Annotated in this window: 47 protein-coding genes; 22 read left to right on the top strand and 25 right to left on the bottom strand. The window is 71.7% G+C overall.

The features are described from left to right. Nucleotides 1-3 precede the first annotated feature (3 nt). From ADL15_RS37500 to ADL15_RS37485, 4 genes are all read right to left on the bottom strand, one after another. The gene (locus ADL15_RS37500; protein WP_157441841.1) at nt 4-240 is read right to left on the bottom strand and encodes a hypothetical protein; all 237 of its coding nucleotides are present in this window, start codon (nt 238-240) and stop codon (nt 4-6) included. A gap of 193 nt (nt 241-433) precedes the next feature. Beyond that, entirely contained in the window at nt 434-1,222 is a 789-nt protein-coding gene (locus ADL15_RS37495) for an SGNH/GDSL hydrolase family protein (protein ID WP_232344785.1), read from the bottom strand. Between the two features lie 16 nt (nt 1,223-1,238). Next, a complete protein-coding gene (locus ADL15_RS37490) occupies nt 1,239-2,210 on the bottom strand; it encodes an MFS transporter (RefSeq protein ID WP_067701679.1) in 972 nt (323 codons plus the stop codon). A gap of 372 nt (nt 2,211-2,582) precedes the next feature. Continuing rightward, nucleotides 2,583-3,686, bottom strand: a complete 1,104-nt coding sequence (locus ADL15_RS37485; RefSeq protein ID WP_232344784.1) for a hypothetical protein — start codon at nt 3,684-3,686, stop codon at nt 2,583-2,585. A gap of 4 nt (nt 3,687-3,690) precedes the next feature. Between ADL15_RS37485 and ADL15_RS55960 the strand changes: the two genes are divergently transcribed. Then, complete coding sequence (locus tag ADL15_RS55960) at nt 3,691-4,035, top strand: hypothetical protein (protein ID WP_232344783.1); 345 nt, start codon at nt 3,691-3,693, stop codon at nt 4,033-4,035. 146 nt (nt 4,036-4,181) lie between these two features. On the opposite strand, the gene ADL15_RS37480 is transcribed toward ADL15_RS55960, so the two are convergent. Both ADL15_RS37480 and ADL15_RS37475 read right to left on the bottom strand, forming a co-directional pair. Further along, nucleotides 4,182-5,138 carry an intradiol ring-cleavage dioxygenase gene (locus ADL15_RS37480; RefSeq protein WP_067701674.1) on the bottom strand — a complete coding sequence of 319 codons (957 nt, stop codon included), beginning with the start codon at nt 5,136-5,138 and terminating at the stop codon, nt 4,182-4,184. Between the two features lie 177 nt (nt 5,139-5,315). Continuing rightward, nucleotides 5,316-6,458, bottom strand: coding sequence for a serine hydrolase domain-containing protein (locus tag ADL15_RS37475; protein WP_067701671.1), 1,143 nt, complete (start codon nt 6,456-6,458; stop codon nt 5,316-5,318). A gap of 295 nt (nt 6,459-6,753) precedes the next feature. Here ADL15_RS37475 and ADL15_RS37470 point away from each other — a divergent pair, with 295 nt between their 5' ends. Together ADL15_RS37470 and ADL15_RS37465 are read left to right on the top strand one after the other, a co-directional pair. After that, entirely contained in the window at nt 6,754-7,620 is an 867-nt protein-coding gene (locus ADL15_RS37470) for a Midasin (protein WP_067701667.1), read from the top strand. Nucleotides 7,621-7,640: 20 nt separating this feature from the next. After that, complete coding sequence (locus tag ADL15_RS37465) at nt 7,641-8,399, top strand: alpha/beta fold hydrolase (RefSeq protein WP_067701665.1); 759 nt, start codon at nt 7,641-7,643, stop codon at nt 8,397-8,399. Nucleotides 8,400-8,412: 13 nt separating this feature from the next. On the opposite strand, the gene ADL15_RS37460 is transcribed toward ADL15_RS37465, so the two are convergent. Then, nucleotides 8,413-9,210 (bottom strand): polysaccharide deacetylase family protein, encoded by a 798-nt coding sequence (locus ADL15_RS37460; RefSeq protein ID WP_067701658.1) that lies wholly within the window; start codon nt 9,208-9,210, stop codon nt 8,413-8,415. A gap of 241 nt (nt 9,211-9,451) precedes the next feature. Here ADL15_RS37460 and ADL15_RS37455 point away from each other — a divergent pair, with 241 nt between their 5' ends. After that, nucleotides 9,452-9,919, top strand: coding sequence for a DUF1707 and DUF4190 domain-containing protein (locus ADL15_RS37455; protein ID WP_198171183.1), 468 nt, complete (start codon nt 9,452-9,454; stop codon nt 9,917-9,919). A gap of 285 nt (nt 9,920-10,204) precedes the next feature. Here ADL15_RS37455 and ADL15_RS37450 read toward each other — a convergent pair whose 3' ends face one another. Continuing rightward, a complete protein-coding gene (locus ADL15_RS37450; RefSeq protein ID WP_067701653.1) occupies nt 10,205-10,867 on the bottom strand; it encodes an SDR family NAD(P)-dependent oxidoreductase in 663 nt (220 codons plus the stop codon). 297 nt (nt 10,868-11,164) lie between these two features. Here ADL15_RS37450 and ADL15_RS56655 point away from each other — a divergent pair, with 297 nt between their 5' ends. Continuing rightward, on the top strand, nt 11,165-13,048 hold the full coding sequence (locus ADL15_RS56655) for a methyl-accepting chemotaxis protein (protein WP_067701650.1): 1,884 nt from the start codon (nt 11,165-11,167) through the stop codon (nt 13,046-13,048). Here the strand turns inward: ADL15_RS56655 and ADL15_RS37440 are convergent, their stop codons facing one another. Next, nucleotides 13,049-14,590 carry a M1 family metallopeptidase gene (locus ADL15_RS37440; RefSeq protein WP_067701647.1) on the bottom strand — a complete coding sequence of 514 codons (1,542 nt, stop codon included), beginning with the start codon at nt 14,588-14,590 and terminating at the stop codon, nt 13,049-13,051. Nucleotides 14,591-14,703: 113 nt separating this feature from the next. Here ADL15_RS37440 and pflB point away from each other — a divergent pair, with 113 nt between their 5' ends. Both pflB and pflA read left to right on the top strand, forming a co-directional pair. Continuing rightward, the gene (gene pflB, locus ADL15_RS37435; RefSeq protein WP_067701645.1) at nt 14,704-16,935 is read left to right on the top strand and encodes a formate C-acetyltransferase; all 2,232 of its coding nucleotides are present in this window, start codon (nt 14,704-14,706) and stop codon (nt 16,933-16,935) included. Continuing rightward, nucleotides 16,932-17,663, top strand: a complete 732-nt coding sequence (pflA, locus tag ADL15_RS37430; protein WP_067701643.1) for a pyruvate formate-lyase-activating protein — start codon at nt 16,932-16,934, stop codon at nt 17,661-17,663. Before pflB ends, pflA begins: the two co-directional genes overlap by 4 nt. On the opposite strand, the gene ADL15_RS37425 is transcribed toward pflA, so the two are convergent. Further along, nucleotides 17,660-18,835, bottom strand: a complete 1,176-nt coding sequence (locus ADL15_RS37425) for a GAF domain-containing sensor histidine kinase (RefSeq protein WP_067701641.1) — start codon at nt 18,833-18,835, stop codon at nt 17,660-17,662. The two genes, pflA and ADL15_RS37425, sit on opposite strands and share 4 nt — an antisense overlap. Before the next feature lie 216 nt (nt 18,836-19,051). Between ADL15_RS37425 and ADL15_RS37420 the strand changes: the two genes are divergently transcribed. Together ADL15_RS37420 and ADL15_RS37415 are read left to right on the top strand one after the other, a co-directional pair. Continuing rightward, on the top strand, nt 19,052-21,424 hold the full coding sequence (locus tag ADL15_RS37420; protein WP_198171182.1) for an alpha-amylase family glycosyl hydrolase: 2,373 nt from the start codon (nt 19,052-19,054) through the stop codon (nt 21,422-21,424). A gap of 124 nt (nt 21,425-21,548) precedes the next feature. Continuing rightward, nucleotides 21,549-22,454 carry a helix-turn-helix domain-containing protein gene (locus ADL15_RS37415; protein ID WP_067701630.1) on the top strand — a complete coding sequence of 302 codons (906 nt, stop codon included), beginning with the start codon at nt 21,549-21,551 and terminating at the stop codon, nt 22,452-22,454. Between the two features lie 4 nt (nt 22,455-22,458). On the opposite strand, the gene ADL15_RS37410 is transcribed toward ADL15_RS37415, so the two are convergent. The 4 genes from ADL15_RS37410 to ADL15_RS37395 form a co-directional block, all read right to left on the bottom strand. Further along, the gene (locus tag ADL15_RS37410; RefSeq protein WP_067701627.1) at nt 22,459-23,466 is read right to left on the bottom strand and encodes a LacI family DNA-binding transcriptional regulator; all 1,008 of its coding nucleotides are present in this window, start codon (nt 23,464-23,466) and stop codon (nt 22,459-22,461) included. Between the two features lie 29 nt (nt 23,467-23,495). Then, entirely contained in the window at nt 23,496-24,626 is a 1,131-nt protein-coding gene (locus ADL15_RS37405) for an AI-2E family transporter (protein ID WP_067701623.1), read from the bottom strand. A gap of 25 nt (nt 24,627-24,651) precedes the next feature. Continuing rightward, nucleotides 24,652-27,066: a DUF3616 domain-containing protein gene (locus ADL15_RS54670; protein WP_198171181.1), complete on the bottom strand. Its 2,415-nt coding sequence runs from the start codon at nt 27,064-27,066 to the stop codon at nt 24,652-24,654. Between the two features lie 164 nt (nt 27,067-27,230). Next, complete coding sequence (locus tag ADL15_RS37395) at nt 27,231-27,713, bottom strand: ArsR/SmtB family transcription factor (RefSeq protein WP_067701621.1); 483 nt, start codon at nt 27,711-27,713, stop codon at nt 27,231-27,233. 83 nt (nt 27,714-27,796) lie between these two features. Between ADL15_RS37395 and ADL15_RS37390 the strand changes: the two genes are divergently transcribed. Next, nucleotides 27,797-28,684, top strand: a complete 888-nt coding sequence (locus tag ADL15_RS37390; protein WP_067701614.1) for a S41 family peptidase — start codon at nt 27,797-27,799, stop codon at nt 28,682-28,684. A gap of 418 nt (nt 28,685-29,102) precedes the next feature. Here the strand turns inward: ADL15_RS37390 and ADL15_RS37385 are convergent, their stop codons facing one another. After that, a complete protein-coding gene (locus tag ADL15_RS37385) occupies nt 29,103-29,696 on the bottom strand; it encodes a TetR/AcrR family transcriptional regulator (protein ID WP_067701613.1) in 594 nt (197 codons plus the stop codon). Nucleotides 29,697-29,900: 204 nt separating this feature from the next. Here ADL15_RS37385 and ADL15_RS37380 point away from each other — a divergent pair, with 204 nt between their 5' ends. Genes ADL15_RS37380 through fahA form a run of 3 tightly spaced genes read left to right on the top strand, consistent with a single transcriptional unit; the run spans nt 29,901 to nt 33,069 of the window. Then, a complete protein-coding gene (locus tag ADL15_RS37380; RefSeq protein ID WP_067701612.1) occupies nt 29,901-31,076 on the top strand; it encodes a homogentisate 1,2-dioxygenase in 1,176 nt (391 codons plus the stop codon). After that, the gene (locus ADL15_RS37375) at nt 31,073-31,882 is read left to right on the top strand and encodes a hypothetical protein (RefSeq protein ID WP_067701610.1); all 810 of its coding nucleotides are present in this window, start codon (nt 31,073-31,075) and stop codon (nt 31,880-31,882) included. The genes ADL15_RS37380 and ADL15_RS37375 overlap by 4 nt, the downstream gene beginning before the upstream one ends. Beyond that, nucleotides 31,879-33,069: a fumarylacetoacetase gene (fahA, locus tag ADL15_RS37370; RefSeq protein WP_067701607.1), complete on the top strand. Its 1,191-nt coding sequence runs from the start codon at nt 31,879-31,881 to the stop codon at nt 33,067-33,069. Before ADL15_RS37375 ends, fahA begins: the two co-directional genes overlap by 4 nt. Before the next feature lie 78 nt (nt 33,070-33,147). Here the strand turns inward: fahA and ADL15_RS53495 are convergent, their stop codons facing one another. The 5 genes from ADL15_RS53495 to ADL15_RS37350 all read right to left on the bottom strand — a co-directional run bounded on the left by ADL15_RS53495 (nt 33,148) and on the right by ADL15_RS37350 (nt 41,258). After that, nucleotides 33,148-33,318 carry a hypothetical protein gene (locus tag ADL15_RS53495; protein WP_157441838.1) on the bottom strand — a complete coding sequence of 57 codons (171 nt, stop codon included), beginning with the start codon at nt 33,316-33,318 and terminating at the stop codon, nt 33,148-33,150. Continuing rightward, the gene (locus ADL15_RS37365) at nt 33,315-33,701 is read right to left on the bottom strand and encodes a hypothetical protein (RefSeq protein ID WP_083972258.1); all 387 of its coding nucleotides are present in this window, start codon (nt 33,699-33,701) and stop codon (nt 33,315-33,317) included. Before ADL15_RS37365 ends, ADL15_RS53495 begins: the two co-directional genes overlap by 4 nt. A 192-nt stretch (nt 33,702-33,893) precedes the next feature. Continuing rightward, on the bottom strand, nt 33,894-34,880 hold the full coding sequence (locus ADL15_RS37360) for a nitronate monooxygenase (protein WP_083972257.1): 987 nt from the start codon (nt 34,878-34,880) through the stop codon (nt 33,894-33,896). Between the two features lie 9 nt (nt 34,881-34,889). After that, entirely contained in the window at nt 34,890-40,100 is a 5,211-nt protein-coding gene (locus ADL15_RS37355) for a diguanylate cyclase (RefSeq protein ID WP_067701602.1), read from the bottom strand. Between the two features lie 9 nt (nt 40,101-40,109). Continuing rightward, the gene (locus tag ADL15_RS37350; protein ID WP_157441837.1) at nt 40,110-41,258 is read right to left on the bottom strand and encodes a dienelactone hydrolase family protein; all 1,149 of its coding nucleotides are present in this window, start codon (nt 41,256-41,258) and stop codon (nt 40,110-40,112) included. Nucleotides 41,259-41,390: 132 nt separating this feature from the next. Here ADL15_RS37350 and ADL15_RS53490 point away from each other — a divergent pair, with 132 nt between their 5' ends. Next, complete coding sequence (locus ADL15_RS53490; RefSeq protein WP_157441836.1) at nt 41,391-41,561, top strand: hypothetical protein; 171 nt, start codon at nt 41,391-41,393, stop codon at nt 41,559-41,561. Between the two features lie 127 nt (nt 41,562-41,688). Further along, nucleotides 41,689-42,015 carry a putative quinol monooxygenase gene (locus ADL15_RS37345; RefSeq protein ID WP_067701599.1) on the top strand — a complete coding sequence of 109 codons (327 nt, stop codon included), beginning with the start codon at nt 41,689-41,691 and terminating at the stop codon, nt 42,013-42,015. Between the two features lie 1,056 nt (nt 42,016-43,071). Here the strand turns inward: ADL15_RS37345 and ADL15_RS37340 are convergent. Further along, nucleotides 43,072-43,683, bottom strand: a complete 612-nt coding sequence (locus ADL15_RS37340; protein WP_067701597.1) for a DUF998 domain-containing protein — start codon at nt 43,681-43,683, stop codon at nt 43,072-43,074. 44 nt (nt 43,684-43,727) lie between these two features. Next, on the bottom strand, nt 43,728-44,039 hold the full coding sequence (locus tag ADL15_RS37335; protein ID WP_067701594.1) for a TrmB family transcriptional regulator: 312 nt from the start codon (nt 44,037-44,039) through the stop codon (nt 43,728-43,730). A 73-nt stretch (nt 44,040-44,112) separates the two neighbouring features. Here ADL15_RS37335 and ADL15_RS37330 point away from each other — a divergent pair, with 73 nt between their 5' ends. Beyond that, complete coding sequence (locus ADL15_RS37330) at nt 44,113-44,847, top strand: MBL fold metallo-hydrolase (protein ID WP_067701591.1); 735 nt, start codon at nt 44,113-44,115, stop codon at nt 44,845-44,847. A 73-nt stretch (nt 44,848-44,920) separates the two neighbouring features. Here the strand turns inward: ADL15_RS37330 and ADL15_RS37325 are convergent, their stop codons facing one another. After that, a complete protein-coding gene (locus ADL15_RS37325) occupies nt 44,921-46,051 on the bottom strand; it encodes a hypothetical protein (protein ID WP_067701589.1) in 1,131 nt (376 codons plus the stop codon). 356 nt (nt 46,052-46,407) lie between these two features. On the opposite strand from ADL15_RS37325, the gene ADL15_RS37320 reads away from it, so the two are divergent. From ADL15_RS37320 to ADL15_RS37310, 3 genes are all read left to right on the top strand, one after another. Beyond that, entirely contained in the window at nt 46,408-48,918 is a 2,511-nt protein-coding gene (locus tag ADL15_RS37320) for an HAD-IC family P-type ATPase (RefSeq protein ID WP_067701586.1), read from the top strand. Between the two features lie 13 nt (nt 48,919-48,931). Continuing rightward, the gene (locus ADL15_RS37315) at nt 48,932-49,354 is read left to right on the top strand and encodes a PPOX class F420-dependent oxidoreductase (RefSeq protein WP_067701583.1); all 423 of its coding nucleotides are present in this window, start codon (nt 48,932-48,934) and stop codon (nt 49,352-49,354) included. Between the two features lie 78 nt (nt 49,355-49,432). Further along, nucleotides 49,433-49,975 carry a hypothetical protein gene (locus tag ADL15_RS37310; RefSeq protein WP_067701580.1) on the top strand — a complete coding sequence of 181 codons (543 nt, stop codon included), beginning with the start codon at nt 49,433-49,435 and terminating at the stop codon, nt 49,973-49,975. Nucleotides 49,976-50,211: 236 nt separating this feature from the next. Here the strand turns inward: ADL15_RS37310 and ADL15_RS37305 are convergent, their stop codons facing one another. After that, complete coding sequence (locus ADL15_RS37305) at nt 50,212-51,315, bottom strand: lysylphosphatidylglycerol synthase transmembrane domain-containing protein (protein ID WP_198171180.1); 1,104 nt, start codon at nt 51,313-51,315, stop codon at nt 50,212-50,214. A gap of 123 nt (nt 51,316-51,438) precedes the next feature. After that, nucleotides 51,439-52,818: a dihydrolipoyl dehydrogenase gene (lpdA, locus tag ADL15_RS37300; RefSeq protein ID WP_067701577.1), complete on the bottom strand. Its 1,380-nt coding sequence runs from the start codon at nt 52,816-52,818 to the stop codon at nt 51,439-51,441. A 183-nt stretch (nt 52,819-53,001) separates the two neighbouring features. Between lpdA and ADL15_RS37295 the strand changes: the two genes are divergently transcribed. From ADL15_RS37295 to ADL15_RS37285, 3 genes are read left to right on the top strand one after another with little or no spacing between them, the layout of a single operon-like run. Continuing rightward, nucleotides 53,002-54,018 carry a TerC/Alx family metal homeostasis membrane protein gene (locus ADL15_RS37295; RefSeq protein WP_232344782.1) on the top strand — a complete coding sequence of 339 codons (1,017 nt, stop codon included), beginning with the start codon at nt 53,002-53,004 and terminating at the stop codon, nt 54,016-54,018. A 50-nt stretch (nt 54,019-54,068) separates the two neighbouring features. Continuing rightward, the gene (locus tag ADL15_RS37290; protein ID WP_067701570.1) at nt 54,069-54,911 is read left to right on the top strand and encodes a hypothetical protein; all 843 of its coding nucleotides are present in this window, start codon (nt 54,069-54,071) and stop codon (nt 54,909-54,911) included. Continuing rightward, nucleotides 54,908-56,812 carry a hypothetical protein gene (locus ADL15_RS37285; RefSeq protein ID WP_157441835.1) on the top strand — a complete coding sequence of 635 codons (1,905 nt, stop codon included), beginning with the start codon at nt 54,908-54,910 and terminating at the stop codon, nt 56,810-56,812. The genes ADL15_RS37290 and ADL15_RS37285 overlap by 4 nt, the downstream gene beginning before the upstream one ends. Nucleotides 56,813-57,671: the final 859 nt, after the last annotated feature.

Genomic DNA, 57,671 nt, shown 5'->3' with positions numbered 1-57,671 from the left:
GAGTCAGGTCATCAGGGCGACCACCGGGATGATGGTGACGCCGGAGCGGAGCATGGCCGGCCAGTCGCCGACCAGGGGGCGCAGGGCGGTGGAGACCGCGGTCTGCAGGCACCAGATGACCAGCGCGGTCATCAGGAACTGCTTCCAGCGGACCGGGCCGGCCGGTTTCGCGGTGGCCGGGGCGATGATCGGGCAGGCCACCGACATCAGGGTCGCGCGGACGTTGCGGCGTACGGTCACCGCCAGCTCCCGGCGCGGCCGCGAGCGTACGACGTGATTCTTCGGCGTCAACCGTGACCTGCTCAGGCTCCCGGACCACCGGACGGCCCAGGTACGCGGCCGGGAAGGCCGGGTCGGCGAAGGCGAGCAGGACCAGCCCCACCCCGGTCGACCACCGGCTCACCCGCGGCGGGCCGACGCCCCCTGCCCGGCATCAGGCAGGCTGGGTCGCCGGAACCGAGATCCAGTCGGTGTACTTGCCGCTGCGGTGATCGCCGGACGACTGGCCACGCAGCCGCCGCTGCACCCACGGCAGCACGTGCTCGCGGTAGTACCGGGCCTCGGCCAGCAGGCCGTTGCGCGCGCCCGGACCGGGATCGATCACGTGCGCCGGCGTCTCGTGCCCGAGCGCGCTGAGCACCAGGCTGGCCACCCGCCGGTGCCCGGCCGCGTTCAGGTGCAGCCGGTCGCCCGACCAGTACCCGGCCCGCTGGATCTCGGTGTCGTGGAAGACGTCGACGAAGGTCAGGTCGTAGCTCTGCGCGATCGGCGCGACCGCGTTTGTCAGCGCGTCGCCCTTGCGCCGGAACTTGCTGCCGAACGGCAGGTGTGAGGACGGGTCGGCGCCGGAGAGCAGCAGCACCTGCACACCCTCGTCCAGGCACCGGCGGATCGCCTTCACGGTCATCTCGACCAGGGTGTTCAGGTCCCCGCCGGGGCGCAGCATGTCGTTGCCACCGCCGTTGAGCGACAGCAGCGTGGGCTTGGGGTCGAGCGCGAGCGCCGCCTCCAGCTGATCGTCGACGATCGGGCGCAGCAGCCGGCCGCGGATCGCCAGGTTCGCGTACTGGATGGGTTCGCCCAGCCCGGCCGCCAACCCGGCGGCGACCAGATCGGCCCAGCCCCGCTCGCTCCCGTCGGGCTGGGTGTCGCCCATGCCCTCGGTGAAGCTGTCCCCGATCGCGACGTACCGCATACCGCTCTCCCACCGGTCGTTCGTCATCCCGGCCACAGACTAGTCAGCGTTCGCGGTGACCCGGTGGCCCTCCGGCGACCCCGTGATCAACGACTCGCCGGCCAGCACCGCCAGCGCGGCCACCACCAGCACACCACCGGCCAGCGGGGTGGCCCGCGCGCCGTAGGTCTCGAGCACCCCGGCGCCGAGCAGCGAACCGCTCGCGATGCCGACGTTGAACGCGACCGAGTTGCCGGCCGACGCCATGTCGGTGCTGCCCGGCGCCGGCGAAATCGGCCACCCCGCGCGCCAGCAGCAGCGGCCCGAGCGCACCCGCCGCGAACCCGGTCACCGTGGTCAGGAACAGTTCGGTGTACGTGAACGCGGTGTACAGCCCGGCCACCGACAGCGTCGTCACGACGACCACCACGGCGTAGCGCCGGGCGTCCGGGGTGGTGCCGGTGGCCGCGTGCGTGTTCGCCACCTCGATCCGCGGCATCAGGAAGACCACCATCGCGTACGCGAGCAGCGCCAGCACGGCGAGCGCCCCGAACGCGGCCCGCCAGCCGTACTGCTGCCCGATCCACGTGCCGGCCGGCACCCCGAGCATCGGCCCCAGCGACGCGCCGGCGAAGACCACCGCGTTGACCCGCCCGCGCACCCGCACCTCGAACATCGCCGACACGATCGGCCCGACCACCGCCCAGAACAGCGCCTGGGTCAGCGCGACCACGACCCGCACCCCGAGCAGCACGCCATAGCTGGGAGCGAGCGCGGACGCGACCGTCGCGACCACCAGCAGGGCGAGCAGGGTGCTGACCAGTCGCCGCCGCGGCATCCGCCGGGTCACCCAGGTCAGCGGGAACGTGACGAGGCTGACGGTGACGGCGTACCCGGTGACGAGCAGCCCGACCGACGCCGCCGGCACGCCCAGATCCGCGGAGATCAGCGAGAGCAGCCCGATCGGCAGCGTCTCGGTGGCGACGTAGCAGAACGCGGACACCGCCAGCGCCACCAGCGCCCCGACCGCCGACATCACACCTCCCCGCAACCACCCCACCCTAACGACCGTCGATACCTCCCCGGCTGCGCAGCACGCGTCACGGCCCAGCGGCCCTCAGCACCGCGGCTGGCCGTGGCGGCCGTTATACGCACTCCACAAGGGCCCCCAGAACCAGCCAGGCAACCCCGGCTGGCCGTGGCGGCCGTTATGAGCACTCCACAAGGGCGGCCACGACCAGCCCGCGAGTCGTGACGTTTGCGGGGACCTTGCGCCGCCCGCACCTCTGGCAAACCGGCCCGGACCGGCCACGAACCGCGACCGGGAAGCGAACCCGGTGCAGGCCGGGGTCCGGGAACGGGACGGCCCGCCGGAGAGGAAACCGGCGGGCCGTGAGGCGGGAGGGGGTCAGCTCATCGGCAGGACGCGGGCGATCGTGATGGCTGAGGTGCTGCTGCCGGCCGCGGGATAGGCGATGCTGCCGTCCGCGTACGACTTCAGCGCCGTGTAGTCGTGGTCCTTGGCGGCGATGGTGAACTTGGCGCCGGTCGCCTTCCCGGTGCCGGAGTCGTACACCTGCGCCGCGATCGACGAACCCGACTGCCAGGTCAGCAGCATCCGCCCGGTGCCGTAGGCCGCCAGGTGCGGGTGGCCGGTGCTCGCCGACGTGGTGATGCTGGTGTCCGCCTTGCCGGTGGTGAAGTGCGCCAGCCGGGCCTTGCCGCCCTGGCTCCACGCCGTCCAGTAGCCCTTGGACTTCGCCAGCACCAGGTCCCCACCGAACAGCGTGCCGTCGCAGGTCCCCGCCGCGACCGTCCGGTACGGGTTGGGCCGCGCGATCCGGCAGTCGTTGTCGGTCGCGCAGACCGTCACGTAGTGGCTGGTGCGCGGATCCCAGACCACCCGCGACGTCCAGGCGTGGCTGCACCCCACCTCGAACGCGTCCCGATGCCCGCTGACCAGCGCACCGCTCGCGCTGACCACCTGCATCCGGTCGCCCTCGTGGATGTCGACGCAGCTGCCGTTCTTGACCGTGATCGCGACGCCGAAGTAGGCGGCGAAGGTCTTGCCGTCCGACGCCAACCGGCCGTGGTGCTGGTACCACCAGATGAAGCGGGCGCCGTCGTCGTACCCGGTGCGGCTGCTGCTCAGGTTGGTGACCTGGCGCTGCCAGACCAGCTTGCCGGAGGTGTCGAAGCGGATCATGTGCATGGTGTTGCAGGGGCTGGACTCGCCGCCGCAGAGCGGGGTGTCGCCGCAACTCCCCTTGCGGGTCAGCAGCAGCACGCCGCCGGTCTTGTCGGCCTGCACGTCCTGCAGGTCGATGCCCTCGAAGCTGGTGGGCGTGCCGACCAGCTTGTCGTCGCAGCCCAGTTTGCCGAGGTAGACCTTGCCGCCGGTGCCGAGCCAGGCGAGCCAGGAGCCGCCGTCCGGGCGGGCCGCGATGGCCATCGGCAGCTTCTCGGTGTCGCCCTCGCCGCCGTACCCGACGACCTTGGCGGACAGCTTCACCTGGGTGACCTTCGTGACCGGCTTGGCCGACTTGGTCCGGCCGCAGGCGCCGGTGGCGGCCGGCGCGGCAGCGGCAGAAGCGGCGCTCGCCGCCGGCGACACGGAGCCGCTGGGCGCGACCGACACGCTGGGGGCGGCCGGGGTGACAGCGTCGGAAGGGCCGGCCGAGGCGGCGGACGTGGACAACGAAGAAGAGGAAGCGGAGGAGGACGAGGTGGGGGACTTGGAGCACGCGCCCGCCGCGACGACGAGGGCCACGGCGACCGCCGCCATGATCCACCGCTGGCCGGCGCGGTGTTCTTCCGCTGCACGCATGTCGAGTTTCCTCATTGTTTTAAGCTTTTCTTAAGGGGGGATTAAATGGCACTGAACCGCAATCGGGGACGATGGCGACGGCCGACTTTACCGGTTAACCCGCCAATTATGTGAACCGGTATCGAGAAAGTGGCCGCCGGGAAACAACCCCGACGGCCACCATGGTCGAAATACCATTTTTCAGCTCGGCGGTGCCCCACTGGGCCGGGGTCCGCTCGGCGGCGCGCCACCGGGCCCGCCGGAGCTGGGCGCACCGTCGCTGCCGGCCGGGGCGTTCCCGCCGGTGGGCGTCGTCGTGGTGTCCACGCCCGCGGTCAGCGAGACGGTGTACCCGGCGGTGACGTCCCCGCTCACGGTGGGCAGCTGGAGCGCGCCCGCGTCGTCGCCGAACACGTTGTCGTCGTCCAGCGAGACCTGCGCGAGGTTGGCGATCGAGGCCTCGTACCCGGCGGTGGCGAACACCGTGTCGCAGGCCGCCTTCGGCATGGCGACCTGCGAGGTGGCGATGGCGTTCGACGCGCTGCTGATGCTCGCCTGATCCGGGTAGACCTCGAAATGGATGTGCGGCCAGCGACCGGAGTAACACGCCGGGAAGATACTGGTGAATGTCACCTGGCCGGCGGCGTCGGCGATCTGCACGCCGCGCAGATAGTTCTCCTTCGCGATGCTGGTGGAGTACATCGAGTACTCCCCGGAGCGGGTGCAGTGCCAGACGTAGACCGCGACCCCGGCGAAGGGCGCGCCGCTCTTGGCCAGATCGGTGATCGTCAGGGTGAGCGTCATCGGCACACCCTCGGCCTTGCCGCTCGCGTCGCCGAAGCTGGACGTGATGTCGCTGCGGACGATGCCGCTCTCGGTGAGCACGTTCGGCCCGTTCGACCCGTCACCCGGGTACGGCCCGGCGGTCTCGTCCGGGATCTCGCCCGAGGCGGCCGACGAGGCGGAGGTGGACGCCGGGGCCGACGCGGTCTCCTCGGCGGACTTCTTGCCGCAGGCGGCAAGCCCGAGAGTGACCGCACCGGCGCCGAACGCCCGGAACAGTCCGCGGCGGCTCAGGGTGCCCAGGTCGAAGTCCAGCCCCTGATCGAACACCTCGTCATCGGGGCGAGGCAGATCGCGACCTTCGTAGCGCGGCATATGTTTCCTCCGATTCTGGACAAACTACGCCCAGTATCGGATTCGGGAGAGATTCATGCCGACATTTCCGTTTTGATAAGGCCGACGGGTGGCGTCCTCCCCGGCCGGTGCGCATCTTCCGGTGTGCGTGCGGTTTTCCGGCCCGACGATCAACCCCTTTTCTGGTACGCGATGAGGTCAGGTCAGGGCGGCCAGGATCAGGCGCTGGGCGGTGACCGGCTGATTGCCGCCCATGGTCAGCGTGTTGAGCGAGAAGGTCACCCGGCGCCGCAGGTCGAGCGTCGCGCCCATCCCGTTGTTGTAGCCCGGCCGGTCACCGGACTTGCCCCAGACCTCCACGCCGCCGAGCCGGATCCGGGACAGCCCGGCGCTGTACGTCGCCGGACTGCCGTCCTCGTCCTCCCCGGGCGCCCAGATCGGGGCGTCCGACGGGACGGTCAGCATCGCGGCCAGCTGGCGGCGCGGCAGCAGGTGGCCGCCGAGCAGGCCGACCAGGAAGTCGTCCAGGTCGGCGGTGGTCGAGATGATCTCGGCGGCGGCCCACTGCAGGGTCGGGTTGGCGCGGGTCACGTCCACGTACCGGACCGTGTCGCCCTCGACGATCCGCTCGTAGCCGTGCGCGTGCGGGCCGGGGACGCCGAGCCGGGTGCCGGGCAGCGAGGTGGCGCGCAGCCGGAGCGGGCGCAGCACCCCGCGCCGGACGGCGTCCGCGTACGGCCGGCCGGTGACCCGCTCGATCACCAGCCCGGCCACGATGTACCCGAGGTTGCTGTAGTCCTGCCGGGTGCCCGGCTCGAACAGCGGCTCCTCGGTCCATTGCACCTGCGAGCCCGGTTCGAACGTGTCGTACCGGTGGGCCAGGAACCACGCGCGGTCCTTGTTCGGGATCGGCGTGCCGCGCAGCCCGTGCGTGTGGTCCAGCGCCATCCGGACCGTGCCCGGGTAGCCCTCGGGCAGCAGATCCGGCAGGTAGCGGCGCAACGGCGCGTCCAGCTCGACCAGCCCGGCCGCGACCAGCTGCAGGATCGCCGCGGCGGTGAACGCCTTGGTCATGCTGCCGATCCGGAACCGGCCGTCCCACGGCACCGGCCGTCCGGTGCCGATCTCGGCCTCGCCGGCCCGCCCGTGCCACCGCCCGGCCGCGCCCTCGATCCGGACCAGCGCGCCGCTGATCTCCGCCGGGAGCGGATCGATGGCGGCCGCCAGCCCGGCGGTGTTCAGCGGCGGGAGGGCAGACTCTTTCGCGGACGCGGGTCTGACCCCGGTGACCGCGAGCAGTCCTCCGGCGAGTGCCCCACCGAGCAGCGAACGACGATTCATCGGAACCTCCACTATGGCCGGTTGATCGATGACCACCCTTCCGCCTGCGCGACCCGCGGCCATCCGGGTCGGCCCCGGAGGCTCCCCCGATCCCGCACCCGTAAGGCCCGTCGGACTTGGTAGCGGAACGGGAGCGCCTCCGGGGCAGGTCAGGTCTCAAACCGCCACGGGGTCACGCTGAGCCCTACGGTGGTGACTCCCCGTACTGGTACGTCGAGAGGCCCCCACCGTGAAGCACCGCCGTTCCGTTGCCGTCGCCGTTGCCGCCGCTGCTGCCACCGCCACCGTGTTGTCGATGTCGAGCGCCGCCCTGGCCGCCGGGAAACCGAGCGCGCAGAAGACCGCGGCGACCAAGGACACCGACCGCGACGGCATGCCGGACAAGTGGGAGACCGCGAACGGCCTGAACCCGAAGAAGAACGACGCCCGCGCGGACAAGGACCGGGACGGCCTGACCAACAAGGCCGAGTACAAGGCCGGCACCAACGCCCGCAACGCGGACACCGACCGGGACGGGATGACCGACGGCTGGGAGGTCAGCTTCCGCCTCAACCCGCGGAAGAACGACGCGGCCGCCGACCCGGACGAGGACGGGCTGAGCAACGTCGAGGAGTTCGCGCTCGGCTACGAGCCCCGCAACGACGACTCCGACGACAACGGCGTGGTCGACGGTGACGAGGACGCCGACGAGGACGGGCTCACCAACCTGGAGGACCTCCAGCTCGGGTACGACCCGGAGGAGGCCGACAGCGACGACAACGGTGTCTCCGACGCGGATGAGGACGCCGACGACGACGGCCTGACCAACGCCCAGGAGTTCCTGCTCGGCGACGACCCGGAAGCGGCCGACAGCGACGACGACGGGGTGGCCGACGCGGACGAGGACCACGACGGCGACGGGGTCAGCGACCTCGACGAGTTCGCCGACGGCACCGACCCGCTGGACGGCGACGACTCCAGCGCGGGCGACGGCGGCTCCGACGACGACGGCACGGACGACTCGGGTGACGACAACGGCACCGGTGACGACGACGGCAGCAACGACGACAGCAACGACAGCAACGACGGCAGCGGCAGCAACGACAGCACCAGCGGCATGGCCGTGTCGGTCCGGGTCAGCGCGGCCGGTTCCGGGCCACTGCAGGTCACCGACTGGCGCTGAGCCCCGGCTACCCTCGCGCCGTGACAGATCTGCACGTCGAGGAGTTCGGCGCCGGCCCGCTGCTGGGGTATTCGCACGGCGTCTGGTTCAGCAACCGGGTCGAGGACCGGCTCGGCCTGCTCGACTGGTCCCGGCTGTCCGGCTCGCGGCGGATCGTGCGGTACCACCAGCGCGGGCACGGCCTGTCCCCGGGCGAGCCGGACCCGGAGCTCTACACCTGGCCGAGCCTGGCCCGCGACCTGCTCGCCGTCGCCGACCGGGTCGCCGGGGACCGGCCGGTGGACTGGGCCGGCTCGTCGCTCGGCACCGGCGCGCTGCTCTGGGCGGCGGCCCGGCGGCCGGAACGGTTCGGCCGGCTGGTGCTGATGAGCCCGCCGACCGTCCGGGACACCCGGGTCGCGGCGCGGCGGGCCTACCGCTCCGGCGCGAACGGGGTGGCGGCCCGGGGCAAGGCGAGCTGGCTGCGGATCGCCCGGGACTTCCCGAAACCGGCGATCTTCGACGACGTGCCGGGCTGGGAGTTCGACGCGGACGTGCCGGAGGCGCTGATCCCGGCCGTGATGCGCGGGGCGGCGGCCACCGACCTGCCCGGCGACGAGGTGCTGCGCACGATCACCCAGCGCACGCTGATCCTGGCCTGGGAGACCGATCCGGTGCACCCGGTGAGCAGCGCGGAACTGCTGGCCGGGGTGTTGCCGGACGCGCGGTTGCACGTGTCGCGGAGCTCTGCCGACGTACAGAATTGGCCTGAGCGGATCGGTGAGTTCCTGGCGGCCTGAACCCGGAGCGGTCTCAGGTGGTGGAGTGCTTCTTGCCGGTGGCGATCATGTCGGAGACCGTGACCATCCGGAATCCCCGGTCGCGCAGACCGGCGAACATCGTGGCCAGCCCCTTGATCGTGACCAGCCGGCGGTCGTCGCCCTCGTCGTGGGCCAGCAGGATCGAACCGGGCCGGACCGCGTCGACGATGTCCTTGGCCTGGCCCTCCGGGTTGCCCGCGAACATCTTCTCGCGCATCGCCTTGGACCAGAGCACCACGTCGTAGCCCAGCGAGTCGGCGGCCAGCATGGTGGACCCGCCGATGTGCCCGAACGGCGGCCGCAGCAGGGTGACCGGCCGGCCGAACTGCTGATGGATCTCGTCCTCGGTGCGCTTCAGCGTCTTGGTGACGCCGTTCAGGTCGAGAGTGGCCAGGTCGTCGTGCGCCCAGGTGTGGTTGCCGATCTCGTGCCGGTCCATCCGGCCGCGCACCAGGTCGGCGTTCTTCGCCAGGTTCTGGCCGACCATGAAGAAGGTGGCCGGCACGTTCGCGGCGTCCAGCGCGTCGAGGACCATCGGCGTCCAGCGCGGCGCCGGCCCGTCGTCGAAGGTGAACGCGACCACCGGCTCGGTGGTCTCCACGTAGTAGCGGACCGCTACTCCCGGGTGACGCACCGCGTCGAGCACGTCCGCTCCGGCGGCGTATCCCCCGGCCACCGGCGGCCGGTCCAGGCCGAGCCAGTGCGGGATCTCTTTCATACCGGCGGCTCCGACGGCCACACCGGCGGTGCCGGCCAGTGCGGTACGCAGGAACGCTCGCCGGTTCAGCATGCCGCGAAAACCCGCGAACGAACACGCTCCGTCACTGGCGCCATGGTCAAACCCCCGTATGCCCGGCATTGCTGCCATCGGAGTGTCGCCGATGCTGTCAAGTCTGCGGGCCCGACACCTCGCACCATAAGTCCCCGAGCCGGTAGGAACCGGACCCTTCCGAGTTAGCAAGATCACGTAGGGCTACACCATGGACTGCCGGTGGAGGCGCCGCTCGACGGCCGCCGGTAGCCTTCTGGACATGTACCGCTCGCCACACGTCAGGGTGTCGGACGCCGACCGCGAGGTGATCGTCGCTCAGCTCAGCGCGGCGACCGCCGAGGGCCGCCTGACCATCGCGGAGTTCAGCGAGCGATCCCAGCAGGCCTACGCGTCACGCACCTGGGGCGAGCTGTCCACGGTGGTCTACGACCTGCCCCTCCCGGTCCAGGCACCCCCGCCGCAGGCCTATTACCCGCCACCCGCCGCCAGCCGGCTCCCCCTGCTGGCGATGATCTTCGGCATCGTGTCGCTGATCCCGTGCGGCGTCGGCTTCGGCCTCAGCGGGCTCACCGGCATCGCCGCGATCGTCCTCGGCGCCCGCTCGCTGCGCGGCCCGGCCCACGAGGTCCCCAACGGCCGCGGCATGGCCCTAACCGGCATCCTCTGCGGCACCCTCGGCATCATCGGCCAGGTCGTCGTCTTCGGCGTGATCTTCAGCTGGTCCTGACCGCCATTTTTCGGTACGACTACGGAGCGCTCGTCCGCAGGCTACGAGCCGAGTCCCGCCCGTGAGGCCGTCGCAAGACCGTGGCAACTCCGGACCGCGGCGCGCCGCCAGGCCCTTGGCTGGTTCTCAGGGGTGCCTCGCACTCTTTGAGACACCCCTGAGAGCCAGCCGGGGTCGTGGGACGCGCTTCGGTCCGGAGTGGCCACGGTCTCGCGGTGGCCTCACGGGCGGGACGTGGCTCGTAGCCTGCGGACGGCCGCTCCGTAGGCGTACCAGATGGGGGTCTTAGCTTGGAGCGGTCTGGCCGGTGAGCTCGCGGAGTTTGGCGGCGATCCGGCGGGGGTGCAGCGGGTTCATCAGGCGCACGCTGGAGCCGATCAGGACGCGGGCGGCGTTGCGTTCCATGCCGTCGAGGATGTCCTGGGCGGCGCGGTATGCCTGCTCGGCCGGGTCGGCGGACGAGCCGGTCAGGTCGCCGGCGAAGACCACGGTGACCCGGATGCTCGTGCCGGCGAACTCGGTGCGCAGGCTCTCGGTGAGCTGCTTGGCGTCGGCCTTCGCAGCCCCGGGAGCGGCGGAACCGGTCCGGGAGATCTCGACCAGGTGCGCCTCGGAGCGGTGGCGCAGCATCGGGTGGAACGTCGTGGCCAGCTGCAGCGCCGCCTCGTGGCCGAACGTCCCGGCGCAGTGGATCACGCCGTCCACCGCGGCCCAGCGCTCGACGACCGCGCCCGGCAGCGCCTCGACCGCGGCCCGGTCGGTCAGGTCCAGCGCGTGGGCGGAGAGCATCTGCGGGGCCACCACCTGATGGGCGGTTTCGGCCAGCGTGGCCGGGTTCAGGTCGACGGCGGCCACCCGGGCGCCGCGCCGGACCGCCTCGAGGGTGACCGCACGGCCGATCCCGCTGCCGGCGCCGGTTACCACAAGTGTCTTGCCCGCGACCTTCATTACACCGCTCCCGCCGATGGAGGCGTCCGCGGCGGGGGGACCCGGCCGGACGCACTGCCCGTCTCGATCACACTGTCGCCCGGGGAGGGCGTCCGGGAGGGGCTCTCGGCCCGGAATTCCCCCTAAAGCGCCCCGGGACGCCCGGGATCGGCTCAACCCATCAGGCATCCACGATGGTGACGGGGATCACGCTATCTCGCGGTGATCGGGAATGGCAACGCCGAGATGCCAGACCGGCTTTTTCCGCTTTCTCCCGTAGCGGCTGCCGGAGGCGGGAAAGATACCGGCAGGTGCTGTGTGCGACGAGGGAGGCCGATTCTGACCCCGAACCCGGCGACCGGCACGCCGCCCGCCCTGCTGCGCCCGGTTCTGGCGGTCACCGACCGGCTGCGCACCGGCATGCGGCTCGGCATGGTGGTGCTCGTCCTGCTCGTGCCGGGCGCCCTGGCCACCGGCATGTACGCCACCGAGAAGGCGAGTGACCTGGCCTTCACCGGCCGGGAACGCCAGGGTGTGGTGGTGCTCGGCCCGATGCTGACCGCGCTCGCCGACATCACCGCCGGGCGGGACCCGGACCTCGCCGCGATCCGTGCCGTGGTCGCCGGGCACCCGGACCTCGACATCGGCGACGAGCTGGCCGCGGTGCCGGAGATCGGCAGCGGCGGGGCCGCCGCGCGGATCGCCACCGCCACCGCGCTGGTCACCCTGATCTCCGCGGTCGGCGACGACTCGAACCTGATCCTCGACCCCGACCTGGACTCGTTCTACGTGATGGACGCGCAGATCGTGCAGGTGCCGCAGGCGCTGCTGGCGGCGCTGACCGCGGCCCACCCGGACACCACGCTGACCACCCGCAAGGCGGTCGCCGCCAAGGCGGTGCTGGCCGGCCGGCTCGAGGGTGTCGCGGACGCGCTGCGCCGGGACGTGGTCACCGCCACGAAGCACACCGACAGCGCCGGGCTGGCCGACCGGCTCGCCACCGTGCAGGCGCTGGCCGACGCGATCATCACGCTGGACCAGGCGATCACCGAGACGCTCAGCTCGCCCCTGGCCGGCGATCCGGTCGCGGTCGCGACGGCGGCGACCGCGACCGTGGCCCCGTTGACCGGCGTCCTCACCGAGCTGCTCACCGGCCGGACGGACGAGGACTCCCGGGAGCGTGGCCTGGTCGTCGGCATCTCGCTGGGCGGGTTCCTGCTGGCGCTGTGGTGCGCGGCCGGGGTGCTCTGGCGGACCAGCCACGACGTGCTGCAGATGGTGGACGCGGTGACCGCGATCGCCGGCTCCGACCTGGCGCCCCGCCCGCTGCCCGAGGGCCGCGACGAGATGGGTGACATCGGCCGGGCCCTGGTGGTGGCCCGGGCCCGGCTGCAGGAGCAGGACGACGCCCTGGTGCAGGCCGAGGTGGCCCGGGAGCAGCAGCTGCGGGCCGGTTTCCTGCACCAGCGGCAGGCCGAGACCCAGTTCCGCCGGCGCACCCAGGAGATCATCGACGAGTCGACCACGGTGATCGCCGAGGAGCTGCGGCAGGTGACCGACAAGGTCAGCGAGGTGCGTACCGCGGCCGAGGTGATCGACGACCGGATCAGCGTGACGGACGCCGCGACCAGCACGATCGTCGGCCAGGCGCACGACGCCGAGCGGGTCATCGCGTCACTGGAGGCGAGCCTGCGCCGGGACACCACCGCGATGTCCGAGACGATCAGCACGATGATCGAGGGCATCGGCGGGGTCGGCCACGCGGCCACCTCGCTGCGCACGGTCGCCGCCGATCAGGGCGAGCTGGTCGAGCGGCTCTCCGTGCAGATGACCGACACGCTGGGCCGGGTCGACGAGATGACCGACCTGGCCAGCCGCCTCGAGCGGCGCGAGCACGACCGGATCGCGGCGGCCGGCAAGGTCGCGCTGCGCCGGGCCGGTGGTACGTCGACGCCGGCCATCCTGATCAACTTCAGTGCGGGCGGCCTGCGCTGCATCGTGACCGGCGACGCCCCGTACACCGAGGGCGCCACCGCGGACGCCGAGCTGACCGGCAAGACCGGCAGCACGCTCACCGTGCATGCCCGGGTGGTCAACGTGGTCGACTCACCCGGGCAGCAGGAGATCGGCTTGCAGTTCCTGGTCACCGACGACGCGATGGGCCAGCAACTGGTGTCGTTCGCCGAACAGATGGTGGGTTGATCAGCGGCGGATGAAGGCGCTTTGCGGGGCGCTCTTCGCCAGCGCCGGAGCCGGGGCCGTCGTCGTCCAGTCCGGGTGGCCGGGCATCGGCGGGGTCTTGGTGCCGAAGAGCCAGTCGTTCAGGAAGCCCCGCAGGTCCTGGTGCGAGACCTTGGAGGCGAGCGCGATGAAGTCCCGCGCGCCGACCGACTTGCCGCGGTTCGTGGCGACCCAGGCCCGCTCGAGCGCCTCGAACTTCTTCACGCCGATCTTCTGCTGCAGCGCGTACAGGACGAGCGCGCCACCGTCGTACACATTGGGGTTGAAGACGTCCCAGATCGAGTCGGCCTTCAGCGGGTGGGCGACCGGGCCGTACTTGGTCCGGTACTGGTCACCGCGGGTGTAGACATCCTTGAAGTACGCCTCCCGGCTGGTGTAGCCGGTGTAGTCCTCGAGCTGACCGGTCTCGTCGGCGTAGAGCAGCTCGTACCAGGTGGCGTGTCCCTCGCTCTGCCAGACGTCGCTCCAGGTCACCGGCGCCACGCTGTCGCCGAACCACATGTGCGCCAGTTCGTGCGTCATGATCGGGTCGAGGATGTACGACGGCAGCCCGAACAGCCCGGTGTCGTAGAGCGAGAGCGTCTGCGTCTCCAGGGCGAAGCCCAGATCCGCGTCGATGATCAGGGAGCCGTACTCCTCGAACGGGTACCTGCCCACCTTGCCGGTCATCCAGGACAGCTGCGAACGCTCCACCTCGATCTTGGGGAGCAGCTCGGCGGCGAGCCGGGTCGGCACCACGTCGCGGATCGGCACGCCGCCGACCGCCGGGCGCGTCTGCACGGTGAACGCGCCGACGGCGAGCTGGATCAGCTCGCTGGCCATCGGCTTCGCCTCGCGGTACGTCGAGGTCACGGTCGCGCCGCGGGTCTTGTCCCGGACGTGCCGGCCGTTGGCGACCGCGGTCCAGCCGGCCGGGCGGGTCATCGAGATGGTGTACGACGCCATGTCGCTCGGGTGGTCGTTGCTCGGGAACAGCTGGTGCGACTGGTCCGGCTGACCGGCCATGATGGTGCCGTCCGGGGTGGTGACGAACCCGGCCGGCGAGTCGGCGTTGGCCGGGATCGGGGTGGCGGTGAAGCCGCTGACCGTCACCCAGAACCGCTTGCCCTTGTGCAGGTCGCGGGCCGGGGTGACGACGAGCTCGTCGCCGGACCGGCTGAACGTGGCGGGACGGCCGTTGACCGCGACCGTGCCGACCGCGTCACCGCCGAAGTCGAGGTCGAAACGGGACAGGTTCTGGGTGGCCACCGCGGTGATGGTGACGTCACCGGTGACGGTCTGCTTGGGGTCCTTCTCCGGGTACCGGATCCGGAGGTCGTAGTCCTGCACGTCGTACCCGCCGTTGCCGAGCAGCGGGTAGAGCCGGTCGCCGAGGCCGGCCGAGCCGGGTGTGGCTGGGCCACCTCCCGCATACGCCGGGACGGCCGTACCGGCCACCGCGAGCAGCGCGGTGACGCCGGCCGCGAGCAGCGTCGAGAGACGCTTTTCGATTAGGTCACTCATGGCCGCCGACGCTACGCCGACACCTGTCGATGTGCAGCCCCGTCCGGGTCCTTCGGCCCTGCCACCGGGGACCGCCCGCGCGCCAGGCTGGTGACGGACACGAGGAGGGCATCATGACCAGCACGGCCTGGCGGGGTTTCCACGGCACGACGTGGCGCGAGACTGTCGACGTCAGCGCGTTCATCCGCGACAACGTGGAGCCGTACACCGGAGACGCGGAGTTCCTGACCGGCGCCACCGAGCGCACCACGCGGATCTGGGACCAGCTGAGCCGGATGTTCCCGGAGGAGCGCACCCGGGGCATCCACGACGTGGACGTGCACACCCCGTCCACGATCACCTCGCACGCGCCCGGCTACATCGACCAGGACGCCGAGCTGATCGTCGGCTTGCAGACCACCGCACCGCTGCGTCGCGCGATCATGCCGGCCGGTGGCCTGCGGATGGTGGAGAACGGCCTGGCCGCGTACGGCTACACGCTGGACCCCACGGTCCGGACGATCTTCAGCCAGTACCGCAAGACGCACAACGCCGGGGTGTTCGACGCCTACCCGGCGGACGTGCTCGCGGCGCGGCGCTCGCACATCATCACCGGCCTGCCGGACGCGTACGGCCGGGGCCGGATCATCGGCGACTACCGCCGGGTCGCCCTCTACGGCGTGGACCGGTTGATCGCGGACCGCAAGGCGCTCAAGGCCGCGCTCGACGACCGGACCAGCAGCGAGGACGTCATCCGCGACCGCGAGGAACTCGCCGAGCAGATCCGCGCCCTCGAGGACCTCCGCTTCATGGCCGGCCGGTACGGATACGACATCGCCGGCCCGGCCACCACCGGCCGCGAGGCGATCCAGTGGCTCTACTTCGCCTACCTGGCCGCGATCAAGGAGCAGAACGGCGCGGCCATGTCGCTCGGCCGCACCTCCAGCTTCGTCGACGTCTACCTGCAGCGAGACCTGGCCGAGGGCACCATCACCGAGGAGTCCGCCCAGGAGCTGATCGACGACTTCGTGATCAAGCTGCGGATCGTCAGGTTCCTGCGCACCCCGGAGTACGACCAGCTGTTCTCCGGCGACCCGACCTGGGTCACCGAGTCGCTGGGCGGGATGGACCGGGACGACCGCCCGCTGGTCACCCGGTCGAGCTTCCGGTACCTGCAGACGCTCTACAACCTGGGCCCCGCGCCGGAACCGAACCTGACGGTGCTCTGGTCGCCGCGGCTGCCGGACGGCTTCAAGCGGTTCTGCGCACAGGTCTCGATGGACACCAGCGCGATCCAGTACGAGAACGACGACCTGATCCGCCCGGCGTACAGCGACGACACCGCGATCGCGTGCTGCGTCTCGGCCATGCGGGTCGGCAAGGACATGCAGTTCTTCGGTGCCCGGGCCAACGTGGCCAAGGCGCTGCTCTACGCGATCAACGGCGGCCGCGACGAGCTGTCCGGGGAGCAGGTCGCCATCAAACAGCCGCCGGTGGAGAAAGACATCCTTGAATACCAGGATGTCATGGAAAAGTTTGACAAAATGCTCGACTGGCTGGCCGAAACCTACGTCGACGCGCTCAACGTCATCCACTACATGCACGACAAGTACGCCTACGAGCGGATCGAGATGGCGCTGCACGACTACCCGGTGCGCCGGATCCTGGCCACCGGGATGGCCGGCCTCTCGGTCGCCGCGGACAGCCTCTCCGCGATCAAGTACGCGCAGGTCAAGGCGCTGCGGGACGAGAACGGGCTGGTCGTCGACTACGCCGTCGACGGGGAGTTCCCGGCCTACGGCAACAACGACGACCGGGCCGACACGATCGCCGTCGACCTGGTCGAGCGGTTCATGGCGAAGATCCGCCGGCAGCCCACCTACCGCGGCGCCGAGCACAGCCTGTCGGTGCTCACCATCACCTCGAACGTGGTCTACGGCAAGCACACCGGCAACACCCCGGACGGCCGGCGGGCCGGCGAGCCGTTCGCGCCCGGCGCCAACCCGATGAACGGCCGGGACCGGCACGGGCTGGTCGCCGCGGCGCTGTCGGTGGCGAAACTGCCGTACCGCAGCGCCCGCGACGGCATCTCGCTGACCTCCACGGTCACCCCGAACGGCCTCGGGCACTCCCGGGACGAGCGGATCGGCAACCTGGTCGGCGTGCTCGACGGCTACACCGACGCGGGTGGCTTCCACCTCAACGTCAACGTGCTGGACCGGGCCACGCTCGAGGACGCGATGGTCCACCCGGAGAACTATCCGCAGCTCACCATCCGGGTCTCCGGCTACGCGGTGAACTTCGTCAAGCTCACCGCCGAGCAGCAGCGCGACGTCATCTCCCGCACGTTCCACGGGTCGCTGTGACCACCGGCAGCCTGCACTCGTTCGACGTCTCGACCGGCGTCGACGGGCCGGGGACGCGCTTCGTCGCGTTCCTGGCCGGCTGCCCGCTGCGCTGCCAGTACTGCCACAGCCCGGACACCTGGCACCGGCGCGCCGGGACGCCGACGACCGCCGACGAGCTGATGCGGGAGATCGCGCGATATGAGCGTTTCATCAAGGTGGCCGGCGGCGGCGTCACGGTGAGCGGCGGGGAGCCGCTGGAACAACCCGATTTTGTACGGGAGGTGCTGCGCCGCTGTCGCGAGAACGGGTTGCACACCGCGCTCGACACGAGTGGTTTCCTCGGGGACCGGGCCGACGACGAGCTGCTGTCGTACACCGATCTGGTGTTGCTCGACATCAAGTCGGGTGATCCCGCGACGTACCGGAAAGTGACCGGAACCGGTCGCCTGGAGCCCACCGTGCGGTTCGCCCACCGGCTCGCGGAGCGAGGCGTGCCGATCTGGGTGCGCTTCGTGCTGGTGCCCGGCCTGACCGACGCCGAGCCGAACGTGGCCGCGGTGGCCGAGCTGGCCGCCGCGGTGCCCACCGTCGAACGCGTCGAGGTGCTGCCGTTCCACCGCCTCGGCGCCGGCAAGTACCAGGCCCTCGGCCTGCCGTTCCCCCTCGCACAGACCGCGGCCCCGGATGCTGAGCTGCTAAAACGCGTGCAGGCTCAATTCCGGGACCGCGGCTTGGCAGTCTTTTAGAGCACGTGGGTCGCGGGGAGGACGATCCGGGCCGTCACGCCCGAGCCCGGCACGCTCTCCAGGCGCAGGCCGCCGCCCTGCGCCTGGGCGATCCGCCGGCTGATCGACAGGCCCAGCCCGAGCCCCGGCGCTTGGGCCAGCACGGCGTCGTCGCCGCGCAGGAACGGCGCGCCGAGCATCGCCAGCTCGCCCTCCGGGATCCCCTGACCGTGATCACGAACGGTCACGCTGGGCTGCGGGCAGGCCTCGACCACCACCTCGACCGGCTTGTCCTCGCCGAAGCAGAGCGCGTTGCTGATCAGGTGACCGACGGCCACCTCGAGCAGTCGCGGGTCCGCGGTGACCCAGACCTGGCCGGCCGGCAGGCTGGCGCGCACCCGCCCGGTCCGGTCGCCGATCCCGGCCAGCGCCGCCGTCACCACGGCGCCCAGGTCGACAAGCTGCCGCTCGCCGACCGGCTCGTGCATCTGCTGGTTGACCGCGCGCAGCAGGTTCTCCACCGTGCGGCAGAGCCGATCCGCGTTGCGGGTGATCGCGTCGACCCGGCGTTCGAACCCGGGTGAGATCGCCCCGGGCGTGTCGGTGAGCAGTTCCAGGTTGCCGCGGATCGACGCGAGCGGGGTACGGATCTCGTGCGAGATCGCCGAGACCACGTCATCCTGGTCGACCGCCATCGGGAACGCCCGGTTGGCCACCAGGTGCCGCAGCCCGGTCTCGGCGTCCACCCGGCGGGCGATCCGGGACAGCAGCCGGATGGTCGCGTCCATGTTGCGCCGCGGGGTGTCGTCGAAGACGCAGAGCGCGCCGACGATCTGCCCGTTGTGGTGCAGCGGGGCGGCGCCCAGGAACCGGACGTGCTCCGCGCCGCGGACCAGCGGGTGGGTGGAGAGCCGGGGGTCGGTGGTCGCGTCGCGGACCACCATGGTGTCGTTCGTCGCGGCCACCACGTCGCAGAGCGACATCGACTGCGGCACGTCCACCGCGGTCCGGATGCCCAGCGTCGCGGCGAAGTGCGCGGCGCCGCCACCGATCACCTTGAGCGCGGCCATCGGCACCTGGCAGGCCTCCGCGGCCAGTTCGAGAACCTCGGGAACCTCGGCCACCGCGGCCCGGTAGTGCTCGGCCTCGGAGAAGCGGCCCTCGGCCGGGCTGATCGTCGCCGGAACAGTCATCGTGTGCTCTCCCTCTGGTCCCTCCCCGTGTGGTGCAGTGGCGAAAATCGGCGGCCGGCCGGGCGCCCTTCGTGAACCCGGGGTTGCGATCGGGGAGCCGTCCTTTTCCGACATTGATAGGAACCTCTTTCACAGGCTGCAAGAACTTGCTACGGTCCGTTCACCCATGAACGCCGGATTTCCGGCTTGTGACGCCCCGTGGTCCTGGAGGCCCCCGTGTCCAGAATCTTCCGAAGAGTGCTCGCCGCGCTCTGCGCTCTTCCCCTGCTGGTGCTGGCCGCACCGGCGGCGCGCGCGGCGAACTCAGTGACCGTCTACTACCAGGCGCCCACCGCGTGGACGACCGTCAACATCCACTACGCGCCCACCGGCGGCGCCTGGACCACGGTCCCCGGCGTGGCCATGACCGCAAGTTCTTGCAGCGGCTGGCACCAGAAGGTGATCGACCTCGGCACCGCCGACGGCATGCAGGTCGTCTTCAACAACGGCTCCGGCACCTGGGACAACAACGGCGGCGCCAACTACCGCGTCGGCACCGGTGTGGTGACCGTTTCCGGCGGGGTGGTCGGCTCGACCACCCCGTGCTCTTCTTCGCCGACACCGACACCGACACCCACCCCCACGCCTACGGTGTCCGTTCCGCCGTCGACCAGTGGCGAGATGCTCGGCGGTGATCCGCGCAAGGACAGCATCTACTTCGTGATGACCGCGCGGTTCTACGACGGCGACACCACCAACGACCGGGGCGGCAGCCAGAACGTGACGTCCGGGAACGCGGCGAACCACGACCCGATGTTCCGCGGCGACTTCCAGGGGCTCGTCGACAAGCTCGACTACATCAAGGGGCTGGGCTTCTCGGCCATCTGGATCACCCCGGTGGTGCTGAACCGGTCCGATTACGACTACCACGGGTACCACGGCTGGGACTTCTACCGGGTCGACCCGCGGCTCGAGTCGACCGGGGCGTCCTACCAGCAGTTGATCGACTCGGCGCACGCCAAGGGCCTGAAGATCTACCAGGACGTGGTCTACAACCACAGCTCCCGGTGGGGCGCGAACGGCCTCTACACCCCGACCGTCTACGGCGTCCGGGACAGCCAGTGGAGCTGGTACTACAGCGAGAAGACGGCCGGCGCCCAGTACGACCCGATCGAGGAGGACAGCGCGGGCCGCACCTACAACGGCGACCTGTGGAGCACCACCGCGCCGGCCGGGAACACCTGCCCGAATTACGGCACGCCCACCGGCGGGAAGAGCAAAGAGGGCTACGCGCTCTACCACTGCCAATGGCCGTCGCCGACCGCCAAGATGTTCCCGGCCGACCTCTACCACCAGTGCTGGATCGGCAACTGGGAGGGCGAGGACTCCCGCTCCTGCTGGCTGCACGAGGACCTGGCCGATTTCAACACCGAGAACCCGGTCGTGCAGAAATACCTGATCGACGCGTACAACAGGTACATCGACATGGGCGTCGACGGATTCCGGATCGACACCGCCGTGCACATCCCGCGGGTCACCTGGAACCGCCGCTTCCTGCCCGCCCTGCACCAGCACCTGGTCGGCAAGTACGGCGCGGCCAAGGCCAACGACTTCTACGTCTTCGGCGAGGTCGGCGCGTTCGTCAACGACAAGTGGAACCGCGGCTCGGTCAACCACTCCGCACAGTTCTTCACCTGGAAGGAACGCCGGTCCTACTCCGACGACGACGTCGCCGCCGCACTCGAACAATTCAACTACGAAAACAACCTGGGTACGGGTAATCAGCCGACCAGCACGAACGCGTTCCTGAACGGCAACACCTACCACTCCCCCGACCGCAGCCAGTTCTCCGGCATGAACATCATCGACATGCGCATGCACATGAACTTCGGCGACGCGCAGAACGCGTTCTCCAACGGCAAGGACTCCGACGACTCGGTGAACGACGCCACCTACAACGCGGTCTACGTCGACTCGCACGACTACGGCCCGAACAAGTCGTCGACCCGCTACTCCGGCGGCACCGAGGCGTGGGCCGAGAACATGTCGCTGATGTGGACGTTCCGCGGCATCCCGACCCTGTACTACGGCTCGGAGATCGAGTTCCAGGCCGGCAAGCAGATCGACTGCGGCCCGTCCTGCCCGCTCGCCGGCACCGGCCGTGCCTACTACGGCGACAACCTGACCGGCACGGTCACCGCGAACGACTACGGCGTGGTCGCGGCGGCCACCGGAGCGGTCGCCACCACCCTGTCCCAGCCGCTGGTCAAGCACGTGCAGCGGCTCAACCAGATCCGCCGCGCCGTCCCGGCCCTGCAGATGGGCCAGTACTCCACCGAGGGCGTCTCCGGCGGCATGGCCTACAAGCGCCGCTACACCGCCGGCGGCGTCGACAGCTTCGCCCTGGTCACGGTCTCCGGCGGCGCCACGTTCACCGGCATCCCGAACGGCACCTACGCCGACGCGGTCACCGGCGACCGGAAGGTGGTCACCGGAGGCTCGCTGACCATCCCCCTGACCGGCAAGGGCAACCTCCGGGTCTACGTCCTCGACCAGCCCTCCACCCCGGCCCCCGGCAAGGTGGGCACCGACACGACGTACCTGAAGTAGCCGTTCGAGCGGCTCCGGTCGTACCGGAAAAGGGTTTTGGGGGTTGGCGGATAGCGGACAGAATCTTGCCCACGGCCCGGGGTATCGAAAAGGATTGGTATCCCGGGTACGAGGTGGCCCGCACATGACAAAACTCGACGACACCGCGGCTGACGCGTTCGCCACGACACTGACCAGGCTGCGAGAGACCCGGCAGCTCAGCAAGAAGGACCTGGCGGCGCGGATGGGGTTCGACCCCTCCTACGTCAGTCACGTCGAGGGTGGCCGCCACCGGCCGACTCTCGAGTTCGCCCGCCGGGCCGAGGTGGTCCTCGACGGCGGCGGCGCCCTGATGCGGACCTTCCAGGAACCCGGCACGGCCGCACCCGGCACGGCGGCCGGCTGGCCGATCGGCGGCACCGCGTCGCTGGGCAGCGAGCTCTTCGTCGAGCAGGAGGACTCCGACCTGCGCCTGGCCGACGACGGGTACTACGAGATCACCATCTCGCGCACGATCCGGAACATCGGGCAGCGGCCGCTCACCCGGTTCCCGACCCGGATCGAGGTGGACGCGTTCCCGGCCGACCCGGCCCGCTCGCACTCGTTCTACCGGGACAATCCGGTGACCCTGGCCGAGACCGCGTTCTGGGCCCGCTTCGACGGCGAGCCGACCGCGTGGCGGGTGGTCCGCGACCGGGACGCGTACAAGAAGATTGAGATCTTCTTCGAGCCGAGCCGGTCGTTGCGCCCGGTCTACCCCGGGCAGTCCGCGGTGGTGACCTGCGGATATCGCGTGCACCACCGCAAGTGGGGCGCCTGGTTCACCCGCGAGATCCGCTGGCCGACGATGCGGATCTCCGGCTCGCTCACCTTCCCGCGGCACACCGGCGCCCGGCTCTCCGGTCGCCGGGTGAGCTGGACCGGTGACCAGCCGCTGGGCGAGGCGCCGGCCCGGTCCGAGTCGGCCGACGGCACCGTGTTCACCTGGACGGTGACGTCACCGACGCTGGCCAACCTCTACCACTTCCAGTGGCGGTTCCACGGCCTCTGAGCGGTCAGGCGGCGGTGGACTCCCGGGGCACCAGGCGGCACGGCAGCTGCTCGACGCCGGAGCCGAGCTTGCCGTCGAACGCGGCCGCCAGCCGTTCCGCGGCCACCCGGCCCAGGGTCTCCAGGTTCATGTCGACACTGGACAGCGGCGGCTGCGAGCTGGCCGCCAGGATCTCCCAGTTGTCGAAGCCGAGGACCGCCACGTCCCGGGGCACCTCCAGGCCGGAGGAGTGCAGGGCGTCGATCACCCCGCGGGCGATCTGGTCGGAGCCGGCGAAGACCGCGTCGATCGCGTCGTGCCGGGCGAGCAGCATCCGGGTGGCGCTGCGGCCCCACTCCTCGGACCAGGCGCCGAAGTAGACCCGGTCACCGGCCAGTTCCAGGCCCTGCGCGGCCAGCTCCTGCCGGGCGCCGTGTGCCCGGTCGTGTGCCGCGCTGTAGGACGGGTCGCCGGTGATGTGCGCGATCCGCCGCCGGCCCACCTCGGTCAGGTGCCGGATCGCCAGCCGGCCACCGGCCACGTTGTCACTGACCAGCGAGAGGTCCTCCGGGTCGTCCGACGGCGCGTACGCGTAGACCACCGGCACCGGCAGGTCCCGCCCGATCGAGCGTCGCGGGTCGGGCCGGGCACCGACCACGATCAGCCCGTCCACCCGGCGGCTGAGCAGGGTCCGCAGGTGGTGCCCCTCGCGGACGGCGTCGCCCCGCGCGTCGCAGAGCAGCACGCTGGTCCGGTCGGCGCCGAACGCGTCCTCGGCCCCCATCAGGATCGGGATGGACAGCCGCCCCTCCAGGTCCGAGGTGAGCAGCCCGACCATCCCGGTACGCCCGGCCACCAGCCCCCGCGCGAGGGTGTTCGGCGAGTACGCCAGCCGCTCGGCGGCCTGCAGCACGTCGGCCCGGGTGGTGGTGGAGACGTGCCGGCGACCGTTCAGCGCCTTGGACGCGGTCGCCACCGACACCCCGGCGAGCCGGGCGACGTCGTGCAGGGTGGCGGGCCGCTTCGCTGTCATCGCTGCACAGAGTAGCGCCCGCCGTACTCCTATTCGTCGATGCCGGTCGCGGGTTCCGGATCGGGGCCGGGTTCCGGATCGGCTGCCGGCTCCGGCGCCGGATCGCTGAGCTGCTCCCGCAGGTAGCCCCAGATCACCGCGATGATGGCGGCCACCGGCACCGCGAGCAGGCTGCCGACGATCCCGGCCAGGTTGCCGCCCAGGGTCACCGCGAGCAGCACCACGGCGGCGTGCAGGCCCAGCCCGCGGCTCTGGATCATCGGCTGGAAGACGTTCCCCTCCAGCTGCTGGACCAGCAGGATGATGCCGAGCACGATCAGCGCCTTGACCCAGCCGGTGAAGACCAGCGCGATCAGCACCGCGACCAGGCCGGCCAGCACCGCGCCGACGATCGGGATGAACGCGGTCACGAACGTCAGCACGGCCAGCGGCAGCACCAGCGGGACGCCGACGATCCACAGGCCGAGACCGATGAAGACCGCGTCGAGCAGGCCGACGAACGCCTGCGAGCGGACGAACGAGCCGAGCGTGCTCCAGCTGCGGGTGGCGATCTCCGGCAGGTCGTCGCTGAGCCGGCCCGGCAGCTGGCGGCCGAGCCAGGGCAGGAACCGCGGCCCGTCCTTGAGGAAGAAGAACATCAGGAACAGCGCGAGGATCGTGGTGACCAGGCCGTTGACGATCGTGCTGACCCCGGTCAGGGTGGCCGTGGCGATGCTGCCCACGCTCTGCTGCAGCTTGTCCACCGCCTGGTCCAGCGCGCTGGAGACCTGGTCGTCGCGGATGTGCAGCGGCGGGCCGGACGCCCAGTCCCGGACCTGCTGGATGCCCTTGGTGATCCCGTCGGCGAGACTGTCGAACTCGCCGGAGACCGGCACCGCGATCAACACGATGATCCCGGCGACCAGGGCCAGGAACAGCACCGTGACCAGCGCGGCGGCCAGCGCCGGCGGCCAGCCGTGCCGGCGCAGGAACCGCACCGGGGGCCAGGTCAGCGTGGTCAGCAGCAGGGCCACGACCAGCGGCCAGAGGACCGACCAGGCCATCCCGAGCAGTTGCAGCACGACGTAGGTGAGAAACAGGATGAGCAGGGTCTGAGCGGAGACCCGGGCCGCGTTCTGCAGCGCCGCCCGGGTCTTCACAGTGCTCAAGGTGGGCCGCATGTGGATCACCTTACGGAACCCGGGCTCAGTTGACGGTGAACCAGGTCGCCCGGGACTTCTTCCACTCGGCGTGCGTCAGGTCCTTGGCCTCGGTGCCGTCGCCGTACAGGTCGGCGGCGCCGGCGTCGGTGACCAGCTGGGCCCGCGCGCCGGCCACGGTCAGGTCGGGCACCGCGACGATCGCTTCCCAGCCGCCCGGGTCCGCGGTGGGCAGCGAGCGCACCAGCACCGGGGCATGCGCGGCGACGCCGTCCCAGGAGTAGAGCGCGTACGGGTCGCTGTTGTCGTCGGCCGCCCAGGAGCCCGCGATGATCAGGTACTGGCCGGCCGCGTTCGCCCGGATGTCCCGGATGCTCAGCCCGGCCAGGTCCATCGTGATCGCCGCACCGAAGGTGGCTTTAACTCCCGAGGTCAGCTTGTCCAGGTTGGTCACCGGGACGAGCAGCGCGCGGCCGCCGATCAGCGGGGCCCGGAAACCGAGGTACGCCGTGCCGGTGCTGCCCGGCGCGAACTCCAGGCCCTCCAGGTTGAAGCCGTCGATCTGCTTCGGGATGTTGCCGGCCGCGGCGCCCGCCGCGAAGCCGTACCTGTTGCCGTTCGCCTGGTCCCAGGCGATCAGGTCGGCCCGCAGCCCGTGGTGGACGCCACCGAAGGTGAGCTGGGTGTTCGCGCCGGTGCCGGTGACCTTCGTGGTGAACAGCGCGGTGCGGTCCGGGCGCAGCTCGCCGCTCTTGCTGTTGCCCTGCGACCCGGCCCAGTAGACGGTGTCGCCGGTGCGGGCGGCCGCCTCCAGGTCCATCTCGATGCTGACACCGGCCTGGCCGCTGAAGTCCCAGGTGCGCACGGGCGCGCCGGAGGCGTCCCGGCGGTAGAGCCGCAGCACGTTGGTCTCGTCGTCGGCGGCGATCAGGTAGCCGTCACCGGCGTCGATCGCGGCCGAGGAGTCGCTCGCACCGGTCAGGTAGCGGGTGTCCGCCGCGTCCTGGACGGCCGCCGACGCCGCGTAGTGCAGCGTGGTGGTGGCCGACTTGCCGTTCGGCGCGGTGACCTTGAGGGTGAGGTCGGTGTAGCCACGGCCGCGCGGGGCGACCGCGATCTGCCGGGTGCCACCGGTCCCGGTGACCGTGACGTCCGCTGTGGTCGCGACCGCGGTCTTGCTGGAGGCCGACGCGGTCACGGTCAGGGCGTTCGCGTCGCCACCGGTCTGCGCGACGGTCACGGTCGCCGCCGGGTCACCGTTCCCACCGACAGACCCTGAGAGGTACGCGGTGGAGAGCCCGATCGTGGGCGTCGACGTGGGTTGACTGGCGCTCGGCGTCGGGCTGCCGGTCGGGCTGCTCGACGGGCTTGCGGTCGGGCTGCTGGTCGGCTGGGAAACGGCGCCGGGGGCCAGTGACACCCCGCGGAACGCCACCCCGCTCGCCGCCGTCGCCACCGTGCTCCGGCTGGAGATCGACGCCGTCGCCGCGGGCTTCGCCGTGTCGGTCAGCTGGACCAGGGTGTTCTTGGCACCGTCCCCGTTGATCCCGTAGAGCCGGGCGCTCGTCCCGTCCACCACCCCGGTCAGCCCGGTCCACCCGGACGTGCTGGAGATCTTCCCCCGGCTGGTCCACGCCGAGCCGTCCGACGAGTACTTGTAGACGCCGTCGCCCTCGCGCAGCACGTAGATGGTGTCCGAGCCGGTCACCGCCGCGTCCCGGTCGAGCAGCACGAACGAGACCGGGCCGGAGCCGTCCGCGCCGATCGGCACGACCCGGGTGGCGCTGCTCCCGGCCAGCCGGTAGAGCCCGGCCGAGCCCTTCTCGCTGCCGAACCAGACCGCGCCGTCGGCGAGCTGCACGGTCCGGGTGTTGTTCAGCGCGTCGCTGCCGCTCGCCAGCACGGTGCCGGTGGACGCACCGAGCGCCACGGAGACCAGCCCACCGGCCGGGGCGGCCGTCGCGCCGTGGCCGGTCACCCAGAACCGGGTGCCGTCGTCGGTGATCGCGCCGCGCACCTTCTCCTGCGTGAACGACGTGCCCAGCGTGGTGGACGAGTCCACGGCACCGGCCGCGTCGACCCGGGCCACCACGCGCGGGGCGGACGCGGTCGCGGCACCCGGGACGGCGGAGTAGCCGGCCAGAGTGACGTACCGGCCGTCGGCCGACCGGGCCAGGGCGCCTACCGCCGCCGAGTCGCCCTCGAGGGTGACCGGCTTGTTCGTACCGGAAAGGGCGGTCGGCAGGGTGATCGCGGCGCCGTCGGCGGCGCCGGTCCCGGTGACCCGGGCCAGGGTGATCCCGGTCGCCGCCGAGGTCACCCTGACCTGGGAGAGCAGGAGGTGGTCCGCGCCGGCGCCGGTGGCCGCCTCCGCCGTGGTCGTGACGGCGAGCGTCGTGCCGGCGGCGACGGCGACCGCGGAGGCGAGCGCCAGCCGCCGGCCAGTGTGCTGCGGGAGCAAAGAGGTGCCCTTCTGTGAACCTTCTTCAACGTCAGTTCACGCAGTCGACCGGCGGGTCACCAATCCACGATCAACGATGCTGGGCCGGCGGGTGAACGGTGGGGCAACACGTCCTCTCACGCCCCGGGCTTCTCACGTCCCGGGCTTCTCACGTCCCGGGCTTCTCACGTCCCGGGGCGGAACACGGTCACCACCACACTGTGCCGCTCGGCGCCGTCACCGGCGTCCTCGAGCCCGTCCACGATCTCCTCCATCGCCGCCGCGACCGCCGCCGCCTGCTCCGCGGTGAGCCGCAGGTTCCGGACCCGGAAGCCGGACACCTCGCCCGCGGCCGCCAGCTCGTCGGCGACCGCGTGCACCGCCACCGCGCGGTCCTCCGCCCCGGTGAGCACGAAGCGCCGGGCCGCGCGCAGGTAGTAGTGCTCGGTGCCGCCGCGCACCTGCCGGGTCTCCAAGATCCGCACCATCCCGGCCTGCTCCAGCACGCCCAGGTGGTGGGCGATGTTGCCCTTGCGCTGGTCGAGAGCCTTGGCCAGCTGGCTGATCGTCGCGGCCTGCTGACCGATCGCGAACAGGATCCGGTGCCGCAGCGGATGCCCGAGCGCCTTGTGCTGGGCCGGTGCGGTGATCTCGAGGTACTCGTCCACCGATCAAGAGTCAATGGTTCTTGACGCTTTGTCAATCGAAGTGCTTGACTGCCCTCACCGATCACCGAATCCGGGGGACCACCTTGCGCCAGGAAGAGATCACCAGCGTGCTGACCCAGCTCGCCGACCTGCTCGCCGAGCGATACGTGTTCCCGGACCTCGGGACGCGGATCGGCAAGCTGCTCACCGCCGACCGTTACCCGGGCGAGCTCACCGCCGCCGAGTTCGCCGACCGGGTCACCGCGGACCTCCAGTCGCTCAACGGCGACAAGCACCTGCGGCTGCTCCACAGCGAGGAGCCGCTGCGCGACGACATCGGCGACGAGGCGGCCGACCTCGCCGAGATGGCCGACTGGGCGGCGCGCACCGGCGGCGGCATCGGCCGGGTCGAACGCCTGGACGGCAACATCGGCCTCATCGAGATCACCCCGCTGCTGTTCCCGCCGTCGGTGGCCGGCGACGCGATCGCCGCCGCCATGACCCTGGTGGCCGGCTCGTCGGCGCTGATCCTCGACGTCCGCAACTGCCGCGGCGGCGCGCCGGACACCGTCACGTTCCTGTGCAGCTACCTGTTCGACCCGGAACCCCGCTACCTGAACGGCATCTACTTCCGCGCCGACGACTACACCAAGCAGCACTGGACCCTCTCCCACCTGCCCAGCCCCCGCTACGGCCCGGACCGCCCGGTCGCCGTCCTGACCAGCGCCACCACCTTCTCCGGCGGCGAGGAGCTGGCCTTCGACCTGCAGGAACACCACCGCGCCACCGTCATCGGCGAAACCACCCGGGGCGGCGCCCACCCCCGCGAGGCCTTCCGCCTCCACCCCCACCTGCAGGCCACGATCCCGATCGCCCGCTCGGTGAGCCCTCTCTCCGGCACCAACTGGGAAGGCACCGGCGTCCACCCCGACATCCCCACCCCGGCCGCCGAAGCCCTCCCCCGAGCCCTGACCCACCTGCGCACCCGCTGACCCCTCCGACCCGGCGCAGGCCCCACTCCCGACCGCCGCCGCTTCCAGGCCGCCGCCGCTCCCGGCCGCCCTTTTCCGGTACGAATACGGAAGGCTACGAGCCACGTCCCGCGGAGGCCTCACGCGACACCGCTCCCCTCCGGACCGCTACGCGCCTCCCGCGCCCCCGGCTGGCGCTCAGGGGTGTCTCAACGGGCCGGAGGCACCCCCTGAGGACCAGCCGGGGGCCGGGGGCGCGCTGCGGTCCGGGGTGACGACGGTCTCGCGCGGTGAGCGGGGCGGGGCGGGAGGCGCGGCTGGGCCTCGGGTGGCGCGGTGTCGCGGGCCGCAGCCAGGGGGCGTGGCTCGTGGCCTACGGACGGGCGCTCCGTATTCGTACCGGAAAAGGGCGGTCGGGAGCGGTGAAAAGCGGGAGGGATCAGCGGTGCCAGGGGCGGAGGCAGTGGTCGATCATGGCGAGTTGGCGGGTGGGGTCGACCATCGGGGAGGACATCACGGCGTTGACCTGTTGTCCGAGACAGATCGTGAACAGGACGTTCAGGACGTCGTCGACGGGTATCGCCGGGTCCAGCGTGCCGTCCGCGACCGCCTCGGCGAAGTAGCCGCGCAGCAGGTCGCCCCAGTAGTCGCCGAGGTCGGTCTGGGTCTTCTCCTCGAGGCCGGCGTTCGCGGCGAGCCGGCCCCAGAAGCCGACCACCACATGTGCCTCGTCCAGGGTCTCCTTGGTCAGCGGGAGGATCTCGCGGAGCATCGCGTAGGCGGCGTCCAGCCCGCGCAGCCCGGCGGTGGCCCGACCGATCCGGATGTTGGTCCGGTCGGTGATCCGCTGGTACGCCCCGGCCGCCACCTCGTCGAACCCGTCGAAGTAGTGCCACAGCGCTCCGGTGCCGATGCCCAGCTCGGCGGCGATCGCCCGGCTGGTGGCGGCGGCCAGCCCGTCGCGGGCGACAACCGTGAGGAACGCCTCGACGATCTCGGAGCGGCGCTGGTCGTGGTCGACGATCTTCGGCACGTTCGTCCTCCCCGCGCGCGAAACTGATCAGAAGGCTAACCAAGAGTGAATCAACCAGTCCACTTGTGCGTTCTGTTACGCCCTCGTAAATTCCGTAGCACACGGAGTCGTCACCCCCACCCCTGGTGACGGCTCCGCGTTTCGACAGGACCATCACGGCGCGATCCGCCGGGGTGGTCCGCAGGAAGGCCTGGAGGTCTACGCGTGACGTTCTACCGGCAGGTGGGCAGCATCCCGCCGAAGCGGCACACTCAGCACCGCCGGCCCGACGGCGGGCTGTACGCCGAGGAGCTGGTCGGCGAGGAGGGTTTCTCCTCCGACTCGTCGCTGCTCTACCACCGTGGCATCCCGTCGTCGATCGTCGACGCCCGCACCTGGGAACTGCCCGATCAGACGCTGACCGCGAACGCCCCGCTCGTCCCGCGGCACCTGCGCCTGCACGACCTGGAGTTCAAGGAGGCCGACCCGGTCCTCGGGCGCCGGCTGGTGCTGGGCAACGCCGACGTGCGGATCTCGTACGCGGTCTCCACCGCCCCGTCGCCGTATTACCGCAACGCGACCGGCGACGAGTGTGTCTACATCGAGCGGGGCAGCGCGACCGTGGAGACCGTGTTCGGCGCGCTCACCGTGGGCCGCGGCGACTACGTGATCATCCCGCGGGCCACCACGCACCGGTGGGTCCCGGCCGGCGCGGAGCCGCTGCGGACGTACGCGATCGAGGCGAGCTCGCACATCGCGCCGCCGAGCCGCTACCTGAGCCGGTACGGGCAGTTCCTGGAGCACTCGCCGTACTGCGAGCGCGACCTGCGCGGGCCGGTCGAGCCGCTGCTGGCCGAGGGCACCGACGTGGAGATCTACGTGAAGCACCGCGGTGGCGGGACGATCCACGTGGTGCCGGAGCATCCGTTCGACGTGGTCGGCTGGGACGGGTGCCTGTACCCGTACGCGTTCAACATCGCCGACTTCGAGCCGATCACCGGCCGGGTGCACCAGCCGCCGCCGGTCCACCAGGTCTTCGCCGGGCAGAACTTCGTGATCTGCAACTTCGTCCCGCGCAAGGTCGACTACCACCCGCTGGCCGTCCCGGTCCCGTACTACCACTCGAACGTCGACTCGGACGAGGTGATGTTCTACGTGGACGGCGACTACGAGGCCCGCAAGGGTTCCGGGATCGGCCTGGGCTCGATCTCGCTGCACCCGGGCGGGCATCCGCACGGCCCGCAGCCGGGCGCGGCCGAGGGGTCGCTGGGCGTGGAGTTCTTCGACGAGACGGCGGTCATGGTGGACACGTTCCGGCCGCTGGATCTCGGCGAGGCGGGTCTCGCGTCGGACGACGGGCGCTACGCCTGGTCCTGGTCCGGCCGTGGGCCCACGGCATGACCGCGCTGTTCGCCGGTTTCTTCGACGACGCCGCGCTGTTCCCGCCGGGCAACGCGCCGATGGCCGCCGCGGTCCCGGCCCATCAGGCCCGCAACGGTGACCTGGTCGGGCCGTTCGTGCTCCCGGCCACCCGGCTGGCCGAGGTCGGCCCGCACCTGCGGTCCGGCGGCCCCCCGCTGGACGTCGCGCTGATCGCCGCGCCCGCCGATCTGCCGGCCGCGGCCGCCGCGATCGCGGAAAATCCGGGATTGCGACTGGTCACGGTCGAGGCGAAGGTCGCGGTTGATGCCGCGCAGGCGCGTTCGACGGTACGGGTGACAGCCGCCCTGCTACCGCCGGACTGCACCGTGGCCGTCGAGGTGCCCCGCACCGACGGCCGGGACGAAGTCCTCGACGTGCTGGCCGGCACCGGCCTGCGGGCGAAGCTGCGCACCGGTGGCGTCCGCGCCGACCTGTTCCCCTCCCCCGCGGAGCTGGCCGCCACGATCCGGGCCTGCACCGACCGGGGAATCGCGTTCAAGTGCACGGCCGGGTTGCACCACGCGATCCGGCACACCGACCCGGTGACCGGTTTCGAGCATCACGGCTTCCTGAACGTGCTGCTCGCCGCCGACGAACCGGCCCACGCCGAGAAGCACCTGCGGCGCACCGACGGCGCGGAGATCGCGGCAGAGTTGCACAGCTGGTCGCCGGAGCGGGCCGCCCGGGCCCGCTCGGTCTTCACCTCGTTCGGCACCTGCGATGTCGCGGATCCCGTGCACGACCTCGTCCACCTCGGCCTGCTCCCGGAGAGAATCACCGTATGACCTGGCTCGACCTGCCCGCCGACACCGGCTTCGGCCTGACCAACCTGCCGTACGGGATCTTCTCGTCCGGCGCCGCCGACCTGCCGCGCACCGGCGTGGCGATCGGTGACCACGTCCTCGACCTGGCCGCGCTGACCGGCGATCCGGTGCACGCGACCGGCTCGCTGAACGCGTTCATGGCGCAGGGCCCGGAGTCCTGGGCCGCGCTGCGGGCGCAGCTCACCGCCTGGCTGACCGATCCGGCCCATCAGGAGCGGGTCACGGGGCACCTGCTGCCGCGGGCCGGCGTGACCATGCGGCTGCCGATCGAGGTGGCCGACTACGTCGACTTCTACAGCTCGCAGGACCACGCCGAGAACCTGGGCCGGATGTTCCGGCCCGGCTCACCGGCGCTCACCCCGAACTGGAAGCACCTGCCGATCGGCTATCACGGCCGGGCCGGCACCGTGCAGGTCTCCGGCACCCCGGTGACCCGGCCGCACGGGCAGCGCAAGGCGCCGGACGACGTGGCGCCCACGTTCGGGCCGTCGCGGCGGCTGGACATCGAGGCCGAGGTCGGTTTTGTGGTCGGCGTGCCGTCGGCGCTCGGCACGGCGGTGACGGTGCGCGACTTCCCGTCGTACGTCTTCGGGGTCTGCCTGGTCAACGACTGGTCGGCGCGGGACCTGCAGGCCTGGGAGTACGTGCCGCTCGGCCCGTTCCTGGGCAAGTCGTTCCTGACGTCGGTGTCGCCGTGGGTGGTGCCGCTGGCCGCTCTCGCGACGGCCCGGGTGGCGGCGCCTGCCCGCGACGTCGCACTGCTGCCCTATCTCGAGGACGCCGGCGAGCCGTGGGGCCTGGACCTGTCGCTCGAGGTGCGGCTGAACGGGGCGGTGGTGAGCCGGCCGCCGTTCGGGCGGATGTACTGGACCGCGGCCCAGCAGCTGGCGCACATGACCGTGAACGGGGCGTCGCTGCGCACCGGTGACCTCTTCGCGTCCGGGACGGTCAGCGGGCCGGAACCCGATCAGCGCGGCTCGTTGATCGAGTTGTCCTGGAACGGCGCGGAACCGCTGAAACTTCCGGACGGTTCGACCCGGTCATTCCTGGAGAACGGCGACCAGGTGACGATCACCGCTTTCGCGCCGGCTGCGGACGGCACCCGGATCTCTTTCGGAGAAGTGACCGGCCGGGTCGTCGGAAAATAACAATTCCCGAAAAACGATTGTGGCCCGGTTCCTGTCATCGGATGACGACAGGAACCGGGCTCCCCCCAATAAGGTCTTTTATCGCCGCGGCACGGCGTGCAATTCAGCGGTGGCGCGCCGGCCGTCCGCCGGGACCGCGAACAGCTGGACGACCGCCGGCCAGAGTTCGTCGCCGGGCTGCACCGCGTCCGGCGCGCAGCCCGGGCACAGGTGGGTCAGGGGCTGGCCGGGCCCGTCGAGCGGGATCATCGGACCAGCAGCGTGTAGTTCGGGGCGACGCCGGTGCGGCACCGGTAGGACACCCAGACCTGCTTGGCCACGCCGTCCGCGCCGACCCGCGCGCACTCCGCCTGCGGGTTGCTGACCTGGTTGTACAGCGCGGTGTAGACCATCGTCTCGGTGGCCGACGCGGTGCTGCGCGGCGTGTAGGTGATCACCAGGTCCTCGCCGGCGACACCCTGGTGGGTGGTCGGGGCGGACCAGAGGCCGGCCGCCTCGCCGGCGGCGCCGATCGCAGCGGCCCGGCCGAAGCCGTAGGTGCCGAGGTCGTCGGTCACGGTGCACGGCGCGGCCTGCGCGGCACTCGGGAGCAGGACGGATCCGATGATGCCGGCGAGCACGATACTACGCATTTCTCAGTCCTTTTCTGAATTCGCCGCGAGGGTCACCCGCGGACGCTGGGAGAGGAACCTCCGGATGGTTCTTCATCCGGCCGGTGACATTCGACCCAGGACTGAACATACACGGGAACCACGCGCACATATCGTGCGCCCCCGAGAACAATCTGTTAAGTATTAACGTTCGTTAAGCAATAATGACTGTCGTTAACCCTGAATGTGGTCCAGCAGCGTGGCGAGCGGGCCCGGGCGGGCCGCGGCGACATTCACGCCGGCCCACAGGTTCAGGGCACCAGCGTCGCCGAGGCGGGCCGCGGCGGCCCGGATCGGCGCGGTCAGGTGGTGGACCGCCGGGTAGCCGACCGGCGCGATCGCCGAATACGTGTCGACGAAGCGGTTGCGCAGCGCCCGGGCCGGCTGCCCGGTGAACGCCCTGGTCACCACGGTCGGCCCCGGGTCACCGGACTGCATCACGGCGCGCTGGGCCGGGCGGGTGCCGGCCTCGTCGGCGAGCAGGAACGCGGTGCCGCACTGGACCGCGGCGGCACCCGCGGCGAGCAGGCCCGGGACGTCCCCGCCGCCGGCCGCGAGCACCGGCAGCCCGGTGACCGCACGCACCTCGGCCAGCACCTCGGCCGCGGACCGGTCCCCGCGGTACGTGGCCGGGCTGAGCGTCGACGAGTGGCCGCCGGCCGTACCGCCCTGAGCGATCAGCGCGTCCGGCTCGACGGCCAGTGCGCGCCGGGCCTCGTCCTCGGTCGTCACGGTGATCAGCACCGCGCTGCCGGCCGCGCGCAGGGCTCGCACGGTCGCCACGGACGGCACCCCGAACGTGAAACTGACGACCGGGACCCGGTACGTGACGGCCAGGTCGACCTTGGCCGCGTAGTGGTCGTCGTCGGTCAGCCGGAGCGGGGGCAGCTCCACCCCGTAGCGGTCCGCCTCGGGGCGCAGGGCCTCCCGGTAGCGCTCCAGCTCGGCCGGTTCGGCGGGGGACGGTGTCGGGACGAAGAGGTTCAGCCCGTACGCGTTCGCACTCACCGCGCGGACCTCGGCCTCGACCGCCTCCGGTGTCTTGTAGCCGGCGGCCAGGAAGCCCAGCGCACCGGCCCGGGCCGCCGCGATGACCAGCTCAGGCGTCGTCGGGCCACCCGCCATCGGCGCCACCACGACCGGCCGCAACAACTCGCGCACGACTCGACGCTACTCCTGGTCGGCCATCACCCGGTTGCGTCCGGCCTCCTTCGCCCGGTAGAGCGCGTGGTCGGCCCGGGCGAGCAGCTCGTCGAGCGTGTTGCTCTCGTCGACCAGCCGGGTCAGCCCGATGCTGATGGTGATCGTGAGCGGGCCGGCCTGTGTCGGCACCGGTTCGCCGCCGACCGCGATCCGCACCCGCTCGGCCAGCTCGAACGCCTCTCCCTCGTGGTCCGGCAGCACGATCGCGAACTCCTCGCCGCCGTAGCGGCCGAGCACGTCCGAGTGCCGCAGCACGGCCCGGATCCGCCGCGCCACGGTGCGGATCACCTCGTCACCCACCCCGTGCCCGTACGTGTCGTTCACGTTCTTGAACTTGTCGATGTCGAGCATGGCCGCCGCGAGCGGGCGCCCGTTGCGGGCCGCCGCCTGCACCAGCGCGCCGGCCACCGCGTAGAAGTGCCGCCGGTTGTGCTGCCCGGTCAGCTCGTCGGTGGTGGCCAGCTCCTGCACCCGGCTGAACAACCGGGCGTTCTCGTACGCGGTCATCCCCTGGGTGGCCAGCGCGGCCGCCACCTGCCGGCTGGTGTCGTCCAGCCCGGCGCCGCCGACCAGCACCACCCCGGCCCGCCCGTCCCGGCCGTCCAGCGGCACCGCGAGCGCGGTCGGGTCGCCGGCCAGCAGGCGTTCGCGCAGCCCGCCGGTGCCGGCCGGGTCCAGCAGCACCGGCACCTCGAAGCCGGCCAGCAGGGCCACCTCCTCCGGGGTGAGCCGCGCGCCGGCCACCTCCTCCGGTTCCAGCACCTCGCCGTCCGGGGCGACCAGGCAGCTCGAGCCGGCGCCCAGCGACGCCTGCAGGGTGCCGCTGAGCCGGCGCAGCAGCCGGTCCGGTTCCAGGATGCCGGTCAGCTCGGCCAGGCTGGCCCGCAGCATCTCGGCGATCGCCTGCTGCTGCTGGGCGGCCTGCACGGCCAGGTTCAGCTGGGCCGCCCGCGCGGTCTCCAGGGAGACCGCGACGTGGCTGCTGACCGCGGTGAGCACCTCGACGTCCTCGTCGGTGAAGATGCCCCGGGCCAGCCGGCTGTCCAGGTAGACCGCGCCGATCAGCCGGCCCTTGAACTGCACCGGCGCGACCAGGATGCTGCGCAGCCCGTGCACCACGGCACTGCGCGAGCCGAGCGCGGCGCCCTGCTCGGTGCCGGTGACCACGACCGCCTCGCCGGACTCGACGACCCGGCGGACCAGCGTGGTGCCGTAGTCGATCGTCGCGCTGAGCTCGCCGTCGGCGTCCCGGCCGGCGTACCGGACCGGCTCACCGGCGTCGTCGAGCAGGAAGAACAGCGCCCGCTCGGCGCCCAGGATGCGCAGCGTCTCGTCCAGCGCGACCTGGGCCAGCTGCTGCGGGTCGAGGACCGTCGCGGCGGCCGTGCTGACCTGCTGCAACGCCTCCAGGCGGCGGTTGCGACCGGCGCCACCGCCCCCGCCACCGCCCCGGCGCTCGGCGACCGTGCGCCGGTGCGTGCTGGCACCCTCGTCCACGCCGAACTCGGTACGGGTCTGCCGCCGCCGCTGCTCCCAGCCGTAGAACGTGGCGAGCGCCAGCGCGGAACGGGCCTGCCGCTCGGCCTCGTGGATCTGACCGAGCGACCGCAGCGCGCGGGCCCGGATCCGGTACAGCTCGTACTGCGCCAGCGGGGCGTCCAGGGCCCGGGCGGTCTTCTCCACCTCGTCGGCCAGCGTGACACTGCGCGCGTGGTCGCCGGTGAGCTGGCAGAGCGAGGCCTGCGCCATCGCGTAGACCAGCTTGATCAGCGGCGAGCCACCGATCCTGCCGAGCTCGCGGATTGCCTGGACGGCCGCCGCCTGCCGGAGCGGGCGCTCCTCGTCGCTGGCGTAGCGCAGCCGGATCAGCTTGGCGTGCGCGTGGAACACGAAGATCCACTTGTGCTGGACCATCAGGTCGCGCCGGCGCAGCCCGATCTCTTCGAACTCCGCCATCAGCTGGTCGAACGGCTCGCCGACCTCGCCCTGCTCGAGCAGCACGCAGGCGGCCGCGGTGAGGTTGTTGAGCCGCTGCACCCGGGTGCCGGCGCCGTCCGGGAACGCCTCGCGCAACTTCTGCAGGGCGGCCGCGGCCTCGCCGAACCGGCCCTGGTAGGCCGGGATCATGGCGCCCAGCATGCCGAGCGAGGTGCCCTGGGCCTGCTCCGGGTCGCCCAGCGCGCGCAGGCCCCGCTCGTACTCGCGCTCGGCGTCCACCGAGTAGCCGCGCAGCATCATCCGCAGGCCCTGTGAGGCGTGGCCGGGGAGCAGCTGGGCGGGTTCGTACCAGCGGGCGTTCTTGCTGATCGCCTTCTCCCAGGCGGTGCCGTCGTCGTACCCGCCGAGCAGCATGGCGCAGCCACGGATCCACTCGACGTAGGCGATCAGCGCCGGATCGCCCAGCTCGGTGGCGACCTTGGTGGCCCGGCGCAGGCAGCGGTCGCCGGTGCCGCGCAGCTTGGCCAGCGAGGTGACGTAACCGATCAGGGCGTAGACCCGGGCGTACTCCGGGCTGGGGCCGAGGCGGTTGACCGCGTACAGCGAGCGCAGCGCGAAGACACCGGCCTCGCGCAGCCGGATACCGACCGCGGCGGCGTAACCCCCGGCGTCCAGGACCGCGGTCAGCACGGCGAGCGCTTCGCGCTGCTGTCCAGCGGCATTGCCGAAACCGATCCGGGTACGCCGGACCAGGCCCCCGGCCAGTGCGTACGCCAGCGTCGACAGCACCAGCAGCAGGCCGTTGCCGGGCAGCGGCCGGCCCAGCTCGGTCAGCGCGTCCTGCGCGGCCTCGAGCGCGCTGGTGTCGTTCCAGACCGTGTGGTGCAGCTCGATCCGGGTGGTGAACAGCCGCGCCCGCTGCAACCGGTCCGGCTCGGTGGCCAGCGCCCGTTCCAGCGTCTCGTCGGCCTCGGCGAACCGGCCGGCCCGCAGGTAGGCCTGGGCGAGCGGGTGCAGCAGCGCGGTGCCCGGATCCGGGTCGCCGTCGATCGCGTCGGCGAGGTACCCGATCGCCTCACCGGGCGCCTGGTCGGCCAGCGCCTGCAGCCCCGCGACCGCCGCGGTACGCCGGCGAGCCTCCGCCGGTGCGGCGGCGCCGGCCCGCTGGTAGTGGCGGGCCACGGTGTACGCGTGCGCCTCGTCCCGCAGCTCCGGCGGCAGCTCCTCGAGCGCGGCGGCCAGCGCGGCGTGCCGCCCGGCCAGTTCCCCGGCGTCGATCCGCTCGAGCAGGTTGTCGCGCAGCTGGGGGTGCACGAACGCGTACCAGCCGCCCGGGCGCACCTCGAGCACGTGCCGGTCGATGCCGGTCTCCAGCGCGGTGAGGGCCCCCTCGTCCCCGCTGCCGGGCAGCCCCTCGGGACGGAACCGGACACCGGCCACCGCGGCCGTGGTGAGCCGGTCGAGGACCGGCTCGGACAGCCCGGTCAGCCGGGCGGCGAGCAGGTCGCGGACCCCGGCGGCGGACGGCAGCGCGTCGGCGCCCGCGGTGTCCAGCCGCCAGGTGCCCCAGAGCGGGCCGAGCAGGCCCGCGTCGAGCAGCCGCATCAGGTAGCTGACCACGGCGAGCGGGGTCCCGTCGGTGCGGACCGTGACGTGCCGGGCCAGCTCGGCCGGCACGTCGGCGCCGGGCAGCCGGGACGCGACCACCTCGGCCACCGCGAGCGCGGGCAGCGGGGTGCAGGTCAGCTCCAGGGTGCCGGGTACGCCCAGGTCCAGGCCGGTCGGCGCGGGGCTGTTCGCGCCGCTGTTCTCGGTCAGCAGCACCAGCATCGGCAGGCTCGGCAGGTCCGGGGCGAGCACGGCGAGCATCTGGCGGGTGGCGGCGTCCAGCAGGTGGGCGTCGTCGACCACCAGGATCAGGCCGCCGGCCCGGCGGGCCAGCTCGCCGAGGAAGGCCGCCCCGGCCGCGAAGACGTGCTCGTCGCCGGCGGTGACCGCGCCGGTCGCGTCGAGCAGACCCAGGTCGCCGAAGAGCTTGACCACCTGGGCGACGCCGGCCACCGCGGCGGACTCGACGATGTTGTGCTCGGCGACGGCCCGGGCCTCGCCGGGCATCCGGCGGATCCGGGCCAGGGAGGCCTCGACCGCCTCGCGCACCACGGCGAGCGGGGCCGGCTCGTCCGGCCGGGACGTACCCCAGATCATCGGGCAGCCGTCCGCCGCGGCCAGACCGGCGGCGTGCTCGGCGAGCCGGGTCCGGCCGGAGCCGGGCCCGCCGCGGATCACCACGACACCGCCCAGCCCGGCGCGGGCCCGTTCCCAGCGGCGGCTCAGCCGGTCCGCCTCGGCGTCCCGGCCGCACATCGGCCACCGGCTGGCGGCGGGCTGTTCGGCGGCCGCGCCACCCGGGGCGCCCCGCAGCGCGTCGAGCACGGCCGCGGCGTCCGGGTAGCGGTCGTCCGGGTCCTTGGCGAGCAGCCGGTGCACCACGGCGGCCAGCACCGGGTCGACGTCCGGCCGGCGCTCCCGGATGTCCGGTACCGGGGCGGCCAGGTGCAGCCGCAGCAGCTCGCCGACGTCGTCGGCCTCGAACGGCAGCCGGTTGGTCAGGCACTCGAACAGCACCACGCCGAGCGAGTACAGGTCGGAACGGCCGTCGACCGGGCGGCGCAGCATGCCGGACTGTTCCGGCGAGGTGTAGAGGAAGGTGCCGACCGCCTCCTCGGAGTCCTCGCGGACGTCCCGGCCGAGCTGCGCCAGGCCGAAGTCGATCAGCTTGGCCCCGCCGTCCTTGGCGATCATGATGTTGTCCGGCTTGATGTCCCGGTGCACCAGGCCGACCCGGTGCGCGGCGGCCAGCCCGCGGGCCAGCTGGGCGGCCAGCTCGACGGTCCGCTCCTGGGTGAGCACCCCGTAGACGAGCAGTTCGGAGAGCGCGCCGCCGGACAGGTGCTCGAGGACCAGGCCGGGCATCCCGTCGATCTCGCCGACCGCGTGCACGCCGACCACGCCGGGGTCGTTGATGCAGGCCAGCAGGGCGGCCTCGCGCTGGAAGGCGGTGCGGAGCTCCGGCAGTTCACCGGCGTCCGGCAGCGGGCGCTTCAGCGCGTAGTCACGGCCGTCGCGCCGGGCGTGGTGCACCATGGTGAACGCGCCACGACCGAGCTCGTCGACCACGTCGAGGCCGGTCAGCTCAGCGGCGTGCAGCCCAACCGGGCGCACCTGGGGGGATTCGGTCACCTAGCGCACTCATTCCGTAGCCGTCTGCACTCCTGCTGATCGACCGGAAATCCCCGGATCTGAAGGTTCCCGCAGTCGCGCGTCCAGCCAGGCGAACGCCGCCTCCTGCATCGGCTCGGTGAAGATGTGGCCCAGACCGGGCCAGGTCCGGGTGGCGAGCCGGTCACCGGCCCGCTGCGAGGTCCAGACCGCGCGGAGCTTCTCGTACGCCTCGGCGACACCGGCGGCCGGGAAGAGCGGGTCGTCCGCGCCGTCGGTGAGGTACATCGGGCGCGGGGCGGCGAGCGAGGCCACGTCCGGGATGTCCAGCCGGCGATACAGGCCGGGGTGCAGCATGTAGAAGGCGGACTGCCCGCGCAGCGTGTTGTTGCCGGGCACCATCATGCCGGCCAGCGTGGTCATCCAGCAGGCCGAGACGGTCGCCGCGATGTGCCCGGAGAGCGCGGCCACCTGCCAGGCGCGGTACCCGCCCATCGAGAAGCCGACCGCGGCGATCCGGTGCGGGTCCACCTCGGGCAGCGTGGCGAGCAGGGCGGCGGCCCGGGTGTCCTCGCGGGCCATCAGCCCGGCCAGGGAGGAGCCGAGGTTGAAGAAGTTGCTCGCCAGGGCCTGCTGGTTCTCGTAGGTGAGACCGCCCCGGTCACCCCAGCCGAGCGCGTCCACCGCGAGCACGGTGTAACCGCGGGCGGCCAGCACGTCACCCGGGAACCGGCCGGAGAAGTACTTGTCGGCCCAGCCCTGCGCGGAGAGGCGGCGGGTCTCGTCGTACCACGGCTCGATCAGCTTCTCCTTGCCGATGTCGAACCGGGCGCCGTGGTCGTGCAGCAGCAGCGCGGCCGGGTGCGGCCCCGGACCGTCCGGGATCAGCATCGCGGCACGCACCCGGCTGTGCCGGGTCAGGTCGAACTCGATCAGCCGGCGACGGAACCCGGGGCCGGGCTGCTCGTCGAGCGTGCGCATGGCGAACCCGGTGCGCTCGGCGGGCTGCCACAGCAGCTCCTCGACGTGGGCGCGGGCCCGGCGCTGCCAGCCGCGGAAACCGAGGTGCCGGGAGTTCGCCCAGGCCAGCGGGTAGGTCAGCTCGCTCTTGAGCCCCTCGAAGAACACCGGCAGGTTCCCGCCGACCACACCTGGACTCTCGAACGCCGGGCTCTCCATCGCGGGGCTTCCAGCCGCGTTTCCGACCGCGGGGCTTTCCGCCGGGTTTCCGACTGCGGGGCTTCCCGCCGGGTTTCCGACCGCGGGGCTTCCGGTGGGCGGGAGATCGAAACCGGCCGCGGCGGCGGCGTCGTGGAGGGCGAGGACGGCGGCCGGCAGGGCCACGAAGTCACGGCGCTTCATGCCGACATCGAAACCGATCCGGTCCGGGCCGTGGGTAACCTCATTGAAATCTTTCAATTGATGCCGCTTTTCCTCTCGTACGATGGAAAAGCCGTTGATCGTCTCGCCCCGGGCCGGTGACCTATGCCGATGCGGTCCGGCGGAGGTCCGCCAGCGCGTCGGGCGGCCGGCCCCGGATCCCACCGCTGACCCGGTCGCCGCTTGCCGGGACGTGCGAAGGTCAACGTGATCACCCGGAAGGAGCATCATGATCAAGGGTTTTGGGCTGGTGGTCCGGTTCACGCTCCGCGACGACCAGGCCGCGCGGGACTTCGACGAGCTGATCGACCGGACCGCCGCCGGCATCCGCCAGAGCGAGCCGGGCACTCTGGCCTACGTCGTCCACACCGTCCCGGACGAGCCTCTGATCCGGGTCTTCTACGAGCTGTATGCGGACCGCGCCGCGTTCGACGCCCACGAACAGCAGCCCCACACCAGGCACTTCCTCACCGAACGGGACCGCTTCGTCACGTCCACCGAGGTCACCTTCCTCACCGCCCACAGCGGCAAGTTCCCCACCAAAACAGCGGAGTAGCCCACCGCGACCACCCAGCGCCATCAGTCGCGGCAGACACCAGCCGGCGCCACCGACCGCGACCGGCACCAGTCCGCGACATCAACCGCGCCTTGCCACCGGTCCGCGACATCAACCGCGCCTTGCCACCGGTCCGCGCCACCAACCGCGGCCGACACCAGTCCGCGACATCAACCGCGGCTTGGCACCGGCCGGCGACATCGGCCGTGGCTGGCACCGGTCGGCCGCATGGGCTGCGGGTGGCCGGTGGTTGCGGGTGGTAGCCAGGCGGCACGCTGCCGGCTTGCGGTCCGTCGCGCCGGGCCCGACCGCGCTGGTTGCGGCCGTCCCGAGAGGCGAGTGGGCGGTCCCGGTGCCCAGTCGGGGGGGCGGGCAGCCGGGAGAGCTGATCCGGGAGGGTCGAGGCTGGCCCGGGCGGTCGGGGGCGACCCGTTTGCGCGATGCCGCATTCAGCACGCAATGTTCCGCGTTCCCAGGCAGCCACCATGCCGACCGGCCCCCACCCCGCCATAAGGGCCACCAGGACCAGCCAAGCAGCCCAAGCTGGCCCTGACGGCCCTTATGGGCGACGCATAAGGGCCACCACAACCAGCCAAGCGACCCGAGCTGGCCCTGACGGCCCGAATAGACCACGCATAAGGGCCGTCACAACCAGCCGAGCAACCCGAGCTGGCCCTCACGGCCCTTATAGGCGCATAACGGCCGTCACAACCAGCCAAGCGACCCGAGCTGGGCCTCACGGCCCGAATAGACCACGCATAACGGCCGTCACAACCAGCCAAGCGACCCGAGCTGGGCCTCACGGCCCGAATAGACCACGCATAAGGGCCGTCACGACCAGCTGAGCGACCCGAGCTGGGCCTGACGGCCCTTTTGGGCGACGCATGACGGCTGTCACGACCAGCCGAGCGGTCGCGGGCGGGCACTCGCGGTGATCCCGGCGCCGCAAGCCGCCATCAGCGCTCGCCGGGCACGACCGGAGGGCGGCCGTCGTCGTCTCACGGCCGCGATGACCACCACCGACGCTCGCCGGGCCGGCGGCTCGCACGGGCCGGGTCAGAAGGTCCAGATGGTCAGGAACAAGGCCACCAGGAGGAACCACAGGTTGGTGCTGAGCAGGTAGACCCGCTCGGCCAGGCCGAACAGCCGGCGCAAGGACGGGACGACCATCGTCACCACGACCGCGGCCAGGCCGGCTGCGGCGATCCACTTCAGCGTCACCAGCACCGCGCCGAGGCTCGACCATGCCGGGTGGCCGGTCAGTGGCGGGGTCAGGTTCGCCACGGACAGGTAAACGAACGTGAACGACGCGACCGCCAGCAGCAGGTGGATCCGGCCCGTCGCGGTGACCGGGGTGCCCTCGACGTCGGTCGGGAAGAATGCCAGCGCCAGCCGGGTCGCCGGGATCAGCAGGAGGATCACGTAGTCGCCGGTGGACAGCGGATCGCGGCCCAGTTCGACGGCGAGCGCGCCGGTCAGCGCGAGGATGCCGAGGCTGTTGGCGAGCACCGCGGCCCGGAACTGCCCGGCGGTGCGGCCGACGCCGTAGTCGCTCACCGCGTTCCGGATCAGGTGATAGCCGGTGCCCCGCAGGTGCAGAGCCACGAAGATCGCGAGGTAGGCGAGCAGCAGGACGACGGCGGTGACCGCCAGCAGACTTCCGGACACGCTGACAGTCCCATCGATAGTGCTCACAGCGACGAGAACCGATCTTAGGGAGTCCGTTCCGCGGCCGCTGCCCGGGCGCCGGCGATCGAGGCGGCGTAGGCGTTCGCCATCCGGTCCAGCAGCGCCTCCGGGTCGGCCGCGAGGAACCGGATCGGCGGGCCGGGCAGTTGCTCGGCGGCGCCGCGGGCGACCAGCCGGCGCAGCGTCTCGTAGACCTTGGGCTGCGGCACCCCGGTGCTCTTGGCGACCGCGTACCCGGTCAGCGGGCCGGCGCCGAGCAGGCCCGCGTAGCACCGCGCTTCGTACGGGGAGAATCCCAGCTCGCTCAGGTGCCTCACCAGGCGCTGGACCGGCATGCCAGCACTATAGGCAGAGGTAAATGCCGACGGATAGGTGCCGGTTTCCCTGTGGGTGCGCTAAGCAGGACAGATGACCGACTACCGGATCAGCCGCCGACTGTTCGTGACCACCGGCGCCGGGGTGCTGGGCCTGGCCGTGGTCAACACCCTGACCGCCTGCTCGACCACGCCCGCGGCGGAGCCGCTTCCGCAACCGAGCAGCGCCGAGGAGAAGGCGGGCACGACCGGCGGCTGGCAGCGGGTCAACCTCAGCTTCGTGTCGGCCTATCTGCTGCTCCGCGGCGACGAGGTGGCCATCGTCGACACCGGCACCGCGGGCTCCGGCGGTGCGATCGAAACCGGACTCAAGGCGGCCGGCAAGGACTGGGGCGCGGTCAAGCACGTCCTGCTCACCCACCACCACCCGGATCACGCGGGCAGCGTCGACGAGATCCAGAAGCAGGTGAAGGCCACGTTCTACACCGGAACGGCGGACGCCCCGAACATCGTCTCGGACGCCAAGCTGACGTCGCTCAACGACGGCGACGAGGTGTTCGGGCTGCAGATCGTCGGCACGCCCGGGCACACGCTCGGCCACATCTCGATCTTCGACGCGTCGACCGGGACGCTCGTCGCCGGCGACGCCCTGCGTACCCAAAATGGTTTGGAAGGCTCGAACCCGGAGTTCACCGCGGACCAGGCCGCGGCGGCAAAATCGGTCAAGAAGCTGGCGACGCTGCCGATCAAGATCATTTTGCCGGGGCACGGCGAGCCGTTGACCTCGGGCGCGAGCGAGGCGTTGCAGAAGCTGGCGGCGACACTCTGACCTGCGAGTTCGCTGTTCGCCGCCAGCTTCGCGGCGGTTCCGGCCGCTATTTTTCCGGTACGACGGTACGGCGCTATTTCAGCTGCTTGAACTTCTGCACGGCCTTCCGCGTGATCGCCTCGAGCTCGTGCTGCCCGGGCTGTTCGATGTTGACCAGCAGCACGGTGATCACGGCGCCCCGGATCGAGACGGCGGCCATCTTGCCGTGCACGGTGACCCGCGGGCTGGTCATCTCGACCTCGAAGCGCACCCCGGCGGACTTGTTGCCGAACCGCGGCAGGCCGAGCGGGAACGTCGACATCCGCAGCGCGTCGGGCTCGCCCGGCTTGCCCTCGTCGTAGGACGGGCAACGGCTCGGCGCGGCGGCCACCTGGGCCACGATGTCCCGGGCGGCCCGGTCACCGGCCGGGTTGATCGCCTCGATCAGCACCGGCCCGGTCTCACCCTTCATGAAGGCGGCCCGCACCGTGTCGCTGCCGACCTTCTGGCCCTGGCCGCCGGGCTGAGGCGTGGCGGTCGGCGCGCCCGCTCCCACCGGCTTCGCGGCCGGCATGTCCGCCCCGGCCGTCGTCGCGGCTGCGGCTGCGGCCGGTTTCGCGACTGCGGCTGCGGCCGGCTTCGCGGCTGCGGCGGGCGGGGAGTCCTGGCTGGGCTGGCCCGGGGCAAGGGCGACGGCGGACCGAGGGCTGGGCTTGGCCGGGGTGCCGGGGCCGACCGGGGCGCCGGGGGCTACTGGGCGGACCGGGGCGCCGGGGGCTGTGGCCGGCGTGGTGTCACACATGCCGATCTTGGAGCCGGTGTCGGTGAAGGCCTTCAGGGCGTCCGGCATCGGCTTGTAGCCGGCCGGCAGCTCGGCCGGGGTGAGCAGGGCGGCCCGCAGGCGCTCGGGGTCGAACTTTCCGCCCGCCGCGGGGGCGTGCAGCGGGGACGTGCCCGGCAGCAGCGCGGAGCCGGCCAGGGACGCCGGCAACGCCGCCCCGATGATCAGCGAGGGGGTGGCCGCGTCGCTCATCAGCTGGGCCAGCGCGGCGTTCTTCGCGGGGTTCCAGACCACTGGCCGGGGGCTCTTCGCCGGGCTCCAGGTGGCGGCCGCGGCGGCGCGGTGGGTCAGGGCGAGGTCAGCGGTCAGCGCGGTCAGGCCCAGCCCGGCGGAGAGCGCGACGCCGAGTGCCGTTCTGACCGATTTATACCGAATGATCTGCATTTGATTACCCTAAACGGCGCCTAGCAGGCGCCAAGCAGCCTTCGCCGGAATACGCCGAAACCAGCGCGGGCGGGCGCCCGAACCAGCGCGAGGCGGGAGCCGGAACGCGCCCGAACCAGCGCGAGGCGGGAGCCGGAACGCGCCCGAACCAGCGCGAGGCGGGAGCCGGAACGCGCCCGAACCAGCGCGAGGCGGGACGGGAACACCCCCGGTGACCAGCGCGGAGCGGCGCCCGCCGGGTGGGCTCGGCCCCGGGGCGGGGCCTGCTGGGGGCGCGCGGCACGGGAGCGCGACCGGGCGGGCTCCCGGCCGGCGGGCCCTAATCGTACACAAAAGGGGTTTTAATGGTTTTTGTGATGAGAGTGGGAGAGCAGGCGGTTGTGGTCGAGGGGCTCAGTTCGGCGGAGGCCGCGCACCGGTTGCGGCACGGTGAGGGGAACACCCCGGTCAAGGGCGGGTCGCGCAGTTATGCGGAGATCTTGCGGACCAACGTCTTCTCGTTCTTCAACATCATCCTGTTCGTGATCGGGGTGGCGCTGCTGGCCCTGCAGCGGTACAGCGACGCGCTGATCAGTGTCGGACTCGGCCTGATCAACGCGGTGATCAGCGCGGCCCAGGAGATCCGGGCCAAGCGGAAGCTGGACGGGCTGCAACTGCTCGACCGCGGCGCGGTCGTGGTGATCCGCGACGGCGCCGAGCAGGAGATCGAACCCGAACTCGTCGTGCGCGGCGACGTGCTGCGGGTCCGGGCCGGCGACCAGATCGTGGTGGACGGGCCGATGCTGGACGGCGGCCGGATCGAGGCCGACGAGTCGCTGCTGACCGGGGAGTCGGATCCGGTGGCCAAAGAACCCGGTGATGACTTGCGGTCAGGCAGCCTGTGCGTCGCGGGCGACGGGCACCAGCTGGCCCGGGACGTCGGGCGCAACAGTTACGCCGGGCGGCTGACCGCCGAGGCGCGCCGGTCCACCACCGACAAGACGCCGCTGCAACGGCGGATCGAGTTCACCGTGCGCCTCGTCATGGTGCTGACCACGCTGATGAGCGGCGCGATCCTGGCGCAGGCCGCGATCGAGGGCTTCACCCTGCTGCGGGTCGTCCAGATCACCGCGGTGCTGTCCGGGCTGGTGCCCTACGGGCTGTTCTTCCTGATCGCGCTCGCCTACACGGCCGGTGCGGTCAGGATCGGTCGCCAGGGTGCGCTGGTGCAGCAGGTCAACGCGGTCGAATCGGTGAGCAACGTGGACGTGGTGTGCACCGACAAGACCGGCACGCTGACCACCGGCAACCTCGCCGTCGACGAGATCCTGCCGATCGGCGAGCACGAGTACGCCGAGGTCGCCGACGCCCTGGGCGGTATCGCGCACAACGCCACCACCCCGAACCTGACCGCGCTGGCGATCGCCGCCGAGCTGGCCGGGCCGATCTGGGAGATCCGCGACGAGGTGCCGTTCGCGTCCTCGCTGCGCTGGTCCGGACTGGTCACCGACGAGGACACCTGGGTGCTGGGCGCGCCGGACGCGCTCGCCGCGCGGCTGCGCAAACCGCTGCCGGCCGATCTGGTCACCGAGCGGACCCGGCGCGGCCTGCGGGTGCTGCTGCTGGCCCGGGCGCAGGACACCGGCGCGCCGCTGCGCGACCCGGAGGGCCGGCCCGAGCTGCCGATGCTGGAGCCCTACGGCCTGGTCGCACTCGGCGACGAGCTGCGCCCGGCGGTGGCCGACACGGTCCGCCGGTTCCGTAGCAGCGGCGTCGATCTCAAGGTGCTCTCCGGCGACGACCCGCGCACCGTCGCGGCGATCGCCGACCGGGCCGGGATGGACGCCGGCGAGCCGGTCCCCGGCGCCGACCTGGACGGGCTCGACGACGCTGCCCTGGACGCGGTGGTCGCCCGGACCACGGTGTTCGGCCGGGTAGCGCCGGAGCACAAGGAACGGATCGTCCGGTCGCTGCGCCGCCAGGGCCGGTACGTCGCGATGATCGGCGACGGGGTGAACGACGCCCGCGCGCTCAAGCAGGCGCACGTCGGGGTGGCGATGCGCAGCGGCAGCCCGGTCACCCGGGACGTGGCCGACATCGTGCTGGTCGACGACTCGTTCGCGGTGCTGCCCCCGGCACAGGAGGAGGGCCGGCGGATCATCAACGGGATCGGGATGTCGCTCTACGTCTTCCTGGCCCGGGTGGCCAGCCAGGGGCTTGTCATCCTGGCGGTGACGATGCTCGGGCTGGGCTTCCCGTACTCGCCGACCCAGGTGGGGCTGACCCTGTTCACGGTCGGGGTGCCGACGTTCTTCCTGACGTTCTGGGCCAAGCCGGTCCCGCCGGACAAGCGGCTCTTCGCGAGCATGGCCCGGTTCGTGCTGCCCGCCTCGATCGTCACGGCCGGCGTGGCCACGGCCGTCTACACCGCACTGTACGAGGCGATCTCGCACGGCTTCAGCTCCGGACGGACCCCGGCCGAGGTGATCGACGAGTTCGAGCGCTACACCGGCCTGCAGTACGGCGTCGACACCGACTTCGCCACCGCGTCCGCGACGATCGCCGCACAGACCGGGCTGTCGACGTTCTTCTGCTTCGCGTCGTTCATCATGATCCTGTTCCTGGCGCCGCCGAACCGTCTCTTCGCCGCGTGGACCCCGCCGACCGACGACCGCCGCCCGGCACTGCTGGTCGCCGGACTGATCGTGGTCTTCCTCGTGGTGATCAACGTGCCGGTGCTGTGGTCGTACTTCGGCCTGATCGGACACGCCCGCCCGGTCGCCGCGATCGTGCCGCCCGCGCTGCTGATCTGGTTCCTGGCCCTGACCGCGGCGTTCCGCTTCAAACTCCTCGACCGGGCGCTCGGGGTGCACAACCTGCATCGATGAGTAACCTTCGGTCATGAGCGCTCTGCCCCCGGAACTGCGCGGTCTGATCGAAACCGGTCCCCTGGCTCACCTGAGCACGATCAACGCCAACGGCAGCCCCCAGGTCTCGGTGATCTGGATCGGCGTGGACGGCGACGACGTGGTCAGCGGCCACCTGAGCTGGAACGCCAAACTCCGCAATGTGGAGCGGGATCCCCGGGTGGTGCTGTCGTTCGACGCGCGCCGGCAGCCGGGTGTGTTCCTTGCCGAACACGCGGTGCTGCGGGCCCGGGCCGAGATCGAGCCCGGCGAGCAGGCGTGGGAGCTGCTGGACCGGCTGGCGAAGGTCTACCTTGCCCCGGACGCGACGTTCCCGGCGCCGCGGACGTCCGGCTGGGTGATCCGCTATCACGTCGAACGGATCGGCGGGGTCGGCCCGTGGACGTCGCCCGCGTGACAGTGACGTGTGCCGTTCCCTCCGGCGACGCCTTCGCGTGATTGACTCGTGACTAATGTCGCTGGTAGGACCGGAGGGGTGACCTTTCTGTGGTCCTATACCGACGCCTTGGCCGCCGGCGATGAAAGCTGGTGGCGGGCCGCGACCCGGCACGCCGCCGATCTCCTGGAAGCCGACCACTGGTGGCTCGACCCGCCCGGACGGGTGCCGGTCCAGCACCTGCTGGTGGAGACGACCGCGCTGCTGTCCTACGCGCTCGCCCGCAGTGAGGACGACGACCCGGGAACGGTCACCGGCGCCGAACTGTCCGCCTGGGCCGCGGCCCGCCCACTGCCCATGCTGGACGAGACGGTCCCGGATTCCCTGGAGGGTTCGATCTCCCTGCTGCAGTGGAGCCGGATCTTCGAGGAGCAGCGCCTGCGCCAGCAGAACGACCTGGCCCGGCTGCTGCGGGCTGCCGGGCACCACCTGCCGGCCACGGATGATCCGGTCGCGGTCCTCTGGCAGGACCTGGTCGACCGGGACCATCCGGGGCGGCGGTACGGGCGTGACTTCCGCCTGCCGGGCCCGGCGCTGGCGCTGGGGCTGGGCGCCGTCGCCCAGCAGTTCAACCGCCCATAATCAGCACCAAAGCACGGAGCGTGTGAAGTAACGGCGCCCAGCGCACCCAAACTCCCCACGCAACACCGCCAACCACCTTGCGTGTGAAAAAACGGTGCGCAGCGCACCCAAACTCCCCACGCAACCGCCGAACCAACCTTGCGTGGGGAGAAGCGGTGCGGAGCGCACCCAAACTCCCCACGCAGCGGCCGGAACCGCCGGCTGTGGGGAGTTCGGGTTCGGAGCGGACCCGGACTTCACACACTCGGGGGCAGAGGACCGGCCGCGGGCTCGGGACCGAGGGTGTTGCGGAGGGAGAAGTGGGCGGCCACACCAGTGGGCAGGATCAGCCAGAACGAGATCAGCCGGTAGATCAGGACCACCGTCGCGGCGGTGATCTCAGGGCACCCCGCCGCGATCAGGCCCGCCAGCATGCTGGTCTCGATCAGGCCGATGCCGCCCGGAGTGAGCGGGATCTGCCGGACCACCTGGACGGCCAGGTAGATCAGCGCCAACCGGCTCCAGCCGACGTCGGCGTGGGCGGCGGCCGCGGCCAGCACCAGGCAGCTCAGGTCCAGCAGCCAGTTGATCAGGCCGGCCGTCAGGACCGCCAGCCAGGTCCCGAGCGGGATGGACCGGGCGTCTCTCAGCGCCCGACTGGACGAAGGCCGCCGCATGAGCCCCGCAAACGGCGCGACGACCCAGCGACCGGCACGAGACGCGAACAGCGCGACCACCCAGCGACCGACACGAGACGCGAACAGCCCGACGACCCAGCGACCGGCACGAGACGCGAACGGCGGGACGACCCGGCGGCGGATGTTGTCGGCAGCCGCGGAGCGGCGCGCCAGGACACCGGCGGGGACGGCGACCAGGAGAACGACACCGGTGACCGGAAGGGACCAGGTGGCGGCGTAGAGCAGGGCCAGCGCCAGGACCGTGACGACGCTGGAGATCAGGGTGGCGGTGGCCGCCGTCGCGGACGTCGCGCCGTGCCGGCGGTACGTGCGGAACGCGTAAGCCGCCGAGGCCGCGGAACCCGCGGGCAGGGCCATGCTGAGCGCCGAGCGCACGTAGGTCATGGCAAGGGCGCGGCGCGGCGGGACCCGGACGCCCAGGGCGGCGAGCAGGCGGCGCTGCTGTTCCGCGTACGCGAATTGGGACAGCAAACCGGCGGCGACCGCCGACGCCGCCCACCGCCCATCGGCGGCGCGCAGCGCGCCGCCGAACGCCGCCGGGTCGGGCAGCCGATCGCGCAGGGTGTACACGGCCAGGATCGCGATCAGACCGAACAGCACATAGCCGAGCAGCCGGCGGACCTTCAACAGAGCGGTGCCGGTGGGCTGGACGGTCAGGGTCACCCGTTCAGGGTTCCGCACCGGCGGGTTCTGGTCGTCATCCGCACGCAGGTATTACCGGGTACCGCGGACGCGGTACACGCCGCGGGACGTACTCCCCCGGGCGTGCACCGCGCGCGCCCGCGATCAGAAGTTGATCATGTGGCCGGCCAGGCCGTGCACGGCTTCCTTGACGGCTTCGCCGAGGGTGGGGTGGGCGTGGACGTTGCGGGCCACCTCGGTGACCGTGAGGTCCCACTGCTGAGCCAGGGTCAGCTCCGGCAGCAGCTCGGTGACGTCCGGGCCGATCAGGTGGGCGCCGAGCAGCTCGCCGTGCTCACCGTCGCTGAGGATCTTCACGAAGCCGGTGGCGTCGCCGAGCCCGTGCGCCTTGCCGTTCGCGGTGAACGGGAACTTCGCCACCCGTACGTCGAAGCCCTCCTCCCGGGCCTGCGCCTCGGTCCAGCCGAAGCTGGCCACCTGCGGCTGGCAGTAGGTGGCCCGCGGGATCATCCGGTAGTCGAGCGCCATCGTCTCGGCGCCCGCGATGGTCTCGGCGGCCACGATGCCCATCGCCTCGGCGGCGTGCGCGAGCATCAGCTTGGCGGTCACGTCACCGATCGCATAGATGCCCGGCACATTCGTACGGCACCGGTCGTCGATCGCGACCGCACCGCGATCGGTGAGCTCCACCCCGGTCGTCTCCAGGCCGTACCCCTGGGTGTTGGGCTGAAAGCCGATGGCCTGGAGCACCTTGTCGGCCTCGAGCACCTCGGTCTTGCCGTTGCGCGAGACGGTGACCCGGACCGACTCGGCGCGCTCCTCGATGCCCTCGACGCGGGTGCCGAGGCGCACGTCGACGCCGAGCTTGCGGTACTGCCGCTGCAACTCCTTGGAGACGTCCTCGTCCTCGAGCGGCAGCATCCGGTCGAGGAACTCCACGATGGTGACTTCGACGCCGTAGTTGCGCAGCACGTACGCGAATTCGACGCCGATCGCTCCGGCTCCCACGATGATGATGCTGTCCGGGAGTTCCGGGTCGAGGATCTGCTCCTCGTAGGTGACGACCCGGCTGGTCACGCTGGTGCCGGGGATCAGCCGGGTGCTCGCGCCGGTGGCCAGGATGCAGTTGTCGAACGTGACGGTCCGGTCGCCGACCCGCAGGGTGTGCGCGCCGGTGAACGTGCCGCGGCCCTGGATCTCGGTGATCCCGTTCTTCTTCATCAGGTAGTGCACGCCCTTGACCCGGCCGTCGGCCACGGTCCGGCTGCGCTGGTGTGCCACCCCGTAGTCGAAGGTGACGCTGCCGTCGATGCCGAAGGTCTTCGCCTGGTGGGTGAAGATGTGCGCGAGCTCGGCGTTGCGCAGCAGCGCCTTCGACGGGATGCAGCCCACGTTCAGGCAGACCCCGCCCCAGAAGCGGTCCTCGACGATGGCGGTGGAGAGTCCGAGCTGGGCGGCGCGGATGGCCGCGACGTATCCGCCCGGCCCGGCACCCAGCACGACAAGATCAAAATGTTCGGCCATGCCAGAAACCCTACTTTCAACAACCTCGCAGGAATGGCCACTAGGCTGCGCGGCGAGGGGAGTACCTCCGTCTGGGACGTTGCGGTCATCACGGGCATGTGATCATGCCCCCGTGCGTCCACCCGCATCGCACCACGCGGGTGAGAGAGACCTCGGACGCTGACGTATGTCCGAGGAGCTCCCGTGTCATCGATCGCCTCGCCCACCCTGTGGGCGATCACCATCGCCGTCCTGCTGGGACTGCTGGTCGCCGACTTCGTCGCCACCCGCCGTCCGCACGAGGTCAAGATGCGCGAGGCGGTCGGCTGGTCGCTGTTCTATCTCGCGCTTCCGGCGGCCTTCGGCGTGCTGATCTGGCAGGTGTACGGCCAGCGCCCCGGCATCGAGTTCTTCACCGGGTACGTCGTCGAGAAGTCCCTGTCGGTCGACAACCTCTTCGTCTTCATGCTGCTGCTCGGCGCGTTCGCGGTGCCGGCCGCCCTGGCACAGCGGGTGCTCCTCTACGGCATCGCCGGCGCCCTGGTGCTGCGAGCCGTCTTCATCGCGCTCGGTGCGGCGGTGCTGCAGTCCGGCGCGTGGGCGTTCCTGCTGTTCGGCGGGATCCTGCTGGCCACCGCGGTCAAGGTGATGCGGGACGCGATGCGCGGGGGCGAGCACAGCGTCGACGTGGAGAGCATGCGCAGCGTGAAGCTGATCCGCCGCTGGATGCCGGTGGTGAGCGACTACCGGGGTGGCGCGCTGACCGTACGGGAAAAAGGTCGTCGGGCCCTGACCCCGCTGGCCCTGGTCGTGGTCGCGGTCTTCATGACCGACATCGTCTTCGCCGTCGACTCGGTGCCCGCGGTGTACGGCGTGACCGAGGACCCCTACCTGGTCTTCGCCACCAACGCGTTCGCCCTGCTCGGCCTGCGCGCGCTCTACTTCGTGCTCCGCAACGTGCTGGACAAGCTGCGCCACCTGAACTACGGCCTGGCGCTGATCCTGGCGTTCATCGGCGGCAAACTGGTCCTGCACTGGGCGCACAAGGTGTGGCCGGACGCCGTCCCGGACGTGCCGACCGTGCTCTCCCTCGCCGTGATCGCCGGCGTGCTGGCCACCGTCACCGTGACCAGCCTGATCGCCAACAAGCGGGACCTGCGTCTCTCCAACGAGCGCCGGGATCTCGCCGCGCACTCGCTTGGTCGGCAGGACAAGCCCTAGTCACGGCGCGTTCGCCTGCTGGACGCCGGGGTCGGGTGGGATGTGCCACCGTGCACCACGCGAACCACTACTACGGGCACTCCCACGTGCTGGCCCGGTACTGCGGGCTCGACCCGGCCGAGGTCCACGAGATCCGCGGCTATCTGCAGCACGGCTGGAACATCGGCGACGGGATGGCGCCCGACCACGAGTTCGTCCCCGGCATCCCGCTGTTCGTGTGGAGCGAGACGACCCGCCGGCGCGCCTGGTCACTGGGGCGCCGGCCGGTGCACGTGATCGGGGCGCCGTGGGCGTACCTGCTGGCCATGGAGCCGGCCGCGCCCGCGGAGCCCCGGGAGGGCACCATCTACTACCCGTTCCACGGCTGGGAGGGGCAGCGCATCGTCGGTGACCACGGCCGGCTGATCGACGAGATCCGGGCGACCGAGACCGGCCCGGTGACGGTCTGCCTCTACTGGCAGGAGTACCGCTCACCGCGCCTGCGCCGGCAGTACGAGCGGGCCGGCTTCCGGGTGGTCTGCCACGGCTACCGCGGCGGTTGGTACAAGGACCTCGAGCCCGGTTTCCTCGACCGCCAGCTCGCCGAGCAGCGCCGGCACGTGCGGGTCGCGTCGAACCGGCTGTGCAGCGCGGTCTTCTACGGCATCCTGGCCGGTTGCGAGCCGGCCGTCTACGGCGACCCGATGCGCCTGGACGGCGAGCGCTCCGCGTTCGGCGGCCAGTCCCGGATCGAGCGGCAGTGGGCCGAGCTGCACGGCCCCCGGGTCGATCCGGTGCTGGCCGGCACGGTCGCCACCGCCGAGCTCGGCGCCGACCGCCTCCTCTCCCCCGCCGAGCTGCGGCACCTGTTCCACTGGTCACCCGCACGTACTTCGGAAGGTATGAATCGATGAGTGTGCGGTCTATCGGCGGGGAGATGCCGCACTGGTCCGAGCCGGCCGACTCGGTGGCACGCGGCGCCGCGCTGGGTGCGCTGGCGGCCGCGGCGCACGGCCGCACACTGGTCGTCGGACCGCTCGGGGCCGAGATCGTCGATCACCTCCCGGTCGCCGATCTGACCTTTTTGGTACGGGGGACGCCCGACGTTCTGGCCGCGCGCCACCCCGGCGTACGGATCTGGTGCGGCAGCCTCGCCAAGCTCCCCGCCGAGCCGGAGTTCGACACCGTCCTGGCCCTCGACGGCCTGGACCGGACCGGCACCACCGAATCTCCGGACCTGCCCTGGTCGGAGTCGCTGTCCCGGCTCCTCGCCGTGCTCCGCCCCGGCGGCCGGCTGCTGCTGTCGGTGACCAACCCGGCCGGGTTGCACCGGCTGCTCGCCCTGCCCGCGGAACCGCCCTCCGCGCAGTGGTCAGCTCCCGCCGAGGACGACCCGACCCACCCGGCCAGCCCGGACCACCTCCGCGACACTCTCCGGTCCACGGGCCTGGCGGTCCTCCACGAGTACGCCGCCTTCCCCACCCCGGAAGCCCCCACCGTCCTGGCCGGCGCGCCGCTGCTGGCCGACCCGGCGATGCGCGGGGTCGTGCAGTCGACGCTGCGCCGGGCGTTCACCCCGACCGTGCCGATGCTGGCCGACCCGCGCCCGATCGCCCTGCGCCTGCTCCACGCGGACCTGGCCCTGGCCACCGCCCCGGCCTGGATCGTCGTCGCCACCCATCCGGCCGCTCCGGCCCGGCCGGCCTTGCCCGGCGCCCTGCTCGCGTCAGGCTCCACGGTCACCAGGCTGGACCACGACCGGTCCCGGGGCTGGCTCCCCAGCCCCGTCCCACCCCGGTCCCCCTCTCCCGGCAGCCCTCCCGCCACCGGCAGCTCTCCCGTTACCAGCGGCTCTCCCGCCACCGGCAGCTCTCCCAGTGCCAGCGGCCCTTCCGCCACCAGCAGCTCTCCCATTGCCAGCGGCTCTCCCGCTGCCAACAGCTCCCCCGTTACCGACAGCTCTCCCGCTGCCGACAGCTCTCCCGCTGCCAGCGGCTCTCCCGCTGCCGGCAGCTCTCCTCTCGTCGGCCTGGCGGGGGTGGTGCTGCCGGTCGGTCGGTGCCTGCACGATGCGCTGCTCGGCGCGTGCCGGGGGCATGACCAGCCGGCGATGCGCGGCCTGCTGACCACCTGGCAGGGCGGTGAACTGGCCACACTCGACGCGGATCAGATCATCGTGGACATGGACGGAATCCTGCATCCGCTGACCTGGCCGATCGGCCCGATCGGCACAGCCGGACAAACAGGTCCGCTCGAGCCCACCGGCTCGCCGGATCCCATCGGCTCGCCGGGTCCACTTCACCGGCTCGCACAGTCGATCTTCGATGAGGGCCTGACCCGGCTGTGGCCGACACCCGCAGACGCATCCGAGGTGACCACGCTGCTGACCGTCATGGCCGGCCGAGACGTCCCCGGCGACTCCCGGCAGCCACTCGGCGACCAGAAGACCGCAGCCAGCACCCGCCAGCCCTCCCCCGAGGCGCCACTCCCGCGCAAAACCATGGCCGAGCGCCCAACCGAAGCGCTGCCCCTGCGCGAAACCGTGACCGGGCGCCCAACCGAAGCGCCGACGCTGCGCGAAACCGTGGCGGAGCGTGACCGGCTGCGCCGCGAGCTGGCCGAGGCCCGAGCCCAGACCGACTGGTATCAGAAGCGCGCCGCCCAGCGAGACGCCGAGCTGATCCGCGCCAACCGCATCATCTCCGCGCTGAAGGCCACCGCCCCCGGACGAGCCGCCACCGCAATGGCCGGCGGCCTCCGCACCGGAAAGCGGGTAGCCCGAGCCGCCCTCCGCCGCCTACGCCCCGACGACTGAGCCGCCCTCCCATCCGGCTGGTTCTGAGGGGTGCCTCAAAGGCCCGGAGGCACCCCTCAGAACCAGCCGGACACCCGCCAGACGCACTCCCACCGCAAGCCGCAACCGCCCACGCGAACCAGCTCGCAACCCCAGCTGGCGCTCAGAGCTGCCTCCCGGCCCCCGATCACCCTGCCGACGGCGCAGGGGTGCACGATGCCCGCTCGGCTGCGCCTGCCGCTGCCGGGCGGGGCGGGGCGGGGCGGTAAGAGTCCGCAATGCCAGATCGCGTGCGGCTACCGCCCACCTGGGGGCGCTAGCCGCACGCACAACCCGACCGCGGACCGCCACCGCCCCCGAACCCAACCCAACCCACCGCGGACCCCTGCCGCCCCTTCGGCGCCGAGCGCGGACTCCGACCGCCCCTTCGATGCCGAGCACGGACTCCGACAGCCCCACCGGGGCCGAGCGCGAACCTCCGCCGCCCCACCGGTGCCGAGCGCGGACTCCGGCCGCCCGTTCCGTGCCGAGCACGGACTCCGACGGCCCCTTCGGCCCTGAGCGCGAACCTCCGCCGCCCCACCGGCATCGATCGCCCACGCCGACCCATCGAAGCACCACTGAGCGACCGAACCTCTCGGCCCGCAACGACCCCCACCCACCTGCGCCCGAACACATCGGACACCGCTCCAACGCTGCAGGGCCCCGCCGAGACCGAACAGGCTAAGCGGCATTGCGGCAAACCCGGCTGGCGCTCAGGGCTGCCTCCCCGCCGCCGAGACGACCCTCAGCGCCAGCCGGGCATGCGCTTCAGGCCGCGGGCCGGAACCACGCGGTCCTCCGGCCGGGTCTCGGCCGACGCGGGGGCGGCGGCGGGGCG

This window comes from Actinoplanes awajinensis subsp. mycoplanecinus (assembly GCF_001509495.1).
GTDB classification, from domain to species: Bacteria; Actinomycetota; Actinomycetes; order Mycobacteriales; family Micromonosporaceae; genus Actinoplanes; species Actinoplanes palleronii.
The sequence above is the reverse complement of the archived record's forward strand: the minus strand, read 5'-3'. Positions and strand labels throughout refer to the sequence as shown.

What these genes read in the sequence shown, in the direction of transcription:
- ADL15_RS37495 (WP_232344785.1), bottom strand. Translation starts at nt 1,222, where the DNA reads ATGACGAACGACCGGTGGGAGAGCGGTATGCGGTACGTCGCGATCGGG.
- ADL15_RS37490 (WP_067701679.1), bottom strand. Translation starts at nt 2,210, where the DNA reads ATGTCGGCGGTCGGGGCGCTGGTGGCGCTGGCGGTGTCCGCGTTCTGC.
- ADL15_RS37480 (WP_067701674.1), bottom strand. Translation starts at nt 5,138, where the DNA reads ATGCCGCGCTACGAAGGTCGCGATCTGCCTCGCCCCGATGACGAGGTG.
- ADL15_RS37475 (WP_067701671.1), bottom strand. Translation starts at nt 6,458, where the DNA reads ATGAATCGTCGTTCGCTGCTCGGTGGGGCACTCGCCGGAGGACTGCTC.
- ADL15_RS37470 (WP_067701667.1), top strand. Translation starts at nt 6,754, where the DNA reads ATGTCGAGCGCCGCCCTGGCCGCCGGGAAACCGAGCGCGCAGAAGACC.
- ADL15_RS37460 (WP_067701658.1), bottom strand. Translation starts at nt 9,210, where the DNA reads ATGCTGAACCGGCGAGCGTTCCTGCGTACCGCACTGGCCGGCACCGCC.
- ADL15_RS37455 (WP_198171183.1), top strand. Translation starts at nt 9,452, where the DNA reads ATGTACCGCTCGCCACACGTCAGGGTGTCGGACGCCGACCGCGAGGTG.
- ADL15_RS37450 (WP_067701653.1), bottom strand. Translation starts at nt 10,867, where the DNA reads ATGAAGGTCGCGGGCAAGACACTTGTGGTAACCGGCGCCGGCAGCGGG.
- ADL15_RS37440 (WP_067701647.1), bottom strand. Translation starts at nt 14,590, where the DNA reads ATGAGTGACCTAATCGAAAAGCGTCTCTCGACGCTGCTCGCGGCCGGC.
- pflB (WP_067701645.1), top strand. Translation starts at nt 14,704, where the DNA reads ATGACCAGCACGGCCTGGCGGGGTTTCCACGGCACGACGTGGCGCGAG.
- ADL15_RS37425 (WP_067701641.1), bottom strand. Translation starts at nt 18,835, where the DNA reads ATGACTGTTCCGGCGACGATCAGCCCGGCCGAGGGCCGCTTCTCCGAG.
- ADL15_RS37415 (WP_067701630.1), top strand. Translation starts at nt 21,549, where the DNA reads ATGACAAAACTCGACGACACCGCGGCTGACGCGTTCGCCACGACACTG.
- ADL15_RS37410 (WP_067701627.1), bottom strand. Translation starts at nt 23,466, where the DNA reads ATGACAGCGAAGCGGCCCGCCACCCTGCACGACGTCGCCCGGCTCGCC.
- ADL15_RS37405 (WP_067701623.1), bottom strand. Translation starts at nt 24,626, where the DNA reads ATGCGGCCCACCTTGAGCACTGTGAAGACCCGGGCGGCGCTGCAGAAC.
- ADL15_RS37375 (WP_067701610.1), top strand. Translation starts at nt 31,073, where the DNA reads ATGACCGCGCTGTTCGCCGGTTTCTTCGACGACGCCGCGCTGTTCCCG.
- fahA (WP_067701607.1), top strand. Translation starts at nt 31,879, where the DNA reads ATGACCTGGCTCGACCTGCCCGCCGACACCGGCTTCGGCCTGACCAAC.
- ADL15_RS53495 (WP_157441838.1), bottom strand. Translation starts at nt 33,318, where the DNA reads ATGATCCCGCTCGACGGGCCCGGCCAGCCCCTGACCCACCTGTGCCCG.
- ADL15_RS37365 (WP_083972258.1), bottom strand. Translation starts at nt 33,701, where the DNA reads ATGCGTAGTATCGTGCTCGCCGGCATCATCGGATCCGTCCTGCTCCCG.
- ADL15_RS37350 (WP_157441837.1), bottom strand. Translation starts at nt 41,258, where the DNA reads ATGGAGAGCCCGGCGTTCGAGAGTCCAGGTGTGGTCGGCGGGAACCTG.
- ADL15_RS37345 (WP_067701599.1), top strand. Translation starts at nt 41,689, where the DNA reads ATGATCAAGGGTTTTGGGCTGGTGGTCCGGTTCACGCTCCGCGACGAC.
- ADL15_RS37335 (WP_067701594.1), bottom strand. Translation starts at nt 44,039, where the DNA reads ATGCCGGTCCAGCGCCTGGTGAGGCACCTGAGCGAGCTGGGATTCTCC.
- ADL15_RS37330 (WP_067701591.1), top strand. Translation starts at nt 44,113, where the DNA reads ATGACCGACTACCGGATCAGCCGCCGACTGTTCGTGACCACCGGCGCC.
- ADL15_RS37325 (WP_067701589.1), bottom strand. Translation starts at nt 46,051, where the DNA reads ATGCAGATCATTCGGTATAAATCGGTCAGAACGGCACTCGGCGTCGCG.
- ADL15_RS37320 (WP_067701586.1), top strand. Translation starts at nt 46,408, where the DNA reads ATGAGAGTGGGAGAGCAGGCGGTTGTGGTCGAGGGGCTCAGTTCGGCG.
- ADL15_RS37315 (WP_067701583.1), top strand. Translation starts at nt 48,932, where the DNA reads ATGAGCGCTCTGCCCCCGGAACTGCGCGGTCTGATCGAAACCGGTCCC.
- lpdA (WP_067701577.1), bottom strand. Translation starts at nt 52,818, where the DNA reads ATGGCCGAACATTTTGATCTTGTCGTGCTGGGTGCCGGGCCGGGCGGA.
- ADL15_RS37285 (WP_157441835.1), top strand. Translation starts at nt 54,908, where the DNA reads ATGAGTGTGCGGTCTATCGGCGGGGAGATGCCGCACTGGTCCGAGCCG.